Genomic DNA, 41,135 nt, shown 5'->3' on the forward strand with positions numbered 1-41,135 from the left:
TGGGCTCCGGAGCTGGGCTACCTACCCGGCGAGTGATCAGACCACCAGATGCAGTTTCACGGGGGCGACGCCGATCTCGAGGCGTTGCCCCCAACTGATGGTCAGGGTGTCGGACTCCATGCCGTCCCCGAAGACGACCAGGTCCGACTCGGCGGTGATCGTCAACGTGTCGGGCGCCTTCAGCAGGCCCTCGGTGTTGTCGGTCCCGGTCGCCGGCGACGGCCAGGCCTCCCGGACGAACCAGCACAGAGTCGGGTCGACCGGTCCTGGAAGTGTGAGCGCGCTATGGCGTTCCTGCCAGGCCGAACGGCACCAGCCCGTCGACCCGGTTCCGGTACCGATCAGGATCCCGGACGATGACTGCCGCTCCTCGTCGAGCCAGTACCGCGCGGACTGGTGGGTCCGATGACCGACGTACACCTCGTTGAGGGCGATCAACTGCTGCCCGTCGTCGGTGGTCGCGGCGACCATGGTCCGTTCCGCGACCTCACGTACGGCGAGGAGTTCGGTGATCTTTGCTGGCTCGTGGGCGACGAGGACACCGGGGTTGCGGCCCGGCTCGGGGTTGATGCCGATGACCGGTTGGCTGTCCAGGTACTTGGCCACGTTGGCGACCAGCCCGTCCTGCCCGACCGCGATCACCACGTCCTCCGGCCCGAACACGAACCGGTCGAGATCGTTGCGCTCGGCAACAGTACGCCGCCAGTCCAGCGGAATAGCCGCCGAAACCGTAGCCAGCGCCTCGACCTGAGCCTGGTGCCGCGCGTCCAACTCAGCCAGATCCCGCCCGCGCCCAGCCAGAAAGAACCCAGCCTGCTGCCGAGTCCCATGCCGCCCAATCAACTCAGTCAACTCGGTCGCCCGATGCACAATCACCGCTCTAGGTGGAAGTGGCATGTTAGGCCGTCAGCTTGGTCAGCAGTGGGGTGATGAGGTCGGGGGTCAGGTTCAGAGTGCCGATCTCCGGTAGGGCGCCCTGCTTGATTGCCATTGCGAGGATCGTGCCCTGGTCCAGTTCGGCGTACGCGTCGAGCATTGCCTTCTCCGCCGCGGCCTCGGCCGCGCCGACGACCCGCTTCGCGTCCGCCTCGGACTCGGCGAGTGCCCGCTGCCGACCGGCGGCAGCTTGCGTCTCGATCTGACCGGCGGCGGCCGCTTCGGTGGCGCGCATGCGCTCGTTCTGACCGCGCTGGTTGACCAACTGCTCCTCGCGACGCGCGAGCTCGATCTGGTTCTGCAGTTCGTTCTCCGCGATCGAACGCTCGCGCTCAACCGCCATCGCACGCCGTTCGTACGTCGCCTTGTCCGCAGCCTGCTGGACCATCTCCCGGGTCGGCGTCTGCAGCGCCTTCTCGACATCCCGCTCGGCCCGGACCGCGACCACCCGGACATCCTCGACACCAATCCCGAGCCCAGTCAGCCGCTGATCCTCCCGCAGTCCGGCGCCGACCGCCCGCCGCAGCTGCGTCATACCCTCGGACAGTGCTTCGGTCAGGCTCATCCGGGCGAGCAGGTCGAGTGCGGTCTGCTGCGCGAGCTCAGTCAGCAACCCACCGAGCTGCTCAAGCGGAGTGGACCGCCACATCCCCGTGTCCGGGTCGATCCCGAAGTCCAGCCGAGTCGCGGCCAACCCCGGGTCAACCACGCGATACGTGACAGTCGCCTGCACAGCCACGTCCTGGAAGTCCTGGGTCCGCCCGTGGAACAGCAGCGGCTGCTCACGGTCGTCGACCGGGATCTCGCTCAGCGAGGAATTGAGCGCCCGGAACCAGAACGCCTGGCCGGCGCCGTCGTGCGCGACCTTCCCGTTGCGCAGGTGCCGCACGTGGGTGGTCGGGTTGGCCCGCAGGTGACTGATGAAGCGGAACCGCGTGATGTCTGCCATGTCTCTCCCTTGTCGTCACTTTGACGATAAGGGGTTACGTGACTTCTCGTCAAGGTGACGATTAGAGTGGTTCGTCATGGACTTCGTGCCGCTGGGCCTCGCCACCGACCTGGTCATCCTGACCGTCCGCGACGCCGCTCTGCAGGTGCTCCTGATCCGCCGCGGCATCGCGCCGTACCGCGGTCGCTGGGCTCTCCCCGGCGGTTTCGTCCGCGAGAACGAGGACCTGGAAGAGACCGCCCGCCGCGAACTCACCGAGGAAACCGGCCTCGCCACCGACCGCATCCACCTCGAGCAGATAGCGACGTACGGCGCCCCTCGCCGCGACCCCCGCGGTCGCGTCGTCAGTGTCGCCTACCTCGCCCTGGTCCCCGACCTCCCCACCCCGGTCGCCGGCACCGACGCCGAGTCCGCCCGCTGGGTCCCCGCCCCGGACCTCCTCGCCGACCCCGCCCGCCTGGCCTTCGACCACCACCAGATCCTCACCGAAGCCGTCGAACGAGCCCGAGCCAAACTCGAGTACTCCCCGCTCGCCGCCGCCTTCTGTCCCCCCGAATTCACCATCTCCGAACTCCGCACCATCTACGAGGCCGTCTGGGGCACCCCCCTAGACCCCCGCAACTTCCACCGCAAGGTGACGAAGACCCCCGGCTTCGTAGAACCCACCGCCACCACCACAACCCGAGACGGCGGCCGCCCCGCCCAACTCTTCCGCCGAGGCCCCGCCACCACCCTCCACCCACCCATGACCCGCGCCTAACCCCCTCCGCCCCCTCCGCCCACCCACCCACCCACATCTCAAGGGGCAACCCCCCATCTCGATGGATATCCCCTCAGATGGGGCCTTGCCCCCCGAAAATCTGAGTGGGCAACCCCCCAGCTCAACGGGCAACCCCTCGTCTCAGCCAGGCAACCCCCCACCTCGGTGGATATCCCCTGAGGTGGGGGGTTGCCCATGGGGAAGGTGAGGGGGCAACCCCTCGGGTCGGGGGATATCCCCTCGGATGGGGGGTTGCCCCTTGAGATGGGGGGTGCCCGCTGGGTGGGCGCGGATCTTGGGTGTTGGGTGCGTCGGCTGGGGGCGTGGTTGGGTTGGGGGATGGGAGTTGAGGGTGTGCGGGTGTTGGTGACTGGGGCTGGGCGGGATACCGGGCGGCTGTTGGCGGTGGCGTTTGCTGCGCGGGGTGCAGAGGTGGTTGTTACCGCGCGGACGATGGGTGCTGCTGAGGAGACGGTGGGGGTGATCCGTTCAGCGGGCGGTACGGCGGAGGCCGCCGTACTGGATCTCGCGGATCCGGCGTCGATTGCAGCGCTCGAAGTGGATCGCCTGGATGTGCTGGTGAACAGCGCGGCGCGGTATCTACAGGAGACGGCGTCGCCCGAGGAAATCTCCGATGCGATTGCTGGAGCCGGGATCGGGACTGTGCTGCTGACCGAGCGGTTGCTTCCGCTGCTGCGGGAGTCGGAGCGGCCCGACATCGTCAACCTGATCTCGGCCGCGGGGGAGAACGGGCAGCATCGGTCGACCGCGCATGCCGCCTTCTATGCCGCGAAGCATGCGCAGGCCGGGTACGCCGAGATCCTGTCCGAGCGCGTTCGTCCGGAAGGCATCCGGGTGATCTCGCTCTTCCCGCCGGACTTCGTTCAGGACGGTCCGCGGGAGACCGGTGCCGAGCTCACCGCGCAGTCCGTTATCGACTGTGTGTTGTTCGCTGTTGGTCAGCCGCGGGACTGTTTCATTCGAGCCATCCACTTCGAGCAGGCTAGGCACTTCGAGCAGCGAGCTCCTCAGCGGTGATCAGGTTCGTGTGGGTACCTGCCGACCCGCAGGCCCAGGCCCCGGCGATCGTCCCGGCCTGAGCGGCGTCGTACCAGCTCACCCCATCCAGCCACCGCGCCAGGAACGCTGCCACGTACGCATCCCCGGCCCCGTTCGTGTCGACGACCGGCCGATCCGCCAGCTCGAGTGCCGGAATGTGTTTCGGCGGCTCACCCGGGAGATGCAGATAACTCCCATCCGCCCCGGCCATTACGACGACCACCTGCGCGCGCCCATGCCCAAAGATCCAACTCACCGCGTCATCCGGCAACGCACTGGCCGACACGAACACGATGTCCGCCGAGGTCGCGAAGTCCCGGTGGTAGTCGTTCCGCCCGTCCCAGTCGTGCAGGTCGGTCGAGATCGTCCGCTCCGCGGCCAACGCGTCCGGGAGTGCATGCCGAGCGAAATCCATGATCGATACATGCACATGCCGCGCATGCGAGATCCCCGGCCGCCACAACTCCGGATCCACCCGCAGCCCCGCCGGATGCCGCCCGTCGTAGAACGACACCCGCTCCCCGTCTGGCGTCACCAGATTGACCGACCGTCGCGTCCCGTTCGGATGCTGCACGAAGTACAGCGGCATCTGCAGATCCCAGTACAACTGCCGAATCCGGAACCCCTCGTCGTCCTCCCCGATCACATCCGCCAACCCGGCCGGAACCCCCAGCAGATGACACCCGAGCGCAACCCCGTGCCCCGTGTGTCCCACATAGGTCTCGATCGGTCCGACCCCCACCGTCTCCCGGCCACCCAGCTCCAACCCAGGTACCCGCACGATCGTGTCGACCCCAGCACCGCCCACCACCAACACCTCCAGCTCCACCCGTCCGTCATACCCGACTTTCGTCACCCCCAACAGGTGCCTTCCGCCACTCGAAGAGGTGAAGGTGGTCCCGCGAGCCTGTACCCATGCTCACCAGACGCCTCCTCCTCACCACCGCCCTCCTAACTCCCGCCGCCCGCGCCGCCCAGTCCTCCGGCCTGCTCGGTGGAGGGGGAGGAGCGCAGCCGCCCGCCCCCTGGACCACCGGCTCCGCCGCGGTCACCCCGTCCGCCGCCGCGCTCACCCCCGGCACGCTCGCCCGATCAGCCGGCGTCGCCGCACCCCACGCCGCCGCCTTCGCTCCGTTCGGCGCCCCCACCACCGCGCCCGGCGCCACGACGCTCACCCCGGCGGGCGCCACCAGGCTTCGCCCTCCCGCCCGCACTGCCGTGCAGTTGCGCTTTCCGCGGCCTACCGGGCCATTTCCTGTCGGCACCACTGAGCTGCATCTGGTGGATGAGGGGCGGGCGGACCCGTGGGTGCCGAGCCGGACTCGCGAGCTGATGGTGAGCGTCTGGTACCCGGCCCAGGCCGTGGGGGAGCGGGCCGCCTACCTACCGCCGGGGACGGCTGAGGTGTACGGCGCGGGGGCGGCGAGCGCGCTCCAGCAGCCGGTCGGGAGTATCGACTGGGTGGGCGCGCGCAGTCACGGCGTACTGATGGCTCCCGTACGACGAGGCCGCTACCCGGTGGTCGTGTTCTCACCGGGGTTCGGCGTACCGCGTGGGCTCGCCTCGGTGATCGTCGCCGAGCTCGCGAGCCGCGGGTACGTCGTCGTGACCGTCGACCACACGTATGAGGCGGCGGCTGTCGAATTCCCCGGCGGTCGGCTCGAGGTCCAAACCCTCCCCGCCACCGGGTACGCGCTCACCGCCCGCGCGACCCGGATCGCCGACGTACGGTTCGTGCTCGACCAACTCACGAAGCTCGCCCGCGGTACCAACCCGGATGCTGCCCACCGCCGCCTCCCGGACGGTCTCGGACAGATCCTCGATCTCCGCAAGATCGGCGCCTTCGGGCACTCGGCCGGCGGGATCACCGCGGCCGACGTGATGGATGTCGACCGCCGGGTCCGCGCCGGTATCGACCTCGACGGACAGCTCGGCTACGGCTACCCCGACCCCGCCTCGGTGCCGGCCGTCAAACACGGCACCGACCGCCCGTTCCTGCTCTTCGGCACCGGCGGTACCGGCCCGAACGGCGGTCCAATGACCCACCACACCGAGCCGTCCTGGCGGATGTTCTGGGAGAACTCGACCGGCTGGCAACGCGACCTCAACCTCCCGAACGGAAGGCATTACAGCTTCATCGACCACCAAGTGCTGATCCCGTGGTTCCAGCGCTTCTTCACCGTCCCACCAGAGCTGATCGCGAACACGATCGGCTCCGCCGACCCAGCGGCCGTCCTACGCGCTCTCCGCACGTACATCCCCGCGTTCTTCGACCAGCACCTGCGGCAGCATCCGCAGTACGGGGTCTGGCGCCACGCCCTCCCCGAGACCACCTTTATTCGCTGAGAAGCTGAGGCAGTACTCCTTCGCCTCGGCGTACGGCCCGTCCGTGGGCAGCATGGAGCACCGCACCTCCAGGTGCCGCAGGCTGCACAGAGCTCGATCCAGGTACTTCACGATCCGGCCTCCTTGAACTCGCTGACGAGTTCAAGGTTCGCCGTGTCGACTGTCCGATCGCGTCCCCAGATCTAATGACTTATCGGGGCCCCGGTCTTCTCCTGCAGCTCCTCGAAGGACACACCGTCAGCGAGCTCGACCAACCGAAGCCCGTCGGAGGTGACATCCAGTACGGCGAGGTCCGTGATGATCCGGTCGACGACTCCGCGCCCGGTGTAGGGCAGGTCGCACTCGGTCAGGATCTTGTGCGAACCGTCCTTGGCGACGTGTTCCATCAGCACGATCACCTTCTTGGCGCCGTGCACGAGGTCCATCGCGCCGCCCATCCCCTTGACCATCTTGCCGGGGATCATCCAGTTCGACAGGTCGCCGGTGGCCGAGACCTGCATCGCGCCCAGGATCGCCGCGTCGATCGCGCCGCCGCGGATCATCCCGAACGACAGCGACGAGTCGAAGAAGCTCGCCCCCGGCAACGTCGTCACGGTCTCCTTGCCGGCGTTGATCAGGTCCGGGTCCTCTTCCCCGTCCACCGGGTAAGGACCGACGCCGAGAATCCCGTTCTCCGACTGCAGTACGACGGTCACACCGTCCGGGATGTAGTTCGGTACCAGCGTCGGCAGGCCGATCCCGAGGTTCACGTACGAACCGTCCTCGAGCTCGGCCGCGGCCCGGGCCGCCATCTGCTCACGCGTCAACGGCATGGGTCACGCCTCCTTCGCAGGCTGTACGGTTCGCTTCTCGATCCGCTTCTCAATGTCCTTGCCAACAGCAACCACTCGCTGGACGTACACACCCGGCAGGTGGATCGAGTCCGGATCCAGCTCACCAGGCTGGACCAGTTCCTCGACGGTCGCGATCGTCACCCGGCCGGCCATCGCGGCCAGCGGGTTGAAGTTCCGTGCACTCCGGTCGAAGACCAGGTTCCCGTGGGTGTCACCGCGCAAAGCGTGCACCAGCCCGAAGTCCGTGGTGATCGAGTCCTCCAGCACGTATGTCGTACCGTTGATCTCCCGGGTCTCCTTCGGCGCCGAGGCCTTCGCGACCGTGCCGTCGGTGTTGTACTTCTGCGGCAGCCCACCCTCCGCGACCTGCGTACCGACCCCGGCCAGCGTGAAGAAGGCGGCGATCCCGCACCCGCCGGCCCGGAGCTTCTCGGCCAGCGTGCCCTGTGGGGTCAGCTCGACCTCCAGCTCACCGGACAGGAACTGCCGCGCGAACTCCTTGTTCTCCCCGACGTACGACGAGGTCATCTTCGCGATCCGCTTGTCCGCGAGCAGGATGCCCAGGCCCCAGTCGTCGACACCGCAGTTGTTCGACACCACGCTGAGCCCGCTCACCCCCTTGTCGTGCAGGGCAGCGATCAGGTGCATGGGGTTGCCACACAGCCCGAATCCGCCGACCGCGAGGCTCGCGCCGTCCTCGATGTCGGCGACCGCGGCCTGCGGCGACTCGTAAGTCTTGTCCATGTCGACGACTCTAAGCGCTCGCAGACAGCCGCTCTAGTGCCGCTAGCTCGTGACGCGCCTCATAGTGCGCGTCTTCCAAGTCAGGCAGTTCCAGTACGGCGCTCAGGTGCGCCTGCGCGGTTTGCACGTGCCCGCAGCACCGGGCAGCCCGGGCCAGTCCGATATGAGCCTCCGCAACGGTCTCCGGCAGCTCAGCGCGCTCCCCGAGTACTAGCGCCATGCTGTAGTCGTGGCGAGCCGCGTCCAGCTTCCCCTGCGCCCGGTACAGGTCACCACGCCGACACAGCAGTACGCCGACCTGTTCGTCCAGCCCGAGTCGTTCCGCCAGCTCGAGTGCCTCGGTGGTGAGCTCCAGTGGCGCACCGACCGACTGCTGGAGCGCACTGAGCGCCAGGAACGTCCCCCAGTCGTCCTCAAGCATCCGGAACCGGCCCAGCGCCGTACGGAGGGCTTGTGCGGACACCTCGGGCGTTGCGAAGGTCAGCCCGGGGTAGCCGCGGCACAGCTCGACAGCTGCGCGGGTCCAGGCCTCACCGCCCTCGTTGCGGGTCAGCACGTCCTCCACGACCTCAGCAGGCTCGAACGGGCCGAACACGAGACACCACAGCAGCACGGTCGCGGAGTACCGGAAGGGTCCCTCGGTGGTGTCCACGATCTGCTGTGCGAGCTCGATCTGCTCCTGCTCGGCCGAGGCGGCGCCGTGGATGACGGCCAGCAGGTACTCCTCGTCCAGCCCGACCGGTACCGTCCGGCCGAGCATGCTGAGGACCCGCTCGGCCGCTGCGGCCGCCTCGTCCTCCAGCCCGCGTGACCACCAGTACCGCGAGTAACGAGCCACCAGGCGAAGTGCTGTTCTCAGATCTGTGTCGCAGGCGCGTTCGACCGCACTGACGACCCCGCCCCCGAACTCCACGTAGCTCATTGTTACCCCGCCACCCAAGCGCCCGGCAGGTGGGGTGGGTCAGAAACGCAGTACGCCCCACTGCGGTGGGTAGTGCATGTTGGCGACGTACTGCGGCGACCAGACCCAGAACTCGCTCTCGGCGCCCTTCACATAGCTGTTGCCGGCGATGGCATGCGGCCACTGGCAGCGCATCAGGTTCATCCGCCACTCGTCACCCGGCTCCGGCGAGGTCGGCTTGGTCTTCGTCCACTGCGCGAGCTCGACCCACGGTACGGCGATCTCCACCGTCCACCCGGTGTCGGTGTCGGACGGGTCGTTCACCGTGCCGTCGAGATGGACCGCGGTGCGCAGCCCGGGCAGGTTCGTCGGATCGATCGCCTCGCCACCCTCGTCGTACGGCTTGGTGAGGGTGAGCTCCCAGATCGTCCCGAGCGGGTTGATCTCGAACTCGTAGTAGTTCGCGCCGTCACCGTCGGGATCGAGGAACACCTCGAAGTTGTTCTCGAAGTACAGCCGGCTGTTGTGCTCGGTCATCGTCGTCCACAGGTGCGGCTCCTCGAGCTTGCCGCCGATGTACAGGTAGTCGTCGTCGTACATCAGCTTCGCCTGGGTCCGGAACCGCGGCGCCGGGCCCTCGCCGAGGATCTGGACGAAGTCGGTCGTCCACGGCGCGACCTCCCACGCGGGATCGGTCAGCGTCCCGTCGAGGTTCGGGGCGGTCGGGGTCCGCGGGCAGTCGTAGACGGGCAGATCAGGCATCAGCGCGCTCCAGGAGTCGGGCGACCAGATTGGCGAGCAGGAACGTGATTGCGGTCAGTACCGGGATGACGGCCAGCGTCCACGGCGAGGACAGGCTGCCGGTCAGGAAGGCCAGGACGACGGCCAGCATGAACGCGACCCCGAGGAACGCGACCAGCCGCGGATGCGGCATCGCGAGCCGGCTCAACGCGATCCCGCCGCCGACCATCGTCAGCACCACGATCACGAGCAACAACGGCAGCCCGAGAGCGCCGCAGTTCGTGGTGTCCCGGAAGCGTTCGCAGCCCTTCTCGCTGCCCCACACCAGACCGATCGTGGCGAAGCCGCACAGCAGCCCGACGACGGCCAGGATCAGCAACGGCGGGAGCGGTGGCTTCTCGTCCATCCCCGCACAGTAGCGGGCTCAGGCCGCTCCGAGGGAGTGCGCGATCGCGTCCCGTACGGCGGTGTCGTCCGGAACCGGCAGCCCACTCTCAGCCGCCAACTCGGCCAGCGAAACCATCGTGACGTCGTGCAGCCCGCAGGTCGTGAACGTGTGAAACACCGACATGTCGGGGGCGACGTTGACCGAGAATCCATGGCTGGTCACACCCTTCCGGATCCGCATCCCGATCGAGCACAACTTCCGCCCGTCGGCGGTCCACACCCCGACGAGACTGCTCGCGCCCTTCGGCGTCTCCCGCCGTACGAGTGGGAACCCGAGCGAGCCGAGTGCCTCGATCAGCCCGTCCTCCACCCACCGCACGACATCCACGACCCCACGCCGTTTCACGTCGATCACCAGGTACCCGACCAGCTGCCCGGGACCGTGGTACGTCGCGAACCCGCCACGATCGACCGCAACCGCCGGGATGCCCGCTGTCTCGGGCGGGAGGTCTTCGGCCGCCGTACGGGATCCGTAGGTGATCACCGGCGGATGACTCAGCAGGAAGAGCCGGTCCTCCGCTGTCCCCGCTTGGCGTTCCGCGACCCACTCCTGCATTTGCTTACCGGCGACGTCGTACTCGATCTCACCCAGATCAACTCGCTGCACTCTGCAAGCGTAGGTCGGCGGACCAGCGCCGGTTCGAGAGCCAGACCAAGGGGAGGACGGCGACGGGCGCGACGAGCTTCACGTAGGAGACGATCGGCACCTGCCCGAGGATGCCTCCGAGGGGGATGAGCAGCAGGAGAAGGATTCCGAAGATCTGCAGCACCCGGCCGAGCCGCACCCGCCGGCGCCAATGCGTCGGCACCGCCGCCCACGGTGCGAACAGCAGCATCACGATCCGGAAGACACTCCAGTCGTCGAGGAAGCTGAGCAGGATCGGTACGGCGATCCACGCCACCCAGAGCCCAAGCACGACCGGCCCGACGACCCGTGGTTTCACGACCGCACCTCCGGAGAAAAGACTGAGGGTCAGTCACCGGAGTGACTGACCCTGAATCTCGTGGTCGGGCTGACAGGATTTGAACCTGCGACCTCTTCGTCCCGAACGAAGCGCGCTACCAAGCTGCGCCACAGCCCGAATCGCCGTTAGCTTACATGCGCTGGGGCGTGGGACGAAATCGGGTTTACCCGGGGAACCAACGTGAGCAATGTCGCTTCCGGACGGCAGGCGAAACGGACCGGCGCGTACGGCGAGGTGCCGAGTCCGGCCGAGACGTGGAGAGCCGCCTGGCGGCCGCTGGTGCCCCAGGTGGACAGGCCTTTAACCCGGGAGGCGTCGAGGTCGCAGTTGGTCACCAGGGCGCCGTAGAACGGGACCGCGAGCTGACCGCCGTGGGTGTGACCGGCCAGCACCAGGGGATAGCCGTCGTCGACGAAAGCGTTCAGCACCCGCTGGTACGGCGCATGCGTGACCCCGATCGAGAGGTCGGCCGAGGGGTCCACCTCGCCCGCGATCACGCCGTACCGATCGCGTTTGATGTGGGGGTCGTCGGTGCCGGCGAAGTCGAGGCGCAGGCCGTTCACCTTGAGACTCGTCTTGGCGTTGTTGAGGTCGGCCCAGCCGGCGTCGGTGAAGGCGCGGCGCATCTCCTCGAAGGGGAGGTCGGGGCCGTGTGGCTTGTGGCGCTGCTTGTTTGCGGGCAGGAGGTATTTGCCCGGGTTCTTGAAGTGCGGCTTCCAGTAGTCGTTGGAGCCGAACACGAAGACGCCGGGAAGATCGAGCAGATCACCGAGCGCGCGTAGCAGCGGCGGCACCGAGTTCTCGTGGGAGAGGTTGTCGCCGGTGTTGACGATGAGGTCGGGTTCGAGCGCGGCCAGGTCGTTGACCCAGCCGATCTTCTTCTCCTGCGTCGGCATCAGGTGCAGGTCGGACAGGTGCAGCACCTTCAACGGCGCCGAGCCTTCGGCCAGCACCGGAACCGTCACCCTGCGCAGCGTGAACCACCGCACCTCGACGACCGCCGCATACGCCACACAAGCCGCCCCCACGGCCCCGACAGCAGCCGTGGCCTTGAGGGTGTTGGTGGCTATCCTGCGCAAACTCATTCACACAGCCTGCCACAATCTCTGCTATGTCCAACTCCGGAATGAAACAGCGCCTGCACGACGACATGACCGCCGCCCTCAAGGCGCGCGACGAGATCCGCAAGTCCACCCTGCGGATGGCGCTCACCGCGGTCACCAAGGCCGAGGTCGCCGGGAAGGAGGCCCGCGAGCTCTCCGACGCCGAGATCCTCGACGTCCTCGGCTCCGAGGCGAAGAAGCGCCGCGAGTCCGTCATCGCCTACCGCGACGCCGGCCGCGCCGAACTGGCCGACAAAGAACAGGCCGAGGCGGACATCCTCGCCGAGTACCTCCCCGAACAACTCACCGCCGAAGAAATCGCCGTACTGGTCACCGAAACCATCGCCGAAACCGGCGCCGCCGACCTGGGCCCCCGAGGCATCGGCAAAGTCATGGGCGCCCTCCAGCCCAAGGTCAAAGGCAAAGCCGACGGCGGCGCCGTCTCCGCCGAAGTAAAACGCCAACTAGGCGCCTAAGAAAGGACACCGCCTCCGGCGGCGACAACACCTTTGGCGCCTCCGGCGCGTACACCCCACGTGATCCCGCCCCCACGGGATTCGACGGACGTCATGTGGTTATCGGGTACGCGGCGCCGGCCGGAGCGTCTGCTCCTCGGATTCCCGGTGCTGATCGGGGACCTGCTGGTCCGGTAGACCGCGGGGTGGGTGTGGGGCGCGGACCTGCCCCACTCACCAACCCGCTCCTGGGCGGTCCGGGCAGGTCGCGCTGAGCGTGAACCGAGCAGGCTAGGCAGAGTTGGTGAGTGGGGGCGGTCCGCCCACGCCGGCCTGGTCAGCAGTTGGGGAATTTGGGGTCCCAGGGTTGGCAGCCGGGGGTGCCTCCGCCGCCGGGCTGGTTGTCGCCTGGGTCGCCTTGTTCGTTCTCGTTCTCGTTGTTGCCTTGGTTGTTGTTACCTCGGCTGCCGTTCGAGACGAAGATGGTGACGGTTGAGCCGGCCGGGGCGCCGTCGCGGCGGCGGGGGTCGGTGTAGGCGACGGTGCCGGCGGCTTCGTCGGAGTTGACCGGGTCGGGGCTGATCTGGGCCTCGAAGCCGGCCTGGCGGAGCTTGTTCGCGGCGTCGTCGGGGTTCATGCCGTTGACGTACGGGAGCTCCTCGTTGTTACCGCGCTGGGTCTTCTCGTCGGGCGCGGTGAAGTGCGTGGTCGGGTAGTACTTCAGCGCGTTCTGCATCGCGGTCTTCCACAGCGGACCGGCGGTCATCGAGCCGGAGGCGTCGTTGATGTCCTGGCCGTCCAGGGTCTGACCGGAAAGACGCTTGTACGGCGGGCTCGCGTCGGCCACCACGGCCGCGCTGGCGAGCTTGCTGGAGTAACCGGAGTACCAGACGGCCTTGGCCTCCTGGATGGTTCCGGTCTTGCCGGCCAGGTCGCTGTTGCCGAACTTCAGCCGGTTACCGGTACCGCCCGGCTCCATGACCTGGTGCAGCACCTCGTTGACCCCGTCGGCCACGGCCTCGGGCAGCACCTGCTTGCAGTCCTGACCCGGGATCTTCAGCGACTTGTTGGCCGCGTCGCGGACCGAGGTGACCAGCCACGGCGTGCAGTACTTGCCGCGGGCGGCGAAGGCGGCGTACGCGCTCGAGAGCTGCAGCGGGGTGATGTAGCCGACGCCCAGCGTCATCGACGGGACCTGCTCCAGCGGCTCACCGTCCTGGGCGTTGTACATCCCGAGGGACTTGAGCAGGGTCGCGATCGGGCACAGACCGACCTTCTGGGACAGCTGCAGGAAGTAGGTGTTGGTCGACTTCTGCGCCGCCTGGATCATGGTCGGGTCCGGCACGTTCTTCGTCGAGTTCGTCGGGCTGTAGCTGTCTTCGACCCCCGCCGTACCGTTGCAGGTGCTGAACTTCTGGCCGCCCATGTGCAGCGGGCTCGGCGAGTTGATCTTGTAGTTGATCGAGTAGCCCTTCTGGATCGCCGCCGCGATCGTGAAGGCCTTCATCGTCGAACCGTTCTGGAAGCCGCCAAAGCCACCGGCGTACGACTTCTCGACGTTGTAGTTGTACGACGTCCGGTTCTTGCCGTTGCCGTACTTCCGGCTCTGCACCATCGCCTTCACCAGCCCGGTCCCGGGCTCGACGATGGTGATCGCGGCGATCGCCTCGTCGTCCGGCTTGGTGTGCTCGTCGATCGACTTCTGCGCGGCCGCCTGGATCTTCGGGTCGAGCGAGGTCCGGATGGTCAGACCGGCCGTCTTCAGGTAGTTGGCGCGGTCCTTCGGGGTCTTGCCGAAGGCCGGGTTCTCCTTGAGCTGCGCGACGATGTACTCGCAGTAGAACGGGTACGGCGAGTTGCCGCAGCCGATCTGGTTCTTGCGGACCTTGGCCGGGTCGACGACCGGAGCCTTCAGCGCGAGGTTGGCCTGGTTGACCGAGATGACCTTCAGCTCGAGCATCCGGCGGATGACCACGTCGCGGCGGTCCTTGGAGCGCTTCATGTTGTTCGTCGGGTCGTAGGCGGTGGGGCTCTTCACCATGCCGGCCAGCATCGCGGCCTGGGCCAGGTTCAGGTCCTTCGCGTCGACCCGGAAGTAGTGCTGCGCGGCGGACTGGATGCCCCAGGCGCCGTCGCCGAAGTTCGCCAGGTTCAGGTACTTCTCGAGGATCTCGGTCTTCGAGAACTCCTTCTCGGCGGCGATCGCGTACCGGAGCTCGGCGATCTTGCGCTGCGGGGTGGCGGCGGTGGCGGCCTCGACCTCGGCGGGGGTGTTCGCCTTCTCGATCAGGCTCATCTTGATGAACTGCTGGGTGATACTCGAACCACCCTGCTGGACCGAGCCTTCGGTCTGGTTCACCGCGAGCGCGCGCAGGGTGCCCTTGAGGTCGAGCGCGCCGTGCTCGAAGTAGCGGTCGTCCTCGATCGCGACGATCGCCTTCTGCATGATCGGCGCGATCTGGCTGAGCTTGACCGGGACCCGGTTCTTGTCCGCGAGGGTGGCGATGACGGACCCGTCGGCTGCCCGGATGGTGCTCTTCTGCTTCAGCGGCACCTCGTCGAACTGCTGCGGCAGGTCCTGCAGGGTCTCCGACGTCTTCTCCGTCGTGAACCCGGCCAGCCCTGCCAGGGGCATTGCGAGACCTGCTGCCAGCGCGCCCGACAGCACACTCACTCCGAGGAACAGAACCACCGACTGGACGACCCCACGATCGCCCTTCTCCCGTACGCGCATGGTTGTTAAGACTACGTGACCGGCTTTTCGGGTTACCGCTCGCGCTGTGAATTGCGTCACAGCGTCTGGACAAAGTTCATCCTAAAGAACGAGGGCCCGAGCAGGTGCTCAGGCCCTCGTCACAACAGCCGTCAAACGGCGGGTGTCAGGCGGCGTACTGCCGCGCGTCCACCTGGGCCGGTTCCAGCGCCAGATCCAGCACTTCCCGTACGTCGCTCACCGGGTGCACGGTCAGCTCAGCCAGCACCGACTCCGGTACGTCGTCCAGGTCGGGCTCGTTGCGCTTCGGGATCAGGATCGTGGTCAGTCCGGCCCGGTGTGCGGCGAGCAGCTTCTGCTTCACACCGCCGATCGGCAGCACCCGCCCGGTCAGCGACACCTCACCGGTCATCGCGACCTCCGACCGTACCGGCCGTCCGGACAGCAGCGACGCCAACGCGGTCGTCATCGTCACGCCGGCCGAAGGACCATCCTTCGGTACGGCGCCCGCCGGCACGTGGATGTGGGTGTTCCGCTCGGCCAAGTCGCTGACCGGCAGTCCCAGCTCCGCGCCGTGTGAGCGCAGGTACGACAGGGCGATCTGCGCCGACTCCTTCATCACGTCACCCAACTGCCCGGTCAACGTGACTCCGGTCGGGCCGGTCTCCTTGTCGGCCAGCGACGCCTCGATGAAGAGCACGTCACCACCCGCACCGGTCACCGCCAATCCGGTCGCGACGCCTGGGAGCGACGTACGCTCCGCAGACTCCGGTGTGAACCGCGGCGAACCCAGATAGCCCTTCAGATCACCGTCACCGATGGTCTGTGCACCCTCCGACTCGCCCAGGGCGATCTTTGAGGTGACCTTCCGCAGGACCCGAGCGATCGCTCGCTCGAGCTGCCGGACGCCGGCCTCGCGGGTGTACTCCCCGGCCAGCAGCCGCAGCGCCGATTCCTCGACCGTCACCTCGTCCGCCGTCAGGCCCGCCCGCTCCAGCTGTCGCGGAAGCAGGTGGTCACGGGCGATGGTGACCTTCTCCTCCTCGGTGTACCCGTCCAGCTGCACCAGCTCCATCCGGTCCAGCAGCGGACCGGGGATCGAGTCCAGCACGTTCGCCGTGGCCAGGAAGACCACGTCGGACAGATCCAGCTCGACCTCCAGGTAGTGATCCCGGAAGGTGTGGTTCTGCGCAGGGTCGAGGACCTCCAGCAGGGCGGCGGTCGGGTCGCCCCGGTAGTCCGCACCCACCTTGTCGATCTCGTCCAGCAGTACGACGGGGTTCATCGAACCGGCCTCGGTGATCGCCCGGACGATCCGGCCCGGCAGTGCGCCGACATACGTACGCCGGTGCCCGCGGATCTCGGCCTCGTCCCGCACACCGCCCAGTGCCACCCGGACGAACTTGCGGCCCATCGCTCGCGCCACCGACTCACCCAGGGAGGTCTTACCCACACCAGGAGGCCCGACCAGCGCCAGTACGGCGCCACTCCGGCGACCGCCGACGACACCCAGACCGCGGTCCGCGCGGCGACGCCGTACAGCCAGGTACTCGGTGATGCGCTCCTTCACGTCGTCCAGACCGGAGTGGTCAGCGTCCAGCACAGCCCGCGCCTCGCGCAGGTCGTAGCTGTCCTCGCTGCGCTCGTTCCACGGCACTTCGAGCACCGTGTCGAGCCAGGTCCGGATCCAGCCGACCTCAGGGGACTGGTCCGACGTCCGCTCGAGCTTGTCGACCTCCGCCAGTGCGGCCTTGGCCACGTGCTCCGGCAGGTCAGCAGCCTCGACGCGGGCCCGGTAGTCCTCTTCCTCGGACTCGGCCTTGCCATCCAGCTCGGCCAGCTCCTTGCGGATCGCAGCCATCTGCTGGCGCAGCAGGAACTCCCGCTGCTGCTTCTCCATACCCTCCTGGACGTCCTTCTGGATCGTCTCGGAGACCTCGAGCTCGGCCAGGTGGTCCTTCACCCAACCGATCAGCTTCTCCAGCCGCTCGGTGACGTTCGCGTTCTCCAGCAGCTCGGACTTCTGCTCGTCACTCAGGTACGACGCGTAGCCGGCCAGGTCGGACAGCTCCGCCGGGTCGGTCACCTGCTTCACGGAGTCGATGACCTGCCACGCGCCACGGCGCTCCAGCACCGAGGTGACGAGGCTCTTGTACTCGCGGGCCAGCTCCGCCGACCGCGCGTCGGTGATCTCGTGCAACTGGGTCGCGCTGACCCAGAGCGCGGCACCCGGACCGGTGGTCCCGGCGCCGATCAGAACCCGCGCCGTACCGCGGATCACTGCTGCCTGGGCTCCGCCCGGCAGCCGGCCGATCTGCTCGATCTCGCCGAGCGTCCCAGCCTTGGCATATTTCCCGTCCAGCCGCGGTACCAGCAGCACCTGGTCGGCACCCGAGGCCTGCGCGGCGTCGATGGCCGCTCGCGCCTCGCTGTCGGCGAGGCGGACCGGCACGACCATTCCCGGCAGAACGACGATGTCGTCCAGCGGCAGAACCGGAAGATTCAACGTATCGGTCACGCTGTCACACCCTTATCCAAAGATTGAGTCTGACAGGCTCAACCAATGCCCCCACCAGGTCATTCCCGAGGTGCTCGGCGTTCGCTGAGGGTGAAATGGAGGGGGGCTCCGCCTCGCTCAGGCGGTCAGCAGGTCACCGATCTGGCGTAGGCCGGTGAGGTCGTGGACGTCGTCGGCCAGGGCCGGGACCTCGACCGTCGGGATCGACCGGTGCCCTCGCTTGAACCGGTCGGCGCGTTTGTGGTCGGCGACCACCTGCTGCATCTTGTCCGCGTGCAGCCGGAGCAGCGCGGCCGTCAGCGGCGACTTGTCCGCCTCCTCCAGCTTCTCCGCCGCCGCAAGCGACCGCTCGGCCGACAGATCCGTGGCCTCCGAGTTCGTCACCCGATTCAGTACGACGCCCGCCAGCGGCATGTTCTCTTCGCGCAACCGCTCGGTGAAGTACGACGCCTCCCGCAACGCGTCGTTCTGCGGAGCCGCGACCACGAGGAACGCGGTATGCGGCTCCCGGAGCAGCGCCACCGTCTTGTCAGCCCGCTGCCGGAACCCGCCGAAGAGCGTGTCGAACGCGGCGACGAACGTCTGGACATCGGTCAACACCTGCGCGCCGAGCACCTTGTTCATCACCGACATCGCCATGTTCACCGCCGTCGACATCAACCGCAACGGCCCCTTCGCCGGCGCCAACAACAACCGCAGGAACCGCCCCTCCAGCAGCGACGCAAGCCGCTCCGGCGCATCCAGGAAGTCCAACGCCGACCGCGACGGCGGCGTATCTACGACGATCAAGTCCCAGTCGCCAGAAGCCTCAGCCTGCTTGTGCAGCTGCCCGAGCTTCTCCATCGCCATGTACTCCTGCGTCCCCGCAAACGAAGACGACAACGCGAGGTAGAACGGATTAGCCAGGATCTGCTCGGCCTTCTCCGGCGTCGCATGAGCCAGCACGACCTCGTCAAAGGTCCGCTTCATATCCAGCATCATCGCGTCCAGTTGCCCGTCACCACCCACCCCGGCAACCGCCCGAGGCGTGTTGTCCAACTCGGTAAGCCCCAACGACTGCGCCAACCGCCGAGCCGGATCAATAGTCAGTACGACGACCTTCCGCCCCCGCTCCGCCGCCCGCAACCCAAGCGCCGCCGCGGTCGTCGTCTTCCCCACCCCACCCGACCCACAAGTCACCACAATCCGAATCCCGGGGTCGTCAATCAACGCATCCAGATCCAGCTCGCTCATGCGCGGAACTCCTCGGCCAGGTCGATCAGGGTGCCGTGATCGATCCCCTCCGGCTGCAGCATCAGCTCGGTGACTTGCTTGCCTAGGGCATCTATCCGGTCGCGGTTCTCGCGCTCCAACCCCACCCGCACCGCGTGGTCCCGCGCCTCCGCCGCCAGCGTCGCCACCAATTCCTTGCTCACGGCAACTCCGGCCGCACGCAACCCCTTCGACAACTCCGTCGCGGGCAATTTCTCCTTCACCGCAAGGGCAAGCGCGTCCTCGTCGAGCGGACTGTGCCGAACCATGTTCACCACGACCGACCCGATCCGCAGGTCCAGCGCCTCCAACTGCTCGACCGCGTCCAGCGTCTCCTGGACCGGCATCTCCTCCAGCAGCGTGACCAGGTGGATCCGCGTGACATCCGACCGCAGCATCCCCATGATCGCGTCCGCCTGGTTGCGAATCGGCCCGACCTTGGCGAGATTGGCGACCTCGTGGTTCACGTTCAGGAACGACCCGATCCGCCCGGTCGGCGGCGCGTCCAGCACGACCGCGTCGTACGCGAGTTTCCCGTGCGCCTTGCGCCGCGTCGCCTCGTAAACCTTGCCGGTCAGCAGTACGTCGCGCAGTCCGGGCGCGATCGTGGTCACGAAGTCGATCGCCCCCACCTTGTCGAGCGCCTTCCCAGCACGACCCAGGTGGTAATACATGTCGAGGTACTCAAGCAGTGCAGCCTCCGCATCCACGGCCAGCGCGAACACCTCGCCCCCGCCGACCCCGGTCGCGATCTTGCGTTCGACGTACGGGAGGGGTGGCGCGTCGAAGAGCTGGGCGATGCCCTGGCGGCCCTCGACCTCGACCAGCAGCACCCGCTTGCCCTGCTCGGCCAGCGCGAGCGCCATGGCCGCGGCAACGGTCGACTTCCCGGTGCCGCCTTTGCCGGTGACCACGTGGAGTCGCGCCATAAGGACCAGAGTAGGACGTGGCCCACGGCACACCGGGTTCACGCCCGTTAGAGTCGCCCTCATGAAGAAGTTCGAGTACTTCACCGCGCCGCTGCTGGTCCACTCGACCAAGGAGATCCTGGACAACTTCGGCCAGGACGGCTGGGAGCTGGTCCAGGTCGTCCCGGGGATGAACCCGGAGAACCTGGTCGCCTACTTCAAGCGGGAGATCGAGTCCAAGTGAGCCACCCCGAGGAGAAGCTGGCCGAGCTCGGCCTGAAGCTGCCGGAGGTGGCCAAGCCGGTCGCCGCCTACGTCCCGGCCGTCCGGACCGGCAACCTGGTCTACACGTCCGGTCAGCTGCCGCTGCGCGAGGGCACCCTGATCGCCACCGGCAAGGTCGGCGACGCCGTCACCCCCGAGGTCGCGAGCGAGTGCGCGCAGCAGTGCGCGCTGAACGCCCTGGCCGCGGTCAAGGCCGAGATCGGCGACCTGGCGAAGATCAAGCGGATCGTCAAGGCCGTCGCGTTCATCGCCTCGACCCCGGAGTTCACCGGTCAGCCCCAGGTCGCCAACGGCGCCTCGGAACTGTTCGGCGCCGTCTTCGGCGACATCGGCCAGCACGCCCGCAGCGCAGTCGGCGTACCGGTCCTCCCCCTCGACGCCCCCGTCGAGGTAGAACTCATCGTCGAGGTCTGACCCACCCCAGCCCACCCCCGCCGCCCCGACCGCAATTTGGCTGGCTAGGCAGGGGTTTTGGGGGTTCTCCACCGTGGTTAACGGTGCAGAACCCCCGATTTGGGTGGCTAGGCAGCCAAATCGGAGGCTGAGTGCATGGTGCGGGATCTGAGGTCCGAGCCGCTGACCGGCCGGATGGCCGAGGCGGCGTTCGCGCATGTCCGGGAGTCCCGGACCCCTGCGGAACCACGTCCCGCCTCGACCGTGATCCTGCTCCGCGACACCGCCGCCGGCCCGGAGGTCTACCTGCTCCGACGGCAGCGCACGATGGCGTTCGCCGCCGGTATGACGGTCTTCCCGGGCGGCCGCGTCGACCCGACCGACGCGACGGTCGCCGACTCGTGGTCCGGTCCGCCACCGTCGTGGTTCGCCGACCGCCTCGGCTGCTCGCCGGAAACAGCCTCCGCGTACGTCGCTGCCGCCGTACGGGAGACGTTCGAGGAATCCGGCGTGCTTCTCGCCGGTCCGTCAGCCTCATCGGTAGTCGCCGACACCAGCGGGGACGACTGGGAGGCCGACCGCGTCGCTCTCGAGACCCGCTCTGTTGGCTTCGCGGACTTCCTGCACCGCCGCGGCCTGGTCCTGCGTGCCGACCTGCTCGGCGCCTGGGCGCACTGGATCACCCCCGAGTTCGAACCGAAGCGCTACGACACCGCCTTCTTCGTCGCCGCCCTCCCGACCGGCCAGATCACCCGCGACGTGACCAGCGAGTCCGACCAGGTCGCCTGGCTCCGCCCCGCCGACGCGGTCACCGCAGTCGATTCCGGCGACACGCTGATGCTTCCCCCGACGTACCTGAGCTGCGCCGACCTCACGCCGTACGACGACGTCGCCGCCGCCCTGGCCGCCGCCGGGAACCGCGAGATCCCGACGATCATGCCGACCCTCCGCATCGAATCCGACCTCGCGTACCTCGAAAACACCGCCCTGGAGCTCCCGTGACCGCTGAACGAGTCACCGACTACGCAACCCGAGTCCTGGCCCCGAACCCAGGCCCGATGACGCTCGAGGGCACGAACACCTGGATCCTCCGCGCCCCGGAACCCACCGCAGACCGACCTGACGCGGCTGCTGACGCGCCCCGGACCGCTCGCTCGATCGTGGTCGACCCCGGTCCGCTCCTCGAGGACCACCTCCGCGCCGTGCTGGCGGCAGCGGGCGACGTGGCCGTCGTACTGATCACCCACAAGCACCCCGACCACACCGAAGGCGCCGCCTGGTTCGCCAACCAGGCCGGCTGCGGCGTCCGCGCCGTCGACCCCGCCTTCCGCATCCCCACCGACCACGCCCACGGCCTCGCCGAAGGCGACGTCATCACCGCCGACGGCCTCCGCGTCGAGGTCCTCCCCACCCCCGGCCACACCCTCGACTCCGTCTGCTTCTGGCTCCCCCAAGACGGCTCCCTCCTCACCGGCGACACCGTCCTAGGCCGCGGCACCTCGGTCGTAGCCCACCCCGACGGCGCCCTAGCCCCCTACCTCGACTCCCTAGAAAAACTCCTGGCCTTCACCAACTCAGCCGCCGCCCCCAAACGCCTACTCCCCGGCCACGGTCCAGTCATCGAAGACCCCGCCACTGTCCTAACCCACTACCTAACCCACCGCCACGAACGCCTGGACCAGGTCCGCGCCGCCCTAGCCGCCGGCCACACCACCCCAGCCGCCGTAGTAGCCCACGTCTACGCCGACGTAGACCCCACCCTCCACCCCGCCGCCGAACGCTCCGTCCGAGCCCAACTCGACTACCTCCACACCCCCTAGCCCACCCACCTCCCAACCCGCAACCCCCATCTGAGCGGGCAACCCCCCACCTTGACGGGCAACCCCCCAACTCAGGGGATGCCCTGTGAGATGGGGCCTTGCCCCCTGAAAATCTCGATGGGCAACCCCCCCAGCTGAGGGGATAACCGCTGAGGTGGGGGGTTGTGCGAAGGGCCGTCGGGGCGGGGTTATCCACAGGTTGGGGGTTGGTGGCAGCGGGGGAACGGGGTTGCAGTTGATGCTTGGAGGGTGAATCCGAAGCTGAAGCTGCTCGCGGAGGGGCAGAACGGGGTGTTCAGTCGTGGGCAGGCCGCGGACTGCGGCTATACGCCTGACCAGATCCGCGACCGGATCCGGGACCGTCGGTGGGTGCGGATCCGCTACGGCCAGTACGCCGAAGCGGTCGATCTGAGCCACCTGCCGCCCTGGGATCAGCTTCTGCTGAGTCATCGGAGGCTCGTCCATGCGGTCATGAACTCGATGGGTGCAGACACCGTTGCCGTGAGCCACCAGTCGGCGCTCGCTCTCCACGGTGTGCCGCTCTGGGGAGTGGATCTGGCCGAGGTACAGGTCAGCCGGATGGACGCTCACCGCGGCGGTCGGATCGCCGGCGTGCGCCACCATCGCGGCAAGCTGACGGAGGCGGACCTGACCGAGGTGAGTGGTCTGACCGCCACAACGGTGCCCCGAGCCCTGCTCGAAATGGCCTGTACGACGTCCTTCGAGGCGGCCGTTGTCAGCGCGGACGCCGTACGGCGTGATGTTCCCGTGAGCCTGGATGAGTGGCAACGTCTGCAGGTGGCGACCGAGTTCTGGCCAGGAAGTGCGACCGCCAGGGCAGCGCTGGCCTTCAGTAATCCGCTGTCGGAGTCGGTCGGCGAGTCGCGGATGCGGGTGCTGGCGCACACTCACGGGCTTCCGCCGCCGGTGCTTCAGGCCGAGTTCGCCGATGCTCTGGGGTTTATTGGCCGGGTCGATTTCTACTTCGCCGGCTACCGGACCGTCGTCGAGTTCGACGGGATGGTGAAGTACGCCGGCAACACGCGTGAGCGCATGATCCAGGAGAAGCTCCGCGAGGACCGCCTGCGCGCGCTCGGGCTGCAGGTCGTGCGGATCACCTGGGCGGACCTCGCGGACCCCGCCCGGGTCGTTGCCCTCATCCGCGCTGCGTTCGCCCGGGCCTGATCACTCGGGCTGGCCCGTCGAACTGGGGGGGTGCCCCCTGAGATTCTCGATGGGCAACCCCCCAACTCGGGGGATAGCCACTGAGTTGGGGGGTTCGCCCGACGGGCGGGCGGTGCTCGTACGGCGGGGTGTGGCGGGCGGGCGGGGGCGCGGAGCGGGGGTTAGCGGGCTCGGCGTTGGAGGCGGTCTACGTCCAGGAGGACTACGGAGCGGGGTTCCAGGCGGACCCAGCCTCGGGAGGCGAAGTCGGCGAGGGCCTTGTTGACGGTTTCGCGGGAGGCGCCGACGAGTTGGGCCAGCTCTTCCTGGGTGAGGTCGTGGTGGACGTGGACGCCGTCGTCGGCGGTGCGGCCGAAGCGGCTGGCGAGGTCCAGGAGGGCCTTGGCGACGCGGCCGGGGACGTCGGAGAAGACCAGGTCGGCGACGACGTCGGAGACCTTGCGCAGGCGGGAGGCCAGCTGCAGGAGGAGGCCGCGGGCCACCTCGGGGCGGCCGGCCAGCCAGCGTAGGAGCTCGTCGTGGGTCAGTGACATCATCGACGCGTCGGTGACGGCGGTGACGGTGGACGAGCGCGGTCCGGGGTCGAACAGTGACAGTTCGCCGAACATCTGGCCCGGGCCGAGGACGGCGAGCAGGTTCTCGCGGCCGTCGGCGGAGGTGCGGCCGAGCTTGACCTTGCCCTCGACGACGATGAACAGCCGGTCCCCGGAGTCGCCTTCGTGGAACAGCACCTGGCCACGGCGAAGCCGGCTCTCGGTCATCGAGGCGGCCAGCGCGTCGGCTGCCTCGTCGTCGAGCTGACTGAACAGCGGCGCCTGTTTGAGCACTGCGGCATCCACTTTGGGGCCTCCTAGGACCTTCGACCACGTCTTCGGCCGGGGGATCGCCCCGCCCGGCGAGGTGAGCGTATCCACCCGCTCGCCCCAAAACCGTAGCCCCTCCAGTGTCGGCCCCGCCACGTAGGCTGGCTGGTATGCCATCCCAGCGTGTCGCGGAAGCCGTCGTACACCCCGTCCCCGGGGCCTTGGAGACGGTGATGCTGAAGCTCCCCCGTAAGGCCCCGGTGTTCGCCGAGGAGACGTCCAGCCAGCTCGTCCGGCGGGCCCGGAAGATGCACAAAGTGCTCACCGACACCTACCCGGACGCGCACTGTGAGCTCGATTTCACGACTCCGCTCGAGTTGCTCGTGGCCACCATCCTGTCCGCCCAGACCACCGATGTGATGGTCAACAAGGTCACCCCGACTCTCTTCGCGAAGTATCCGACGGCCCAGGCGATGGCCGAGGCCGACCGCGAGGAGATGGAGGCGATCCTGAAGCCGACCGGTTTCTTCCGCGCCAAGACCAACAGCGTGATGAAGCTCGGCCAGGTCCTCGTCGACGAGTACGACGGGGTTGTCCCAGGCAAGCTCGAGGAGCTGGTGAAGCTCCCCGGGACCGGTCGCAAGACGGCGAACGTCGTCCTCGGCAACGCCTTCGACATCCCCGGGATCACCGTCGACACGCACTTCGGCCGGCTGGTCCGCCGGTTCGGCTGGACCGAGGAAGAGGACCCGGTCAAGGTCGAGCACATCATCGGCGACCTGTTCCCGAAGAAGGACTGGACGATGCTCTCGCACCGGCTGATCTTCCACGGCCGCCGCCGCTGCCACGCCAAGAAGCCCGCCTGCGGCGCCTGCCCGATCGCCCAGTGGTGCCCGTCGTACGGCGCTGGTCCGACCGACTACGAGTCCGCCGCGAAGCTGGTGAAGGTCCCGGCCGCGTGAGGCGCGTGCTGGCGGCCGCCGTCCTGGCCACGGTGCTGGCAGGCTGCGGAACAGGAACAGGAGCAGGAGCCGGTACGCCGGGTTCCGGGGCGAGCGCGATTCCCGGAGCCGACAAGTTGGTCGCCTGCCCGCCGACCGAGTCCCGGCCGCCGGTGAGCAACGGTCTGCCCGACATCACGCTGCCCTGTCTCGGCAGTGGGCCGGATATCCGGCTGGCCGACCTCCGCGGCCCGCTGGTGATCAACGTGTGGGCGCAATGGTGTCCGCCGTGCCGCGACGAAGCGCCGTACCTGGCGGCCGTGCAGAAGAAGGCCGCCGGCAAGCTCCAGATGCTGGGGATCGACTACGTGGACACGCGGCCGGAGCTGGCCGTGAAGTTCGCGCTCGACCGCGGGCTGAACTATCCGCACCTGGTCGACCGCGAGAAGCTGGTGCGCACGCCGTTCAAGGTCGGCGGCCCGCCGGTGACGGTCTTTGTGGACAAGGACGGCAAGTTCACGCTGCACAACGGGGCGTTCACCTCGCAGCAGCAGTTCGAGCAGTCGATCAAGGACCGGCTGGGGGTTTCGCTGTGACGTTCGACGACGTACAGATCCCGGACTGGCTGCGTCCGCTGGCGAAGGCCTCCGCGGACGTCGACCCGAACCTGCTGTCCCGCTTCCTGCCGCCCGACGACCCGTCGGTGCGGAACTCCGCCGTCCTCATCCTGCTTGCCGAAGGCAACGACGGTCCCGAGGTGCTGCTGACCGAGCGCTCCTGGACGATGCGCAAACATGCCGGGCAGATCGCGTTCCCGGGCGGTGGCGTGGATCCCGAGGACGGGACCGGTGCGGAAGGCCTGGTCCGGACCGCGCTGCGGGAGGCCTGGGAGGAGACCGGGCTCGATCCGGACGGCGTCGTACCGTTCGCGACCTGGCCCGCGCTCTGGGTCCCGGTCAGCAACTTCGGCGTGACCCCGGTGCTGGCCTGGTGGCGGACGCCGTCCCCGGTGGCCGTGGTGGATCCGGCCGAGGTGGCCTCGGTGCTCACTGTCCCGGTGCAGACGTTGGCCGACCCGGCGCTGCGGGTCACCTGCCGCCATCCGTCCGGGTTCACTGGGCCGGCGTTCCTGGTCGGTGACCTGTTCGTCTGGGGATTTACCGCCGGGCTGCTGGACAAATTGCTGCTGCTCGGCGGCTGGGCGCGCGACTGGGACCCCTCGAACGTCGTACCTTTACCCGACCGACTGGTCGAGGCGGCCTGGCGGAGTGAGGGACGCCGTTCGGAGGACGTACGGCGGATGACCGCCATCGAGCACGACCTCGGCGGGAACGATCCGGAGGGTGTGGAGTGAGCAACCTCGACTGGGCGCTGGTGGTCGTCACGCTGCTGGTGGCGATCTCGGGGTACATCGAAGGCTTCGTGCTGGGTGCGTGTGCCACCCTCGGCCTGCTCGGCGGCGCCGCGGTCGGCGTCTGGGGCGTACCCCGGGTGCTGGACAACTTCTCGCCGAGCGTCTCGGTGTCGTTCGCCGCCCTGGTACTGGTGGTGATCCTGGCCTCGATCGGCCGGACGGTCGGCGCGATAGTCGGGTCGAAGCTGCGCAACAAGATCTCCTGGAACCCGGTCAAAGCGGTCGATGCGCTCGGCGGCGCCGTACTGGCCGCTGCCTCGGTCCTGATCGTCTCCTGGGTTCTCGGCGTCGCGGTGAGCGGCGCGCGGATCCCCAGCGTCACGTCCGCGGTCCGCGGGTCGGCGGTGTTGGCCAAGGTCGACCAGGTGCTGCCGAGCGGTGCCGACAAGGCGCTGCAGGCCTTCAACGACGTAGTGAACACCGATCTGTTCCCCCGCTTCCTCGACCCGTTCGTACCGGAGCGGATCCGCGACACCCAGCCGCCGGACAGCGCGATCGCGCGGCAGCCCGCCGTACGGCAGGCCTACAGCCGGATCGCCAAGGTCACCGGCGTGGCCAACTGCTCGCGCGGTCTCGAGGGCAGTGGGTTCGTCTACGCCCCGCAACGCGTGATGACGAACGCGCACGTCGTGGCCGGCGTCAGCGCACCGCAGGTCGAGGTGAACGGCAAGTCCTACGAGGCGAACGTCGTACTGTTCGATCCCGAGGTCGACATCGCCGTCCTGTACGTGCCGAAGCTGGACATCAAGCCGCTGCAGTTCGATTTCACCGCGAAGGCCGACGACCCGGCCGTCGTCCTCGGCTACCCGGAGAACGGCCCGTTCGACTCCGAGCCGGCCCGGATCCGCTCCGAGGAGCGACTGCGCGGCCCCGACATCTACGGCGACCGCACGGTCACCCGCCAGGCCTTCTCGATCTGGGCCTCGGTCCGCCCCGGCAACTCGGGCGGCCCGCTGCTGTCCTCCAAGGGCACCGTGTACGGCGTGGTCTTCGCGGCCTCGGTCGAGGACAACCGCACCGGTTACGTGCTGACCGCCGAGCAGGTCTCCGACGACGCCCGCGACGGCGCATCTGCGACTCAAGAGGTCTCCACAAAAACCTGCACGTAGGGATGCAGCAGATCCGCCCGGTCGCCGCGTTCGAGGAGTGTGACGGCAACCATGGACGGAACGGTGACGTACGACGAACTGGTGCGCGCGACCGAGCGCCGGCTGATCCGCCTCGGCCTGATGCTGACCGGCAACCTGCACAGCGCCGAGGACCTCGTGCAAACCGTCCTCGCCCGGGCACACCGGCGCTGGGACCGGATCAGCGGTCTGGATCACCCCGAGGCCTACCTGCGCACGATGGTCGTCAACGAGTTCCTCAGCTGGCGCCGAATCCTCAAGAACCGTGAACTCCCGCTCGCCGAACCGCTCGACAGACCCTCCGACGAGGACATCGGCTCCCGCCAGGCGCTCAAAGACGCGACCTGGCAGTTGCTGACAACTCTGCCGAAGCAGCAACGCGCCGTACTGGTTCTCAGGTACTACGAAGACCTGTCCGACGACGAGATCGCCACCATCCTCGGCGTCGCCACCGGCACGGTCCGGTCGAACGCATCCCGGGCCCTGGCCAACCTGCGCGACCACCTGTCCACCGAGGAGGAAGACTGACATGCCCAAACTCACCGACGACCAGCTCGGCGATCTCCTCCGCGAGACCTTCGCCGACCACGCCACAGATTCATTGCCAGCAGCAACCAAACGCCGGCATCTCGCCCCGATCCTGATCGCAGCCGCCGCCGTACTCGCGGTGCTGGGCGGTGTCGTCTACGGCGTTCAGCGCACCGACGAACAACCTCCGGTCGCGACCTCGACGCCATCGACCGTGCACTTGTCGGACACCGCTGTCTGGGCGATGGCGATCCGCCGCATCGCGCAGGAGCACGAACCGGCCGGCGGCTGGAAGGCAGTCCGGCTCTACCAGCCAGGTCCCAGACACAGCACCCTGCAGCCGGACACATCGACCGGCCGGGCGCACACCGAGAACGCGCAGGTCATTGTCCCGGTAGCGGCGCAACGGCAGCAGATCGCGCAGTTCCTCGATGATCTGCCGTCGGTCCAGTGGGCTGAAGGGAACCCGTCAGTCTGCCCCAAGGACATTGCCCAGATCATCGTGCTCCCGATCGTGCAGGACGGGTCTGGCCGTTTGGTGAAGGTCAGCATCACCTACGGCTGTACGACGTCCGATTCGTACAGCGTCAAGGTTGTCTGAGGTCGCCCAACCAGTCCAGCAACTGAGTGTTGAAGAGCTCCGGGGTTTCCTCGTGGGGGAAGTGGCCGGCGGGGGTGATGAGTTCGTGCCGCAGTGGCGCCGTGACCAGGTGGGCCGGCGTCGTTGCGGTGGGGGAGACGGCCGGGTCCTGCGCTCCGTTGATCTGCAGGACCGGTACGGCGACCGGTGTGCGCATGCGGGCCGAATACTTCCGGCCGTCCGGGCGGAAGCGGGATCGGGCGAACCAGCGGTGGTATTCGAGCGCACAATGCGGTGCCGGCCAAACCTGCAGTGCCGCGCGATACCGCCGTGACGCCTCCGCGTCAGGGAACGAACCACCGGGGGCCGCCCAGTCGCGGAGCAGTTGCTCGATATGTACGCCGTCCTGCGCGAGCAACCGTCGTTCGGGCAGGACGGGGAGCTGGAACCACGCCGTACGGCGCATGGCTTGTGCACGGCCGGATCGCGCCAGCAGCAAGGGATGTGGGGCCGACACGGCCGCTAGTGCGCCGACCTGACGCGGCGCCAGTACGGCGGCCGACCACCCGATGAAGCCACCCCAACCGTGGCCGACGACCACCGCATCCGACGCCCCGAGTGAGCGGATTACGCCCGAGACATCAGCGGCCGCGGTGTACGGGTCATAACCACGGGGTGTCTTGTCACTGGCGCCGTACCCGCGCAGGTCCATGGCGACCGCGCGATAGCCGGCAGCCGCCACGACCGGGAGCTGATGCCGCCAGGCCCACCAGAATTCCGGGAAGCCGTGCAGGAAGAGTACGAGCGGATCATCGGCCGCTCCGCACTCGGCGACGTGGAACCGTGCCCCGTTCGCCGCCACCAGCGAGTGCGACCAGGGCCCGTCGACCAGCAGGTCGACGACACCCGCCGGGCTCAGTCGCCCTTGCCGATCGCCTTGAGCACCTCGACGGACTCCTTCGAGGTCTCGATCGCCCGCTCCGGGCCCTTCGCCTTGCCGAGCGCGCGCTTGCCGAGCAGCACCAGCACGCCGGCGATGATCAGATAGACCACAGCGGCCGCCACGAACGCGAGCGCCGGGTGCAGGCCGATCGCCACGAAGGCGTAGCCCAGCGCGATGGACAGCAGGATGATCGCGAGCAACCCCAGGAAGGCCGCACCACCGAACATCCCGGCGCCGGTCCCGGCCGCGACCGCGGTCTTCTTGAGCTCGGTCTTGGCCAGCTCGACCTCGCTGCGGACCAGGTCGGACAGGTCCTTGCTGGCCTTGGCCACCAGTTGGCCGACCGTGGGCTCGTCCCCGCTCATGGTGCTCCTTCCGTGCGTCCGTGCTCCGACACTACCGTGCGTACCGGCGGTTGCGACGCACGAGTAACACCGAGGCGAGTAGCGCGGCCAGCACGGAGGCGATCAGTACGGCGGCCTTCGCGCGCTCGACCTGCGCGACATCACCGGCGAACGCGAGCTGCGCGATCAGCAGCGCGACGGTGAACCCGATTCCGGCGAGCACCGACACCGCGGCGACATCCCGCCACTCGAGGTCGTTGTTCAGCTCGGCACGGGTGAAGCGCGCGGTCAGCCACGATCCGCCGAAGACCCCGATCGCCTTGCCGACCAGCAGTCCCGCGGCGATCCCGATCGCGACCGGGTCGGTCACGAGCTGCCGGATCGCGTCACCGCTCAACGTCACACCGGCCGCGAACAACGCGAACACCGGTACGGCGACGCCCGCCGACCACGGGCGTAGTCGATGCTCGATGCGCTCGGCCGGAGCGTGTTCCTCGCCCGGATCCGCGACCACCCGGGTGACGAACCCGAGCGCGACACCGGCGATCGTGGCGTGGATCCCGGACTCGTGCATGAACCACCAGGTCGCGACCGCGATCGGGACGTACAGGAACGCCGTACGGATGCGGTAGCGCTGGAGGACGTACCAGACCACGATCAGGGCGGCGGCCGCGAGCAGCGGGAGTAGGCGGAAGCCGTGGCTGAAGAAGACCGCGATGATCAGGATCGCGCCGAAGTCGTCGACGACCGCGAGCGTGAGCAGGAATGCTCTGAGTGCGCTCGGCAACGATGAGCCGACGATCGCCAGCACCGCCAGGGCGAACGCGATATCCGTTGCCGTGGGCACCGCCCACCCCTCGGGCCTGCCGTCCTTGAGGTTGACGGCGAGATAGATGATTGCCGGGAGCACCATTCCGCTGATCGCCGCGACGACCGGGACGACGGCTTCGCTGACCTTCGACAACGAGCCGACCACCAGCTCCCGCTTGAGCTCGACACCGGCCAGGTAGAAGAACAACGTGAGCGCGCCGTCGGAGGCCCACGACTCGACCGTGAGCGGTCCGAGCTGCAGTTCCCGCAGGTGGTGGTACGCGTCCTGCCACGGTGAGTTCGCCCAGATCAACGCGACCACCGCAGCGCTGAGCAGCAGCATTCCACCGGTCGTCTCGGCACGCAGGGTGTCTGCGACGAAATCGCGCTCGCGGCCGAGCAGATTCGGGAAGACGCGTCGGGTGCTCATCGGGGCCCTTCGGCTGTGTGTGGGGTCGGTCGACTCATCGCCGACCAGACTTCCCGGCACACCTGATCGTCAGTCTACGTGGGTCCAGACTGCTGCCTCCGGGCCTTTCGGCACGATCCCGGTCGGATTGATGGTGTTGTGTGTCACGTAGTAGTGCCGCTTGATCTGGTCGAAGTCGACCGTCTCCCCGAACCCTTCGCGCTGGTAGAGCCGGCGCGCGTAGGCCCACAGGTGCGGGAACTCGGTCAGCTTGTTCCGGTTGCACTTGAAGTGACCGTGGTACACCGCATCGAACCGCACCAACGTGGTGAACAGCCTGACGTCGACCTCCCGCAGCGTGTCGCCGAGCAGGTAGTCGCGGTCGCGCAGCCGCTCCTCGAGTACGTCGAGCCGGGCGAACAGAGCGTCGTACGCCGCCTCGTACGCCTCCTGGCCGGTGGCGAACCCGCAGCGGTAGACGCCGTTGTTCACGTCGCGGTAGATCTCGTCGATCAGCTGGTCCATCTCGGCCCGATCGTCGGGGATCAACTGCGGTGCGCCATCCTGGTGGTGGTCGACCCATTCGGTCGACAGGTCGAGCGTGATCTGCGGGTAGTCGTTGGTGACCACCAGCCCGGTCACCGTGTCGACGATCGCGGGCACGGTGACACGGCCGTCGTACGACGGGTCTGTGCGCAGGTAGGCCTCGGACAGGTACTGGATGCCGAGGACCGGGTCCCGGTCGTCGGGGTCGAGCGTGAACCGCCAGCCCTTCTCGTCGCGGACCGGGTCGACCACGGCCAGGCTGATCGCGTCCTCGAGCCCGAGCAGCCGCCGTACGATCACCGAGCGGTGCGCCCAGGGACAGGCCAGACTGACGACCAGGCGGTACCGCCCGGGCTCGACCGGCCAGCGCCCTTCGGCGTCCGGACCCTCGCCGGGGGACGAGGTGGAAGCGCGGCTGATCCGGTCGGTGAACCGGTTCCCCTGCCGCTTCCACTCGCCGTTCGATCCACTTTCGTTCACGAACTGTGCGCGACGCATAACGTTAAAACTACCCTGACTCGTCACTGGCCGTGAGTCGGTGGCAGCGGTTACAGTCGGGCTGACATGGTCCACCGCGACAGCGCCGTCGCGGAGTCCAGAAAGCACCCGATCGATCAGCACGACGGTCGCGGTCAGCGCCCCCGGCAACCGGTTTGCCGGCCAGAATTCCAGGGATACTGAGCTCATGGCCCGCCCACGGAACAACCCCGGCGACCTCGCCGATCTCCCCACGGAGCTGCGGCCCGACCGGCCCAAGGGTGACCAGATTCGCGAGATCCTGGAGAACCTCACCCGCTCACTGGCCGTCGGTACCGTGCTCCCCTCGGAGCGCGTCCTGGCCGAGCGCTTCGGCGTGGCTCGGATGACAGTGCGCCAAGAGGTCGACCGCGTAGTGGCCGAAGGCCTGGCCGCCCGCCGCCCCGGCGGCGGCACCTTCGTCGCCGAACCGCGCCCGTCGAGGATGCTGGCCTCCTCCTTCAGCCAGGACATGGTCGCCCGCGGCATCACCCCCGGCGCCAAAGTCCTCGAACACCGAGTAGGCGCCGCCGACGACACCCTCGCTCGCGAGCTCGAAGAGCCCCTGGGCACCCCCGTCCTGCACCTGGTCCGCCTCCGCACCGCCGACGGCGAACCCATGGCCATCGAGCGCACCGCCCTCTCCCTCCGCCGCTACCCCGGCCTGGAAGAAGTCGACCTGGCCCAGAACTCCCTCTACGGCATCCTCGCCGAACGCTGGGGCGTAGCCCTAGGCATGGTCTCCGCCTCCATCGTCGCCGCCCCACCCGAAGGCGACGACGCAGAGCTCCTGGAGATCCCGCCCACCACGCCCTGCCTCATCATCACCTCAGCCCCCCGCACCGCCTCCGGCGAAGTCATCGAATTCGGCCGAAGCACCTACCGCTCCGACCGCTACGACATCACCGTGGCCTACCGAGCTACGTAGTTTCTTCCCCCAGCGTGCTACGCGGTCACTCCTGCGTCGCGCCCACTACGCGCGCTCCCGCCCGCCCTCCACCTTCCTCCGGGCTACCGCCCGGGACCTGCGGGCTGCCGCCCGCGATCGACTGCGTCGGCTGGAGTGGTGAGTACCCGAACTGTGGTGATGAGCGACTTCCTGAGCGTCATCGACTGTCTTGATCACTTGCTGCAATCGGCACCACGGTGCCGATATCGGCACAGTAGTGCCGATATCGGCACTATAGTGTTGCCGTGGACATGTCGAACCCCGTCAGCACAGTGCTCACCTCCTTGGAGGGTGCAGTACTTCAAGTGCTGGCCCGCACAACAGCTCCACTGACCGGGAGCAAGGTCCATCAGTTGGCAGCAGTTGGCAGTGAGACGGGGACGCGGAAGGTGCTGCGACGGCTTGCGACTACCGGACTTGTCAGCGCGACGGAGGTCGGAGCCGCAGTGCAGTACACGCTGAACCGCGATCACCTGGCGGCGCATGCCGTTATGGAACTGGTGTCGCTGCGTCAGCGGCTGTTCGACTCAATCAGTGCGGCGATAGAGACGTGGCAGGTCAAGCCGGACCATGCGAGCGTCTTCGGTTCAGCGGCGCGGGGCGACGGCGACGTCGACAGCGACATCGATCTGCTGATCATCCACGGTTTCGGTGAAGACCCGACTCAGGAGCGGCTCGACCAGGTCGACGATCTTGCCGACCAGGTGTACCGCTGGAGCGGCAACCACCTGCAGGCGTACACGCTCGACCGGCCGGGGTTTCTCCAGCACATCCGGGCGGACGAGCCGATCGTCAAGGACTGGCGGCGCGATGCGGTCACCGTCTACGGAGCAGACTTCCGGACGTTCATGAACGCCCTCGTCCGTGATGAGGCTGGGCAGTGACCCCGCAGACAGGCCGCACGCAGGAATGCAATCGCGGGCAAGCGGTCGTGCGCCTGAATCAGGCACGGGCCTTCTTGGAAGCTGCTGAGCTCGTCGGCATGGTCGATGACGAGCTGGCCAACGACAATGTTGCCGCTGCTATGGCAGTACTCGCTGGCATCGCGGCCGCCGACGCGGCTTGCTGTGCGACACTCGGGCGCCGCTCTCGGGGACAGGACCACCGACAGGCGATCCGGCTGGTCGAGCAGGCAGGTGCCGATGGCAAGATCTTGGCGAAGGCGCTCGGGCGTTTGCTCGACATCAAGGACGGTGCGCATTACGGCATGGTCTACGTCGGTACTCAGCAAGCCAAGGCGGCCTTGAAGAGCGCGACCATTCTGGTCGAAGGAGCATCCCGTTTGGTCACGCTGTAGCCCGAAGAGAGGTCGAGCGGGCGGGGCCTGTGTGATACGCCGCGGACCGCCAGACCATCACAATTGTCAGTCGCCGCCTCGCCCCACGCCTCAGGTGCAGGTTCGGCGAGCAGTTGTGATGGCCTGCAGGTCCGGCCAACACCAGTTGGCCGGTGGTGCGTGACGCCAAGGACACGTAGTGGTGCCTCGCTGGACAACTTGAGTGCTGCTCACAAGCGCGGGCGATCGTCCGCCGGCCGACTAGTACGTTTCCTTAGCGCCATCCAGGCGCGCCCGCGGCGGAACATTCCCCATCACCACCCGTCGTCATCGGGAAGACGCCAAGCCCGGGTTGTCGATCGCGAGCGGGAGCGAGCAGGCCCGGGCGATAGCCTGAAGGAAGGTACGGGTGGGCGGGTGCGCGCGGAGCGGGCGCGACGCAGGAGCGACTGCGGGAGCGTGCGGGGGAGACTCAGGCGTTCAGACTGCGAAGGATGTTGGGTTTCTCCAGGCGGCTGACGATTTCTACGGTCAACGCCTGGACGAGCATGGCGCCGATCATGGTGGAGGTGGCGCCGGTTCGTTCGGGGGTGGTGTCGACCGCGATGATCGCGTCGCCGGGGACTCCGCAGTTGTCGATGACTACGTCGGCGGTTTCGAAGAGGCGTTGGCCGGTGGGGGCTCGGGAGGTTACCGCGGTGGTGTGGGCCATTGAGGTGAGGGCGATGACGTGGGCGCCGCGCTCCCGGACTCCCAGGGCGAACTCGACGGGTACGGCGTTCCGGCCGGAGTTCGAGGCGATCAGTACGACGTCGCCGGCCTCGATGTCGTTGGTTTGCAGCAGTACGTCGGCCAGCCCGGGGAGCCGTTCGAGCAGCGAGCTCTTCGCCAAACCCTCATGCAGCATCAGGCCCGGTTCAAGAACGGCCCGTACGTCGGCCAATCCGCCCGCGCGGCCGTAGAGTTCCTCGGCGATCAAATGGCTGTGGCCGGTTCCGAAGACCCAGAACCGGTGGCCGCTGGTCATCGCCTCGACGACCAGAGCGGCCGCGACTTGGATTGCTCCGGTCTGGGTCTCGGCCGCGCGGTGTGCGATCGCCAGTGCCTGCTGCAGGTACTCCGAAGCCCCGGTCATGCGCGCGAATTTACCGCCGATCCGGGGCGTCGGGCGAGCATTCGAACTAGACCACTTGCCCCGCAACGACCCCGATGGCCGCCCGATGGTGCTGCGGCCGATCCACCTCGTCCACGAGCGCGATCGCGAGATCGGCGTACGAGATCAGCTCGCCGGCCGACCCCGGCGCGACCCGATAGCTGCCCGTCCGGTCCGGCGCAGCGTGATTGAAGTCGCCGGTCGGTGCCACCGAGACCCAGTCGAGCGTCGAGGCCCGGAAGACGTCGAGTGCTGCCTGGTGGGCCAGGAAGAACGGCCGGTACTCGTTCGGATAGTCGCCAGTGTCCATCAGCAACGTCCCGTCCGCGGTCGGCAGGATCGACGACAACCCGACCCACACCAGCCGCTCGACCCCCGCCTTCGACAACCCATCGACCAACGAGGAAGCGGCTCGAGGGAAGAACGCGGTCGGATCCGAACCACCGTCGTACACCGCCGCGATCACCGCATCCTGCCCCGCCGCCAGCTCCGCAATCCGATCCACATCAGTCACGTCACCGACGACCAGACCGTCACCGCCGGTACGCGCAACCGCGGTCACCTCGTGCCCTCGCCGTACCGCCTCCGAAACAGCTGCTTTGCCTGCGCGCCCACGGGCGCCGATCACCAAGATTCTGCTCATGCCGGCGACTGTAAAAAACGACGTGGTTACCGGTTGGATACTGTGGAAGGCATGGAGGCGTTGCGCGCGGACATGTTCGACGAGATCTGCCCGTCGACCCTGCTCCCGTTCCGGATCGGCCCGGACAAGTGGTCAGCCCTCGTGATCAAGTGCCTCGAGGACGGTCCGCGCCGGTTCTCCGAGCTCCGCGTCCCGCTGGCCCGCGTCACCCCGAAGGTGCTGACCCAATCCCTGCGCGCCCTCGAGCGGGACGGCTTCATCCGCCGTACGGAGGAAACAACCCCGGTACGACGTGTCACCTACGAGCTCACCGATTTGGGGCGCGGCCTGCTCCAACAGGTCTATTTGCTCTGCGACTGGAGTTCCGAGCACTGGGACGAGCTGCTCGACGCGCGCGAATCCTGACCCTCGGCGGCCCCTAACCTGCGGCAATGCCGCCCCTGAGGCTTGTCGCGATCGTTGCCGTCCTAGTCCTGGTTGCAGCCTGCGCGCAGCCCGAGGCCAGGTATCCGCAGAGCCTCGCTCCGTGCGACCTGCTCCCGACCGAGGCCGCACACAAGCTCACCGACGTCGGCGCGAAACTCGGCGGACCGCAGCCGAAGGAGTCGCAGTTCATCGTGCCGGACGACTTCTGCCTGTGGCGCTACAAGCAGGAGAAGGCGCATTTCTGGTCGGACTACAAACGCGGCCCGGTCGAGCGCAGAGTGTTTCTCGATGTGAACGTCATCTCGGCCGACAGTGGGGGCGCGCCGAAGGCGTCGACCAGCTTCGCCGAGGAGCGGGCACGGCGGCACCAGAACGATGAGCGCGACGTCACCATCCCGGGGATCGGTGACGAAGCGTACGCAGTCACGCCGCTGATCTTCGAGAAGCGTCCCGAAACGACCGTGGAGTTCCGCCGCTCGAACGCCCTCGTGACGGTCACCCTCTCGGGAAGCGATTGCTGTGTCGGCAACGGCAAGGCCGACATCCCGCCGGACAAACGGCGAAAGCTGGTGGTCGCCCTGGCCCAGGCGGTCGACGACTACCTGCTCCAGCGGTGAGACCACCCGTCGTACTGGTCGTTCTGTTCGGCGCAGCAGGAGGGCAGCTCGGCGATACCAAGGTTCCGTGGACGGGTCTGCGTTGGTAGAAAGGGGTCGGGCGCTCCGACGCGCCGAAGCCACGAGGAGGAGTCGCCGACGTGACGAATGCAGAGTCACCGCAGTCCGAAGCCCTGTCGAACCTGATGCACGAGGAGCGTCGGTTCGAGCCGCCGGCCGAGCTCGCGGCGAACGCGAACCTGAAGGCGGACGCGTACGAGCGTGCCGAGGCCGACTTCGAGGGGTTCTGGGCCGAGCAGGCCAAGCGGATCACGTGGGCCGTCGAGCCGACCGAGACGCTGGACTGGAGCAACCCGCCGTTCGCGAAGTGGTATGCCGACGGCAAGCTGAACGCGGCGTACAACTGCGTCGACCGGCACGTGGAGAACGGCCTCGGCGACAAGGTCGCGTACTACTTCGAGGGTGAGCCCGGTGACACCCGCGAGATCACCTACGCCCAGCTGAAGGACCAGGTCAGCCAGGCGGCGAACGCGCTGCTCGAGCTGAACGTCCAGCCCGGCAACATCGTCGCCATCTACATGCCGATGATCCCCGAGACGGTCGTGGCGATGCTCGCCTGCGCCCGGATCGGCGCTCCGCACACGGTCATCTTCGGCGGGTTCTCCTCCGAGGCGCTGAAGGACCGCATCCTCGACTGCGACGCGCGCGTCGTGATCACCTCCGACGGCGGCTACCGCCGCGGTGCACCGGCCGCGCTGAAGCCGGCGGTCGACGCTGCGCTGGTGGACTGCCCCGACGTACGCAACGTGCTCGTGGTGAACCGCACCGGCCAGGAGACCGCCATGGTCGACGGCCGCGACCTGTGGTGGGAGGACTTCGTCGGCAAGCAGTCGACCGAGCACACCCCGGAGGCGTTCGACGCTGAGCACCCGCTGTACGTGATGTACACGTCCGGCAGCACCGGCAAGCCGAAGGGCATCCTGCACACAACCGGCGGGTACCTGGTCGGGACGTCGTACACGCAGTGGGGCGTCTTCGACCTGAAGCCGGAGACCGACGTCTACTGGACGGCGGCCGACATCGGCTGGGTCACCGGCCACAGCTACATCGTGTACGGCGCCCTCGCGAACGCGACCACGTCGGTGCTCTACGAAGGCACCCCGGACACGCCGCACCAAGGTCGCTGGTGGGAGATCATCGCGAAGTACAAGGTCTCGATCCTGTACTGCGCTCCGACCGCGATCCGCACGTTCATGAAGTGGGGCGCGGACATCCCGGCGAAGTTCGACCTGTCGACGCTGCGCGTGATCGGGTCGGTCGGCGAGCCGATCAACCCGGAGGCCTACGTCTGGTACCGCGAGCACATCGGCGGCAACAACGCGCCGGTCGTCGACACCTGGTGGCAGACCGAGACCGGTATGCACATGATCTCCCCGCTGCCCGGCGTGACCGCCGGCAAGCCGGGTGCCGCAATGAAGGCGATCCCCGGCGTGAGCGTGGACGTCGTCGACGACGCCGGCAAGTCGGTGCCGAACGGTTCCGGCGGCTACCTGATCATCGACAAGCCCTGGCCGTCGATGCTGCGCACCCTGTGGGGCGACGACGAGCGCTTCAAGGACACCTACTGGTCACGCTGGCCGGGCGTCTACTTCGCCGGTGACGGCGCCAAGAAGGACGAGGACGGCGACATCTGGCTGCTCGGCCGGGTCGACGACGTGATGAACGTATCCGGTCACCGCCTGTCCACAACCGAGATCGAGTCCGCCCTGGTCTCACACCCGAAGGTCGCCGAAGCCGCCGTAGTCGGCGCCTCCGACCCGACCACCGGCCAGGCCATCGCCGCCTTCGTCATCCTCCGCTCCGAAGCCGGCGACGGAGGCCCCGACGTAGTCCAGGAACTCCGCAACCACGTCGCCAAGGAAATCGGCCCGATCGCCAAACCCCGCCAGATCATGGTCGTCGCCGAACTCCCCAAGACCCGCTCCGGCAAGATCATGCGCCGCCTCCTCCGCGACGTAGCCGAAAACCGCGAGGTAGGCGACGTCACCACGCTGGCCGATTCCACCGTCATGGACCTGATCAAGACCAACCTGTCGAAGTCCGACGAGGACTGACACCACGCCGTACGACGTACTGAGGCCCCAGGACCCTTCTGGGGCCTTAGTGTTTTCGTGTGCTGGAAGCGAAGCGGATCGAGCAGACGAACCAGGAGCGGTCGGGGCTGGCTCAGCAGTGGGGGTGGCGGTTTCGGGCGGATGCGCCGGAGCTGGCGGATGTGTGGCGGGTGTTGCCGTTTACGGAGCGTGGGGATCAGCGGATCGCGTTCGGGGCGGTGGACGGGCTGTTCAACCAGCTGCCGTTCGTGGCGTTCGACTTCCATCGGCGGCCGACGGTCACGCATGTTCATGATGCGTGGACGAACAAGGAGGTCAACACGCTCGACTCCGTCACCATCGACTCGGTGTGGGTGGTGAAGCTGCCGATGGCGTTGCCGTTCTTCCAGATCGCTTCGAGTACGGACCCGGCGTTCGACGTCGACCCTTATCCGGAACCGCAGACGCCGGACCGGAAGTTCAACCGGTGGTACAAACTGATCGACACCGATCCGAACGTCGCGGCGTACTTCCTGCACCCCGAGCTGATGCAGTTCATGCGGAAGCAGAAGCTGCACACCTGGGCGGTTGTCGGGGACGACCTGCTGGCGATGGAGCACCCGATCTTCGGGCGGACGAAGCCGGACGCGATCGTCGAGACGCTGGGCAAGCTCGTACAGCTGGTCGGGCTGCTGCCGTTCCAGGCCTTCGCTCCGCCGCCGCGATGACTGCGTTCGTCGCGATCATCCATGCTGGGCTGGCCGCTGCCTGGGTTGGCGGGATGGCGTACTCGCTGTTCGTCGTCCAACCCAAGCTCAAGCGGTACTTCGGTCCGGACGCGGCCGGTCGTGAGTCGCTCACCACGGTGATTGCCTCCGGCAACCGGTGGAAGGTGGTCGGGCTGATCGCGGTGATCGCGCTCAGCGGGCTCGGTCTACTGCTGCTCGACGACTTCGCGCACTGGTGGATCCACGCGGTCAAGGGCATGCTGTTGCTGATGGCAACAGGTATCTTCTGGTACGTCTCCTGGAAACACTGGCCGGCCCGTGTCTTCGCCACCGCGCCCGAAGTGCCCGCCCTGCAACGCCGCCTGATCCGGCTCGCCACCATCATGCTCGGCCTGGCCGCACTCGCCTTCGCCCTCGGGGTACTCGCAACCCACCTATGACGTTCACCACTGGGCCGTAGGCGAACGCCCGCCGGTATGCCAGGATCGAGCCTCACATCGGAGGTGATCGCATTGGAGCAGGAGACCCTGCAACTGCTGGTGAGCATGCACCGGATCGTCCGGTACTTGCGCCGGAGCCGAAGTTCCGTCCTGCACCCGACCCAGTTCCTCGCCCTGATGCTGGTCGCCGACGAGCAACCGATCCGGATCGGCGAGATCGCCGCCCGCGTCCCCTGCTCCCAGCCCACCGCGACCACGACGGTCGCCGCCCTCGAAGAAGCCGGCCTGGTCCGCCGCGAACCCGACCCCGTCGACGGCCGCGCCACCGCCGTCGTACTGACCGAGGCCGGCGCCACCACCGTCGCCGACTCCGGCCGCCAAGCCGCCGAGGAACTCGGCAAACTCCTGCACCGCCTCGACCCCGAAGAACGCACCCTCGTCCTCAACGCCGGCGAACTCCTCAACCGCCTAGCCCGCGACCTCTGACCCCCCACCGCTCCAACCCCGCCCCGCCGTCCCCGCCCGCCCCGCCCGCCC

The 41,135-nt window shown here is 67.9% G+C and carries 46 protein-coding genes and 1 tRNA gene; 24 read left to right on the forward strand and 23 right to left on the reverse strand.

Features of this window, described 5'->3' with window-relative positions; translation table 11 throughout:
- Positions 1-36: 36 nt before the first annotated feature.
- Together ABD231_RS09355 and ABD231_RS09360 are read right to left on the reverse strand one after the other, a co-directional pair.
- The gene (locus ABD231_RS09355; protein WP_344148182.1) at positions 37-852 is read right to left on the reverse strand and encodes an NAD(+)/NADH kinase; all 816 of its coding nucleotides are present in this window, start codon (positions 850-852) and stop codon (positions 37-39) included.
- Positions 853-898: 46 nt separating this feature from the next.
- Positions 899-1,885, reverse strand: coding sequence for an SPFH domain-containing protein (locus ABD231_RS09360; RefSeq protein WP_344148185.1), 987 nt, complete (start codon positions 1,883-1,885; stop codon positions 899-901).
- Between the two features lie 76 nt (positions 1,886-1,961).
- Between ABD231_RS09360 and ABD231_RS09365 the strand changes: the two genes are divergently transcribed.
- Entirely contained in the window at positions 1,962-2,645 is a 684-nt protein-coding gene (locus ABD231_RS09365; RefSeq protein WP_344148188.1) for an NUDIX hydrolase, read from the forward strand.
- A 339-nt stretch (positions 2,646-2,984) separates the two neighbouring features.
- Positions 2,985-3,683: an SDR family oxidoreductase gene (locus tag ABD231_RS09370; protein ID WP_344148191.1), complete on the forward strand. Its 699-nt coding sequence runs from the start codon at positions 2,985-2,987 to the stop codon at positions 3,681-3,683.
- On the opposite strand, the gene ABD231_RS09375 is transcribed toward ABD231_RS09370, so the two are convergent.
- The gene (locus ABD231_RS09375) at positions 3,649-4,560 is read right to left on the reverse strand and encodes a carbohydrate kinase family protein (RefSeq protein ID WP_344148194.1); all 912 of its coding nucleotides are present in this window, start codon (positions 4,558-4,560) and stop codon (positions 3,649-3,651) included. The two genes, ABD231_RS09370 and ABD231_RS09375, sit on opposite strands and share 35 nt — an antisense overlap.
- A 59-nt stretch (positions 4,561-4,619) precedes the next feature.
- Between ABD231_RS09375 and ABD231_RS09380 the strand changes: the two genes are divergently transcribed.
- The gene (locus ABD231_RS09380; protein ID WP_344148197.1) at positions 4,620-6,050 is read left to right on the forward strand and encodes an alpha/beta hydrolase family protein; all 1,431 of its coding nucleotides are present in this window, start codon (positions 4,620-4,622) and stop codon (positions 6,048-6,050) included.
- A 182-nt stretch (positions 6,051-6,232) separates the two neighbouring features.
- Here ABD231_RS09380 and ABD231_RS09385 read toward each other — a convergent pair whose 3' ends face one another.
- The 9 genes from ABD231_RS09385 to ABD231_RS09425 all read right to left on the reverse strand — a co-directional run bounded on the left by ABD231_RS09385 (position 6,233) and on the right by ABD231_RS09425 (position 11,760).
- On the reverse strand, positions 6,233-6,862 hold the full coding sequence (locus ABD231_RS09385; protein WP_344148200.1) for a CoA transferase subunit B: 630 nt from the start codon (positions 6,860-6,862) through the stop codon (positions 6,233-6,235).
- A 3-nt stretch (positions 6,863-6,865) separates the two neighbouring features.
- On the reverse strand, positions 6,866-7,627 hold the full coding sequence (locus ABD231_RS09390; RefSeq protein WP_344148203.1) for a CoA transferase subunit A: 762 nt from the start codon (positions 7,625-7,627) through the stop codon (positions 6,866-6,868).
- Positions 7,628-7,637: 10 nt separating this feature from the next.
- Positions 7,638-8,549 carry a hypothetical protein gene (locus ABD231_RS09395; RefSeq protein ID WP_344148206.1) on the reverse strand — a complete coding sequence of 304 codons (912 nt, stop codon included), beginning with the start codon at positions 8,547-8,549 and terminating at the stop codon, positions 7,638-7,640.
- A gap of 39 nt (positions 8,550-8,588) precedes the next feature.
- Entirely contained in the window at positions 8,589-9,290 is a 702-nt protein-coding gene (locus ABD231_RS09400) for a carbohydrate-binding family 9-like protein (RefSeq protein ID WP_344148208.1), read from the reverse strand.
- Positions 9,283-9,675 (reverse strand): hypothetical protein, encoded by a 393-nt coding sequence (locus ABD231_RS09405; RefSeq protein ID WP_344148211.1) that lies wholly within the window; start codon positions 9,673-9,675, stop codon positions 9,283-9,285. The genes ABD231_RS09400 and ABD231_RS09405 overlap by 8 nt, the downstream gene beginning before the upstream one ends.
- An 18-nt stretch (positions 9,676-9,693) precedes the next feature.
- Positions 9,694-10,323, reverse strand: a complete 630-nt coding sequence (gene lipB, locus ABD231_RS09410; protein ID WP_344148214.1) for a lipoyl(octanoyl) transferase LipB — start codon at positions 10,321-10,323, stop codon at positions 9,694-9,696.
- Positions 10,310-10,660 carry a hypothetical protein gene (locus tag ABD231_RS09415; RefSeq protein ID WP_344148216.1) on the reverse strand — a complete coding sequence of 117 codons (351 nt, stop codon included), beginning with the start codon at positions 10,658-10,660 and terminating at the stop codon, positions 10,310-10,312. Before ABD231_RS09415 ends, lipB begins: the two co-directional genes overlap by 14 nt.
- Before the next feature lie 61 nt (positions 10,661-10,721).
- A tRNA-Pro gene (locus ABD231_RS09420) sits at positions 10,722-10,798 on the reverse strand.
- 8 nt (positions 10,799-10,806) lie between these two features.
- Entirely contained in the window at positions 10,807-11,760 is a 954-nt protein-coding gene (locus ABD231_RS09425) for a metallophosphoesterase (protein ID WP_425554162.1), read from the reverse strand.
- A gap of 32 nt (positions 11,761-11,792) precedes the next feature.
- Between ABD231_RS09425 and ABD231_RS09430 the strand changes: the two genes are divergently transcribed.
- Positions 11,793-12,260, forward strand: coding sequence for a GatB/YqeY domain-containing protein (locus ABD231_RS09430; protein WP_344148222.1), 468 nt, complete (start codon positions 11,793-11,795; stop codon positions 12,258-12,260).
- Between the two features lie 316 nt (positions 12,261-12,576).
- Here the strand turns inward: ABD231_RS09430 and ABD231_RS09435 are convergent, their stop codons facing one another.
- From ABD231_RS09435 to bagA, 4 genes are all read right to left on the reverse strand, one after another.
- On the reverse strand, positions 12,577-14,973 hold the full coding sequence (locus tag ABD231_RS09435) for a penicillin-binding protein (protein ID WP_344148225.1): 2,397 nt from the start codon (positions 14,971-14,973) through the stop codon (positions 12,577-12,579).
- A gap of 145 nt (positions 14,974-15,118) precedes the next feature.
- Positions 15,119-17,470, reverse strand: coding sequence for an endopeptidase La (lon, locus tag ABD231_RS09440; RefSeq protein WP_344148228.1), 2,352 nt, complete (start codon positions 17,468-17,470; stop codon positions 15,119-15,121).
- Between the two features lie 117 nt (positions 17,471-17,587).
- Positions 17,588-18,703, reverse strand: a complete 1,116-nt coding sequence (bagB, locus tag ABD231_RS09445; protein ID WP_344148231.1) for an ArsA family ATPase — start codon at positions 18,701-18,703, stop codon at positions 17,588-17,590.
- Positions 18,700-19,650: an ATPase BagA gene (bagA, locus tag ABD231_RS09450; protein WP_344148234.1), complete on the reverse strand. Its 951-nt coding sequence runs from the start codon at positions 19,648-19,650 to the stop codon at positions 18,700-18,702. The genes bagB and bagA overlap by 4 nt, the downstream gene beginning before the upstream one ends.
- A 61-nt stretch (positions 19,651-19,711) precedes the next feature.
- Between bagA and sp36 the strand changes: the two genes are divergently transcribed.
- The 5 genes from sp36 to ABD231_RS09475 all read left to right on the forward strand — a co-directional run bounded on the left by sp36 (position 19,712) and on the right by ABD231_RS09475 (position 23,312).
- On the forward strand, positions 19,712-19,873 hold the full coding sequence (gene sp36 / locus ABD231_RS09455) for a Sp36 family protein (RefSeq protein WP_132413438.1): 162 nt from the start codon (positions 19,712-19,714) through the stop codon (positions 19,871-19,873).
- Complete coding sequence (locus ABD231_RS09460) at positions 19,870-20,328, forward strand: RidA family protein (protein WP_344148237.1); 459 nt, start codon at positions 19,870-19,872, stop codon at positions 20,326-20,328. Before sp36 ends, ABD231_RS09460 begins: the two co-directional genes overlap by 4 nt.
- A 135-nt stretch (positions 20,329-20,463) precedes the next feature.
- Positions 20,464-21,309 carry an NUDIX hydrolase gene (locus ABD231_RS09465; protein ID WP_344148240.1) on the forward strand — a complete coding sequence of 282 codons (846 nt, stop codon included), beginning with the start codon at positions 20,464-20,466 and terminating at the stop codon, positions 21,307-21,309.
- On the forward strand, positions 21,306-22,127 hold the full coding sequence (locus tag ABD231_RS09470; RefSeq protein WP_344148243.1) for an MBL fold metallo-hydrolase: 822 nt from the start codon (positions 21,306-21,308) through the stop codon (positions 22,125-22,127). Before ABD231_RS09465 ends, ABD231_RS09470 begins: the two co-directional genes overlap by 4 nt.
- 249 nt (positions 22,128-22,376) lie before the next feature.
- Complete coding sequence (locus ABD231_RS09475) at positions 22,377-23,312, forward strand: hypothetical protein (protein WP_344148246.1); 936 nt, start codon at positions 22,377-22,379, stop codon at positions 23,310-23,312.
- A 161-nt stretch (positions 23,313-23,473) separates the two neighbouring features.
- Here ABD231_RS09475 and ABD231_RS09480 read toward each other — a convergent pair whose 3' ends face one another.
- Entirely contained in the window at positions 23,474-24,151 is a 678-nt protein-coding gene (locus ABD231_RS09480; RefSeq protein WP_171678263.1) for a cyclic nucleotide-binding domain-containing protein, read from the reverse strand.
- 134 nt (positions 24,152-24,285) lie between these two features.
- Between ABD231_RS09480 and nth the strand changes: the two genes are divergently transcribed.
- Genes nth through ABD231_RS09510 form a run of 6 tightly spaced genes read left to right on the forward strand, consistent with a single transcriptional unit; the run spans position 24,286 to position 28,726 of the window.
- The gene (gene nth / locus ABD231_RS09485) at positions 24,286-25,077 is read left to right on the forward strand and encodes an endonuclease III (protein WP_344148250.1); all 792 of its coding nucleotides are present in this window, start codon (positions 24,286-24,288) and stop codon (positions 25,075-25,077) included.
- Positions 25,074-25,652 (forward strand): TlpA family protein disulfide reductase, encoded by a 579-nt coding sequence (locus ABD231_RS09490; RefSeq protein WP_344148253.1) that lies wholly within the window; start codon positions 25,074-25,076, stop codon positions 25,650-25,652. The genes nth and ABD231_RS09490 overlap by 4 nt, the downstream gene beginning before the upstream one ends.
- Complete coding sequence (locus tag ABD231_RS09495; protein ID WP_344148256.1) at positions 25,649-26,410, forward strand: NUDIX hydrolase; 762 nt, start codon at positions 25,649-25,651, stop codon at positions 26,408-26,410. Before ABD231_RS09490 ends, ABD231_RS09495 begins: the two co-directional genes overlap by 4 nt.
- Positions 26,407-27,579 (forward strand): MarP family serine protease, encoded by a 1,173-nt coding sequence (locus tag ABD231_RS09500; protein WP_344148259.1) that lies wholly within the window; start codon positions 26,407-26,409, stop codon positions 27,577-27,579. The genes ABD231_RS09495 and ABD231_RS09500 overlap by 4 nt, the downstream gene beginning before the upstream one ends.
- Positions 27,580-27,630: 51 nt before the next feature.
- Positions 27,631-28,125, forward strand: coding sequence for a SigE family RNA polymerase sigma factor (locus ABD231_RS09505; protein ID WP_344148262.1), 495 nt, complete (start codon positions 27,631-27,633; stop codon positions 28,123-28,125).
- 1 nt (position 28,126) lies between these two features.
- A complete protein-coding gene (locus ABD231_RS09510) occupies positions 28,127-28,726 on the forward strand; it encodes a hypothetical protein (RefSeq protein WP_344148265.1) in 600 nt (199 codons plus the stop codon).
- Here the strand turns inward: ABD231_RS09510 and ABD231_RS09515 are convergent.
- The 4 genes from ABD231_RS09515 to ABD231_RS09530 all read right to left on the reverse strand — a co-directional run bounded on the left by ABD231_RS09515 (position 28,713) and on the right by ABD231_RS09530 (position 32,255).
- Entirely contained in the window at positions 28,713-29,567 is an 855-nt protein-coding gene (locus ABD231_RS09515; RefSeq protein WP_344148268.1) for an alpha/beta fold hydrolase, read from the reverse strand. The two genes, ABD231_RS09510 and ABD231_RS09515, sit on opposite strands and share 14 nt — an antisense overlap.
- A gap of 53 nt (positions 29,568-29,620) precedes the next feature.
- On the reverse strand, positions 29,621-30,013 hold the full coding sequence (locus tag ABD231_RS09520) for a phage holin family protein (protein ID WP_344148271.1): 393 nt from the start codon (positions 30,011-30,013) through the stop codon (positions 29,621-29,623).
- A gap of 31 nt (positions 30,014-30,044) precedes the next feature.
- Entirely contained in the window at positions 30,045-31,232 is a 1,188-nt protein-coding gene (gene nhaA / locus ABD231_RS09525; RefSeq protein WP_344148274.1) for a Na+/H+ antiporter NhaA, read from the reverse strand.
- 69 nt (positions 31,233-31,301) lie between these two features.
- Positions 31,302-32,255, reverse strand: coding sequence for a glutathione S-transferase family protein (locus ABD231_RS09530; RefSeq protein WP_344148277.1), 954 nt, complete (start codon positions 32,253-32,255; stop codon positions 31,302-31,304).
- Between the two features lie 187 nt (positions 32,256-32,442).
- Between ABD231_RS09530 and ABD231_RS09535 the strand changes: the two genes are divergently transcribed.
- The 3 genes from ABD231_RS09535 (at position 32,443) to ABD231_RS09545 (ending at position 34,519) form a co-directional block, all read left to right on the forward strand.
- A complete protein-coding gene (locus ABD231_RS09535) occupies positions 32,443-33,201 on the forward strand; it encodes a GntR family transcriptional regulator (protein WP_344148280.1) in 759 nt (252 codons plus the stop codon).
- 272 nt (positions 33,202-33,473) lie between these two features.
- Positions 33,474-34,106: a nucleotidyltransferase family protein gene (locus ABD231_RS09540; protein WP_344148314.1), complete on the forward strand. Its 633-nt coding sequence runs from the start codon at positions 33,474-33,476 to the stop codon at positions 34,104-34,106.
- Entirely contained in the window at positions 34,103-34,519 is a 417-nt protein-coding gene (locus ABD231_RS09545) for a hypothetical protein (protein WP_344148283.1), read from the forward strand. Before ABD231_RS09540 ends, ABD231_RS09545 begins: the two co-directional genes overlap by 4 nt.
- Before the next feature lie 451 nt (positions 34,520-34,970).
- On the opposite strand, the gene ABD231_RS09550 is transcribed toward ABD231_RS09545, so the two are convergent.
- Both ABD231_RS09550 and ABD231_RS09555 read right to left on the reverse strand, forming a co-directional pair.
- The gene (locus ABD231_RS09550) at positions 34,971-35,633 is read right to left on the reverse strand and encodes a sugar isomerase domain-containing protein (RefSeq protein ID WP_344148286.1); all 663 of its coding nucleotides are present in this window, start codon (positions 35,631-35,633) and stop codon (positions 34,971-34,973) included.
- Between the two features lie 46 nt (positions 35,634-35,679).
- A complete protein-coding gene (locus tag ABD231_RS09555; protein WP_344148289.1) occupies positions 35,680-36,294 on the reverse strand; it encodes an NAD(P)-dependent oxidoreductase in 615 nt (204 codons plus the stop codon).
- 51 nt (positions 36,295-36,345) lie between these two features.
- Here ABD231_RS09555 and ABD231_RS09560 point away from each other — a divergent pair, with 51 nt between their 5' ends.
- The 6 genes from ABD231_RS09560 (at position 36,346) to ABD231_RS09585 (ending at position 41,084) form a co-directional block, all read left to right on the forward strand.
- Positions 36,346-36,699 carry a winged helix-turn-helix transcriptional regulator gene (locus tag ABD231_RS09560; protein ID WP_344148292.1) on the forward strand — a complete coding sequence of 118 codons (354 nt, stop codon included), beginning with the start codon at positions 36,346-36,348 and terminating at the stop codon, positions 36,697-36,699.
- Between the two features lie 26 nt (positions 36,700-36,725).
- Positions 36,726-37,337: a hypothetical protein gene (locus tag ABD231_RS09565; protein WP_344148295.1), complete on the forward strand. Its 612-nt coding sequence runs from the start codon at positions 36,726-36,728 to the stop codon at positions 37,335-37,337.
- Between the two features lie 185 nt (positions 37,338-37,522).
- Positions 37,523-39,451 carry an acetate--CoA ligase gene (gene acs, locus ABD231_RS09570; RefSeq protein WP_344148317.1) on the forward strand — a complete coding sequence of 643 codons (1,929 nt, stop codon included), beginning with the start codon at positions 37,523-37,525 and terminating at the stop codon, positions 39,449-39,451.
- Between the two features lie 59 nt (positions 39,452-39,510).
- Positions 39,511-40,158 carry a hypothetical protein gene (locus ABD231_RS09575; RefSeq protein WP_344148298.1) on the forward strand — a complete coding sequence of 216 codons (648 nt, stop codon included), beginning with the start codon at positions 39,511-39,513 and terminating at the stop codon, positions 40,156-40,158.
- Positions 40,155-40,598 (forward strand): hypothetical protein, encoded by a 444-nt coding sequence (locus tag ABD231_RS09580; RefSeq protein WP_344148301.1) that lies wholly within the window; start codon positions 40,155-40,157, stop codon positions 40,596-40,598. The genes ABD231_RS09575 and ABD231_RS09580 overlap by 4 nt, the downstream gene beginning before the upstream one ends.
- 63 nt (positions 40,599-40,661) lie before the next feature.
- Positions 40,662-41,084 (forward strand): MarR family winged helix-turn-helix transcriptional regulator, encoded by a 423-nt coding sequence (locus ABD231_RS09585; protein ID WP_344148304.1) that lies wholly within the window; start codon positions 40,662-40,664, stop codon positions 41,082-41,084.
- Positions 41,085-41,135: the final 51 nt, after the last annotated feature.

Origin of the sequence: Kribbella yunnanensis (assembly GCF_039529655.1) — a bacterium.
Lineage (GTDB): Bacteria > Actinomycetota > Actinomycetes > Propionibacteriales > Kribbellaceae > Kribbella > Kribbella yunnanensis.

Bases quoted from the DNA above. Each gene is read 5' to 3' on its own strand.
- ABD231_RS09560 (WP_344148292.1), top strand. From the start codon at position 36,346: ATGGAGGCGTTGCGCGCGGACATGTTCGACGAGATCTGCCCGTCGACC.
- ABD231_RS09430 (WP_344148222.1), top strand. From the start codon at position 11,793: ATGTCCAACTCCGGAATGAAACAGCGCCTGCACGACGACATGACCGCC.
- ABD231_RS09540 (WP_344148314.1), top strand. From the start codon at position 33,474: ATGTCGAACCCCGTCAGCACAGTGCTCACCTCCTTGGAGGGTGCAGTA.
- ABD231_RS09390 (WP_344148203.1), bottom strand. From the start codon at position 7,627: ATGGACAAGACTTACGAGTCGCCGCAGGCCGCGGTCGCCGACATCGAG.
- sp36 (WP_132413438.1), top strand. From the start codon at position 19,712: ATGAAGAAGTTCGAGTACTTCACCGCGCCGCTGCTGGTCCACTCGACC.
- ABD231_RS09510 (WP_344148265.1), top strand. From the start codon at position 28,127: ATGCCCAAACTCACCGACGACCAGCTCGGCGATCTCCTCCGCGAGACC.
- acs (WP_344148317.1), top strand. From the start codon at position 37,523: ATGCACGAGGAGCGTCGGTTCGAGCCGCCGGCCGAGCTCGCGGCGAAC.
- ABD231_RS09385 (WP_344148200.1), bottom strand. From the start codon at position 6,862: ATGCCGTTGACGCGTGAGCAGATGGCGGCCCGGGCCGCGGCCGAGCTC.
- ABD231_RS09535 (WP_344148280.1), top strand. From the start codon at position 32,443: ATGGCCCGCCCACGGAACAACCCCGGCGACCTCGCCGATCTCCCCACG.
- ABD231_RS09550 (WP_344148286.1), bottom strand. From the start codon at position 35,633: ATGACCGGGGCTTCGGAGTACCTGCAGCAGGCACTGGCGATCGCACAC.
- ABD231_RS09400 (WP_344148208.1), bottom strand. From the start codon at position 9,290: ATGCCTGATCTGCCCGTCTACGACTGCCCGCGGACCCCGACCGCCCCG.
- nth (WP_344148250.1), top strand. From the start codon at position 24,286: ATGCCATCCCAGCGTGTCGCGGAAGCCGTCGTACACCCCGTCCCCGGG.
- ABD231_RS09365 (WP_344148188.1), top strand. From the start codon at position 1,962: ATGGACTTCGTGCCGCTGGGCCTCGCCACCGACCTGGTCATCCTGACC.
- ABD231_RS09465 (WP_344148240.1), top strand. From the start codon at position 20,464: ATGGTGCGGGATCTGAGGTCCGAGCCGCTGACCGGCCGGATGGCCGAG.
- ABD231_RS09555 (WP_344148289.1), bottom strand. From the start codon at position 36,294: ATGAGCAGAATCTTGGTGATCGGCGCCCGTGGGCGCGCAGGCAAAGCA.
- bagB (WP_344148231.1), bottom strand. From the start codon at position 18,703: ATGAGCGAGCTGGATCTGGATGCGTTGATTGACGACCCCGGGATTCGG.
- ABD231_RS09370 (WP_344148191.1), top strand. From the start codon at position 2,985: ATGGGAGTTGAGGGTGTGCGGGTGTTGGTGACTGGGGCTGGGCGGGAT.
- ABD231_RS09360 (WP_344148185.1), bottom strand. From the start codon at position 1,885: ATGGCAGACATCACGCGGTTCCGCTTCATCAGTCACCTGCGGGCCAAC.
- nhaA (WP_344148274.1), bottom strand. From the start codon at position 31,232: ATGAGCACCCGACGCGTCTTCCCGAATCTGCTCGGCCGCGAGCGCGAT.
- ABD231_RS09530 (WP_344148277.1), bottom strand. From the start codon at position 32,255: ATGCGTCGCGCACAGTTCGTGAACGAAAGTGGATCGAACGGCGAGTGG.
- ABD231_RS09435 (WP_344148225.1), bottom strand. From the start codon at position 14,973: ATGCGCGTACGGGAGAAGGGCGATCGTGGGGTCGTCCAGTCGGTGGTT.
- ABD231_RS09380 (WP_344148197.1), top strand. From the start codon at position 4,620: ATGCTCACCAGACGCCTCCTCCTCACCACCGCCCTCCTAACTCCCGCC.
- ABD231_RS09405 (WP_344148211.1), bottom strand. From the start codon at position 9,675: ATGGACGAGAAGCCACCGCTCCCGCCGTTGCTGATCCTGGCCGTCGTC.
- ABD231_RS09565 (WP_344148295.1), top strand. From the start codon at position 36,726: ATGCCGCCCCTGAGGCTTGTCGCGATCGTTGCCGTCCTAGTCCTGGTT.
- ABD231_RS09395 (WP_344148206.1), bottom strand. From the start codon at position 8,549: ATGAGCTACGTGGAGTTCGGGGGCGGGGTCGTCAGTGCGGTCGAACGC.
- ABD231_RS09580 (WP_344148301.1), top strand. From the start codon at position 40,155: ATGACTGCGTTCGTCGCGATCATCCATGCTGGGCTGGCCGCTGCCTGG.
- bagA (WP_344148234.1), bottom strand. From the start codon at position 19,650: ATGGCGCGACTCCACGTGGTCACCGGCAAAGGCGGCACCGGGAAGTCG.
- ABD231_RS09520 (WP_344148271.1), bottom strand. From the start codon at position 30,013: ATGAGCGGGGACGAGCCCACGGTCGGCCAACTGGTGGCCAAGGCCAGC.
- ABD231_RS09505 (WP_344148262.1), top strand. From the start codon at position 27,631: ATGGACGGAACGGTGACGTACGACGAACTGGTGCGCGCGACCGAGCGC.